The organism is Erwinia sp. MMLR14_017 (assembly GCF_033657285.1).
Lineage (GTDB): Bacteria > Pseudomonadota > Gammaproteobacteria > Enterobacterales > Enterobacteriaceae > Erwinia.
Window position 1 is genome coordinate 1 of the sequence record NZ_JAWVWP010000007.1, and the last position, 55230, is coordinate 55230.

Annotated in this window: 59 protein-coding genes and 7 tRNA genes (1 of these 66 only partly in view); 39 read left to right on the top strand and 27 right to left on the bottom strand. The window is 53.6% G+C overall.

The genetic code is table 11. The features are described from left to right. Positions 1-34 precede the first annotated feature (34 nt). From SD961_RS12810 to SD961_RS12825, 4 genes are all read right to left on the bottom strand, one after another. Positions 35-110 (bottom strand) — tRNA-Lys (locus SD961_RS12810). 4 nt (positions 111-114) lie between these two features. Next, a tRNA-Val gene (locus tag SD961_RS12815) sits at positions 115-190 on the bottom strand. A 34-nt stretch (positions 191-224) separates the two neighbouring features. Beyond that, positions 225-300: transfer RNA gene (locus SD961_RS12820), tRNA-Val, on the bottom strand. A 48-nt stretch (positions 301-348) separates the two neighbouring features. After that, positions 349-424, bottom strand: a tRNA-Val gene (locus SD961_RS12825). 272 nt (positions 425-696) lie between these two features. On the opposite strand from SD961_RS12825, the gene gltX reads away from it, so the two are divergent. Continuing rightward, on the top strand, positions 697-2112 hold the full coding sequence (gltX, locus tag SD961_RS12830; RefSeq protein ID WP_318790744.1) for a glutamate--tRNA ligase: 1416 nt from the start codon (positions 697-699) through the stop codon (positions 2110-2112). Positions 2113-2156: 44 nt separating this feature from the next. Here the strand turns inward: gltX and SD961_RS12835 are convergent, their stop codons facing one another. Continuing rightward, entirely contained in the window at positions 2157-2516 is a 360-nt protein-coding gene (locus SD961_RS12835) for a YfeC-like transcriptional regulator (protein ID WP_318790745.1), read from the bottom strand. Positions 2517-2674: 158 nt separating this feature from the next. Further along, positions 2675-3463, bottom strand: a complete 789-nt coding sequence (locus SD961_RS12840; protein ID WP_318790746.1) for a formate/nitrite transporter family protein — start codon at positions 3461-3463, stop codon at positions 2675-2677. A gap of 430 nt (positions 3464-3893) precedes the next feature. Here SD961_RS12840 and SD961_RS12845 point away from each other — a divergent pair. Together SD961_RS12845 and SD961_RS12850 are read left to right on the top strand one after the other, a co-directional pair. Next, positions 3894-3969: transfer RNA gene (locus SD961_RS12845), tRNA-Ala, on the top strand. 46 nt (positions 3970-4015) lie between these two features. Beyond that, a tRNA-Ala gene (locus tag SD961_RS12850) sits at positions 4016-4091 on the top strand. Between the two features lie 43 nt (positions 4092-4134). On the opposite strand, the gene SD961_RS12855 is transcribed toward SD961_RS12850, so the two are convergent. From SD961_RS12855 to SD961_RS12870, 4 genes are read right to left on the bottom strand one after another with little or no spacing between them, the layout of a single operon-like run. Next, positions 4135-5739, bottom strand: coding sequence for a rhodanese homology domain-containing protein (locus tag SD961_RS12855; protein ID WP_318790747.1), 1605 nt, complete (start codon positions 5737-5739; stop codon positions 4135-4137). Next, entirely contained in the window at positions 5732-6322 is a 591-nt protein-coding gene (locus SD961_RS12860; RefSeq protein ID WP_318790748.1) for a cysteine dioxygenase, read from the bottom strand. The genes SD961_RS12855 and SD961_RS12860 overlap by 8 nt, the downstream gene beginning before the upstream one ends. After that, complete coding sequence (locus SD961_RS12865; RefSeq protein ID WP_318790749.1) at positions 6315-7292, bottom strand: ABC transporter substrate-binding protein; 978 nt, start codon at positions 7290-7292, stop codon at positions 6315-6317. The genes SD961_RS12860 and SD961_RS12865 overlap by 8 nt, the downstream gene beginning before the upstream one ends. After that, positions 7292-8374: an LLM class flavin-dependent oxidoreductase gene (locus SD961_RS12870; RefSeq protein WP_318790750.1), complete on the bottom strand. Its 1083-nt coding sequence runs from the start codon at positions 8372-8374 to the stop codon at positions 7292-7294. Before SD961_RS12870 ends, SD961_RS12865 begins: the two co-directional genes overlap by 1 nt. Positions 8375-8615: 241 nt before the next feature. Here SD961_RS12870 and SD961_RS12875 point away from each other — a divergent pair, with 241 nt between their 5' ends. After that, a complete protein-coding gene (locus SD961_RS12875; RefSeq protein ID WP_318790751.1) occupies positions 8616-9530 on the top strand; it encodes an aliphatic sulfonate ABC transporter substrate-binding protein in 915 nt (304 codons plus the stop codon). A gap of 121 nt (positions 9531-9651) precedes the next feature. Beyond that, positions 9652-9987 (top strand): nuclear transport factor 2 family protein, encoded by a 336-nt coding sequence (locus SD961_RS12880; RefSeq protein ID WP_318790952.1) that lies wholly within the window; start codon positions 9652-9654, stop codon positions 9985-9987. Between the two features lie 55 nt (positions 9988-10042). Here the strand turns inward: SD961_RS12880 and SD961_RS12885 are convergent, their stop codons facing one another. After that, positions 10043-11233: a NupC/NupG family nucleoside CNT transporter gene (locus SD961_RS12885; RefSeq protein ID WP_318790752.1), complete on the bottom strand. Its 1191-nt coding sequence runs from the start codon at positions 11231-11233 to the stop codon at positions 10043-10045. Positions 11234-11596: 363 nt separating this feature from the next. Between SD961_RS12885 and SD961_RS12890 the strand changes: the two genes are divergently transcribed. Then, positions 11597-12835, top strand: coding sequence for an Nramp family divalent metal transporter (locus tag SD961_RS12890; RefSeq protein WP_318790753.1), 1239 nt, complete (start codon positions 11597-11599; stop codon positions 12833-12835). 58 nt (positions 12836-12893) lie between these two features. On the opposite strand, the gene SD961_RS12895 is transcribed toward SD961_RS12890, so the two are convergent. Both SD961_RS12895 and mgrA read right to left on the bottom strand, forming a co-directional pair. After that, complete coding sequence (locus tag SD961_RS12895) at positions 12894-13259, bottom strand: DUF2502 domain-containing protein (protein WP_318790754.1); 366 nt, start codon at positions 13257-13259, stop codon at positions 12894-12896. Positions 13260-13413: 154 nt separating this feature from the next. After that, positions 13414-14403 carry an L-glyceraldehyde 3-phosphate reductase gene (mgrA, locus tag SD961_RS12900; protein WP_318790755.1) on the bottom strand — a complete coding sequence of 330 codons (990 nt, stop codon included), beginning with the start codon at positions 14401-14403 and terminating at the stop codon, positions 13414-13416. A 202-nt stretch (positions 14404-14605) separates the two neighbouring features. Between mgrA and SD961_RS12905 the strand changes: the two genes are divergently transcribed. Together SD961_RS12905 and glk are read left to right on the top strand one after the other, a co-directional pair. Further along, a complete protein-coding gene (locus SD961_RS12905; RefSeq protein WP_318790756.1) occupies positions 14606-16258 on the top strand; it encodes an alpha-keto acid decarboxylase family protein in 1653 nt (550 codons plus the stop codon). Positions 16259-16416: 158 nt separating this feature from the next. Continuing rightward, positions 16417-17382: a glucokinase gene (glk, locus tag SD961_RS12910; RefSeq protein ID WP_318790757.1), complete on the top strand. Its 966-nt coding sequence runs from the start codon at positions 16417-16419 to the stop codon at positions 17380-17382. A gap of 40 nt (positions 17383-17422) precedes the next feature. Here glk and SD961_RS12915 read toward each other — a convergent pair whose 3' ends face one another. Together SD961_RS12915 and SD961_RS12920 are read right to left on the bottom strand one after the other, a co-directional pair. Continuing rightward, a complete protein-coding gene (locus tag SD961_RS12915; protein WP_318790758.1) occupies positions 17423-18154 on the bottom strand; it encodes a LytTR family DNA-binding domain-containing protein in 732 nt (243 codons plus the stop codon). Positions 18155-18177: 23 nt separating this feature from the next. Next, a complete protein-coding gene (locus SD961_RS12920) occupies positions 18178-19866 on the bottom strand; it encodes a sensor histidine kinase (RefSeq protein ID WP_318790953.1) in 1689 nt (562 codons plus the stop codon). Between the two features lie 140 nt (positions 19867-20006). On the opposite strand from SD961_RS12920, the gene SD961_RS12925 reads away from it, so the two are divergent. Next, complete coding sequence (locus SD961_RS12925; protein ID WP_318790759.1) at positions 20007-20534, top strand: GNAT family protein; 528 nt, start codon at positions 20007-20009, stop codon at positions 20532-20534. Between the two features lie 119 nt (positions 20535-20653). Then, a complete protein-coding gene (alaC, locus tag SD961_RS12930; protein WP_318790760.1) occupies positions 20654-21889 on the top strand; it encodes an alanine transaminase in 1236 nt (411 codons plus the stop codon). Positions 21890-21939: 50 nt separating this feature from the next. Here alaC and ypdK read toward each other — a convergent pair whose 3' ends face one another. The 3 genes from ypdK to SD961_RS12940 form a co-directional block, all read right to left on the bottom strand. After that, complete coding sequence (gene ypdK, locus SD961_RS21715; protein ID WP_412916681.1) at positions 21940-22011, bottom strand: membrane protein YpdK; 72 nt, start codon at positions 22009-22011, stop codon at positions 21940-21942. A gap of 182 nt (positions 22012-22193) precedes the next feature. Next, positions 22194-23222: an HlyD family secretion protein gene (locus SD961_RS12935; protein ID WP_318790761.1), complete on the bottom strand. Its 1029-nt coding sequence runs from the start codon at positions 23220-23222 to the stop codon at positions 22194-22196. 16 nt (positions 23223-23238) lie between these two features. Further along, positions 23239-24828, bottom strand: a complete 1590-nt coding sequence (locus SD961_RS12940) for an MFS transporter (protein ID WP_318790762.1) — start codon at positions 24826-24828, stop codon at positions 23239-23241. A 167-nt stretch (positions 24829-24995) separates the two neighbouring features. Between SD961_RS12940 and SD961_RS12945 the strand changes: the two genes are divergently transcribed. The 4 genes from SD961_RS12945 to SD961_RS12960 all read left to right on the top strand — a co-directional run bounded on the left by SD961_RS12945 (position 24996) and on the right by SD961_RS12960 (position 27641). Next, the gene (locus SD961_RS12945; RefSeq protein WP_318790763.1) at positions 24996-25778 is read left to right on the top strand and encodes an IclR family transcriptional regulator; all 783 of its coding nucleotides are present in this window, start codon (positions 24996-24998) and stop codon (positions 25776-25778) included. A gap of 13 nt (positions 25779-25791) precedes the next feature. Continuing rightward, positions 25792-26244 (top strand): universal stress protein, encoded by a 453-nt coding sequence (locus SD961_RS12950; protein ID WP_318790764.1) that lies wholly within the window; start codon positions 25792-25794, stop codon positions 26242-26244. Between the two features lie 52 nt (positions 26245-26296). Then, positions 26297-27103 carry a hypothetical protein gene (locus SD961_RS12955; protein ID WP_318790765.1) on the top strand — a complete coding sequence of 269 codons (807 nt, stop codon included), beginning with the start codon at positions 26297-26299 and terminating at the stop codon, positions 27101-27103. A gap of 250 nt (positions 27104-27353) precedes the next feature. Continuing rightward, entirely contained in the window at positions 27354-27641 is a 288-nt protein-coding gene (locus SD961_RS12960) for a hypothetical protein (RefSeq protein ID WP_318790766.1), read from the top strand. Positions 27642-27759: 118 nt separating this feature from the next. Here the strand turns inward: SD961_RS12960 and SD961_RS12965 are convergent, their stop codons facing one another. Next, positions 27760-27912 carry a hypothetical protein gene (locus SD961_RS12965; protein ID WP_318790767.1) on the bottom strand — a complete coding sequence of 51 codons (153 nt, stop codon included), beginning with the start codon at positions 27910-27912 and terminating at the stop codon, positions 27760-27762. A gap of 297 nt (positions 27913-28209) precedes the next feature. Here SD961_RS12965 and SD961_RS12970 point away from each other — a divergent pair, with 297 nt between their 5' ends. Continuing rightward, on the top strand, positions 28210-29091 hold the full coding sequence (locus SD961_RS12970; protein ID WP_318790768.1) for an SMP-30/gluconolactonase/LRE family protein: 882 nt from the start codon (positions 28210-28212) through the stop codon (positions 29089-29091). 70 nt (positions 29092-29161) lie between these two features. On the opposite strand, the gene SD961_RS12975 is transcribed toward SD961_RS12970, so the two are convergent. Both SD961_RS12975 and SD961_RS12980 read right to left on the bottom strand, forming a co-directional pair. Next, positions 29162-30388 carry an MFS transporter gene (locus SD961_RS12975; RefSeq protein WP_318790769.1) on the bottom strand — a complete coding sequence of 409 codons (1227 nt, stop codon included), beginning with the start codon at positions 30386-30388 and terminating at the stop codon, positions 29162-29164. 181 nt (positions 30389-30569) lie between these two features. Then, positions 30570-31820: a mechanosensitive ion channel family protein gene (locus SD961_RS12980; RefSeq protein ID WP_318790770.1), complete on the bottom strand. Its 1251-nt coding sequence runs from the start codon at positions 31818-31820 to the stop codon at positions 30570-30572. A gap of 166 nt (positions 31821-31986) precedes the next feature. Between SD961_RS12980 and SD961_RS12985 the strand changes: the two genes are divergently transcribed. Beyond that, a complete protein-coding gene (locus tag SD961_RS12985) occupies positions 31987-32169 on the top strand; it encodes a hypothetical protein (protein WP_318790771.1) in 183 nt (60 codons plus the stop codon). A 91-nt stretch (positions 32170-32260) separates the two neighbouring features. Here SD961_RS12985 and SD961_RS12990 read toward each other — a convergent pair whose 3' ends face one another. Further along, positions 32261-32473 (bottom strand): hypothetical protein, encoded by a 213-nt coding sequence (locus SD961_RS12990; protein WP_318790772.1) that lies wholly within the window; start codon positions 32471-32473, stop codon positions 32261-32263. 151 nt (positions 32474-32624) lie between these two features. Then, complete coding sequence (locus tag SD961_RS12995) at positions 32625-32945, bottom strand: hypothetical protein (protein WP_318790773.1); 321 nt, start codon at positions 32943-32945, stop codon at positions 32625-32627. 338 nt (positions 32946-33283) lie between these two features. On the opposite strand from SD961_RS12995, the gene SD961_RS13000 reads away from it, so the two are divergent. The 8 genes from SD961_RS13000 to SD961_RS13035 all read left to right on the top strand — a co-directional run bounded on the left by SD961_RS13000 (position 33284) and on the right by SD961_RS13035 (position 38323). Beyond that, a complete protein-coding gene (locus SD961_RS13000; RefSeq protein ID WP_318790774.1) occupies positions 33284-33622 on the top strand; it encodes a hypothetical protein in 339 nt (112 codons plus the stop codon). 17 nt (positions 33623-33639) lie between these two features. Beyond that, positions 33640-33936 carry a hypothetical protein gene (locus SD961_RS13005; RefSeq protein ID WP_318790775.1) on the top strand — a complete coding sequence of 99 codons (297 nt, stop codon included), beginning with the start codon at positions 33640-33642 and terminating at the stop codon, positions 33934-33936. A 229-nt stretch (positions 33937-34165) separates the two neighbouring features. Further along, positions 34166-34816 carry a metal-binding protein ZinT gene (zinT, locus tag SD961_RS13010; RefSeq protein ID WP_318790776.1) on the top strand — a complete coding sequence of 217 codons (651 nt, stop codon included), beginning with the start codon at positions 34166-34168 and terminating at the stop codon, positions 34814-34816. A gap of 137 nt (positions 34817-34953) precedes the next feature. Next, the gene (locus SD961_RS13015) at positions 34954-35637 is read left to right on the top strand and encodes an SOS response-associated peptidase family protein (protein WP_318790777.1); all 684 of its coding nucleotides are present in this window, start codon (positions 34954-34956) and stop codon (positions 35635-35637) included. 71 nt (positions 35638-35708) lie between these two features. Next, entirely contained in the window at positions 35709-35876 is a 168-nt protein-coding gene (locus SD961_RS13020; RefSeq protein ID WP_318790778.1) for a hypothetical protein, read from the top strand. A 44-nt stretch (positions 35877-35920) separates the two neighbouring features. After that, complete coding sequence (locus SD961_RS13025; protein WP_318790779.1) at positions 35921-36064, top strand: hypothetical protein; 144 nt, start codon at positions 35921-35923, stop codon at positions 36062-36064. Between the two features lie 121 nt (positions 36065-36185). Then, on the top strand, positions 36186-36341 hold the full coding sequence (locus SD961_RS13030) for a hypothetical protein (RefSeq protein WP_318790780.1): 156 nt from the start codon (positions 36186-36188) through the stop codon (positions 36339-36341). 569 nt (positions 36342-36910) lie between these two features. Then, positions 36911-38323, top strand: coding sequence for a VasL domain-containing protein (locus SD961_RS13035; protein WP_318790781.1), 1413 nt, complete (start codon positions 36911-36913; stop codon positions 38321-38323). Positions 38324-38375: 52 nt separating this feature from the next. Here the strand turns inward: SD961_RS13035 and SD961_RS13040 are convergent. Further along, a tRNA-Arg gene (locus SD961_RS13040) sits at positions 38376-38450 on the bottom strand. Positions 38451-39049: 599 nt separating this feature from the next. Beyond that, positions 39050-39970 (bottom strand): formate/nitrite transporter family protein, encoded by a 921-nt coding sequence (locus SD961_RS13045; RefSeq protein WP_318790782.1) that lies wholly within the window; start codon positions 39968-39970, stop codon positions 39050-39052. Between the two features lie 240 nt (positions 39971-40210). Between SD961_RS13045 and ccmA the strand changes: the two genes are divergently transcribed. The 10 genes from ccmA to mlaA are packed head-to-tail and all read left to right on the top strand — an operon-like array spanning position 40211 to position 47962. Then, complete coding sequence (gene ccmA, locus SD961_RS13050) at positions 40211-40828, top strand: cytochrome c biogenesis heme-transporting ATPase CcmA (protein ID WP_318790783.1); 618 nt, start codon at positions 40211-40213, stop codon at positions 40826-40828. Beyond that, positions 40828-41487, top strand: a complete 660-nt coding sequence (gene ccmB / locus SD961_RS13055; RefSeq protein ID WP_318790784.1) for a heme exporter protein CcmB — start codon at positions 40828-40830, stop codon at positions 41485-41487. The genes ccmA and ccmB overlap by 1 nt, the downstream gene beginning before the upstream one ends. Positions 41488-41539: 52 nt before the next feature. Continuing rightward, complete coding sequence (locus tag SD961_RS13060; RefSeq protein WP_318790785.1) at positions 41540-42283, top strand: heme ABC transporter permease; 744 nt, start codon at positions 41540-41542, stop codon at positions 42281-42283. After that, positions 42280-42513 carry a heme exporter protein CcmD gene (gene ccmD / locus SD961_RS13065; RefSeq protein WP_318790786.1) on the top strand — a complete coding sequence of 78 codons (234 nt, stop codon included), beginning with the start codon at positions 42280-42282 and terminating at the stop codon, positions 42511-42513. The genes SD961_RS13060 and ccmD overlap by 4 nt, the downstream gene beginning before the upstream one ends. Beyond that, entirely contained in the window at positions 42510-42995 is a 486-nt protein-coding gene (ccmE, locus tag SD961_RS13070; protein ID WP_318790787.1) for a cytochrome c maturation protein CcmE, read from the top strand. The genes ccmD and ccmE overlap by 4 nt, the downstream gene beginning before the upstream one ends. Next, a complete protein-coding gene (locus tag SD961_RS13075; RefSeq protein ID WP_318790788.1) occupies positions 42992-44947 on the top strand; it encodes a heme lyase CcmF/NrfE family subunit in 1956 nt (651 codons plus the stop codon). Before ccmE ends, SD961_RS13075 begins: the two co-directional genes overlap by 4 nt. Continuing rightward, complete coding sequence (locus SD961_RS13080) at positions 44944-45501, top strand: DsbE family thiol:disulfide interchange protein (protein ID WP_318790789.1); 558 nt, start codon at positions 44944-44946, stop codon at positions 45499-45501. The genes SD961_RS13075 and SD961_RS13080 overlap by 4 nt, the downstream gene beginning before the upstream one ends. Then, on the top strand, positions 45498-45956 hold the full coding sequence (locus SD961_RS13085) for a cytochrome c-type biogenesis protein (protein ID WP_318790790.1): 459 nt from the start codon (positions 45498-45500) through the stop codon (positions 45954-45956). Before SD961_RS13080 ends, SD961_RS13085 begins: the two co-directional genes overlap by 4 nt. Continuing rightward, a complete protein-coding gene (gene ccmI, locus SD961_RS13090; protein ID WP_318790791.1) occupies positions 45956-47167 on the top strand; it encodes a c-type cytochrome biogenesis protein CcmI in 1212 nt (403 codons plus the stop codon). The genes SD961_RS13085 and ccmI overlap by 1 nt, the downstream gene beginning before the upstream one ends. 33 nt (positions 47168-47200) lie before the next feature. Continuing rightward, positions 47201-47962, top strand: a complete 762-nt coding sequence (mlaA, locus tag SD961_RS13095; RefSeq protein WP_318790792.1) for a phospholipid-binding lipoprotein MlaA — start codon at positions 47201-47203, stop codon at positions 47960-47962. Between the two features lie 146 nt (positions 47963-48108). On the opposite strand, the gene fadL is transcribed toward mlaA, so the two are convergent. Continuing rightward, a complete protein-coding gene (gene fadL, locus SD961_RS13100) occupies positions 48109-49392 on the bottom strand; it encodes a long-chain fatty acid transporter FadL (protein ID WP_318790793.1) in 1284 nt (427 codons plus the stop codon). Between the two features lie 373 nt (positions 49393-49765). Here fadL and SD961_RS13105 point away from each other — a divergent pair, with 373 nt between their 5' ends. From SD961_RS13105 to sixA, 4 genes are all read left to right on the top strand, one after another. Then, positions 49766-50062 carry a YfcZ/YiiS family protein gene (locus SD961_RS13105; protein ID WP_318790794.1) on the top strand — a complete coding sequence of 99 codons (297 nt, stop codon included), beginning with the start codon at positions 49766-49768 and terminating at the stop codon, positions 50060-50062. A gap of 157 nt (positions 50063-50219) precedes the next feature. Continuing rightward, positions 50220-51530, top strand: a complete 1311-nt coding sequence (gene fadI / locus SD961_RS13110; protein ID WP_318790795.1) for an acetyl-CoA C-acyltransferase FadI — start codon at positions 50220-50222, stop codon at positions 51528-51530. Continuing rightward, the gene (fadJ, locus tag SD961_RS13115) at positions 51530-53689 is read left to right on the top strand and encodes a fatty acid oxidation complex subunit alpha FadJ (RefSeq protein WP_318790796.1); all 2160 of its coding nucleotides are present in this window, start codon (positions 51530-51532) and stop codon (positions 53687-53689) included. Before fadI ends, fadJ begins: the two co-directional genes overlap by 1 nt. A gap of 170 nt (positions 53690-53859) precedes the next feature. Next, positions 53860-54342, top strand: coding sequence for a phosphohistidine phosphatase SixA (sixA, locus tag SD961_RS13120; RefSeq protein WP_318790797.1), 483 nt, complete (start codon positions 53860-53862; stop codon positions 54340-54342). Between the two features lie 40 nt (positions 54343-54382). Here sixA and smrB read toward each other — a convergent pair whose 3' ends face one another. Next, positions 54383-54934 (bottom strand): endonuclease SmrB, encoded by a 552-nt coding sequence (gene smrB, locus SD961_RS13125; protein ID WP_318790798.1) that lies wholly within the window; start codon positions 54932-54934, stop codon positions 54383-54385. 185 nt (positions 54935-55119) lie between these two features. Between smrB and prmB the strand changes: the two genes are divergently transcribed. After that, positions 55120-55230 carry the 5' portion of a 50S ribosomal protein L3 N(5)-glutamine methyltransferase gene (gene prmB / locus SD961_RS13130; RefSeq protein ID WP_318790799.1) on the top strand. 822 nt of this gene lie beyond the right edge of the window, so 111 of the gene's 933 nt are visible here — the first part of the coding sequence; its start codon is at positions 55120-55122; its stop codon lies beyond the right edge, outside the window.

Sequence of the window (55230 nt, forward strand, 5' to 3'; positions counted from 1 at the left end):
AGCAAAAAGGCGCCTTTAGGGCGCCTTTTTACATTGGTGGGTCGTGCAGGATTCGAACCTGCGACCAATTGATTAAAAGTCAACTGCTCTACCAACTGAGCTAACGACCCGAAGTGGTGGGTGATGACGGGCTCGAACCGCCGACCCCCTCCGTGTAAAGGAGATGCTCTACCAACTGAGCTAATCACCCACTTCGGTACTTCTTCACAAAACTCTCTGAGAGATGGTGGGTGATGACGGGCTCGAACCGCCGACCCCCTCCGTGTAAAGGAGATGCTCTACCAACTGAGCTAATCACCCATCTCTGGAATTCTGGTCTTACTCTACACTGCGAGCCACCCTTTAGAGTGGTGGGTGATGACGGGCTCGAACCGCCGACCCCCTCCGTGTAAAGGAGATGCTCTACCAACTGAGCTAATCACCCCCGCTGTGTGGAGTCGCATTATAGGGATCGCCGCAAATGAGTCAACGGTTTTTAAAAGGAAAATATTCGTTCGTCTTAAAATTAATCAAGATGTTGGGGTTTTATGCAAAAAAAGGGGGGTGAAGCTGGCTTTCCAGGCAAAGGCTGCCAACAACAGGGGGAATGCCGTTGAGGAATCATCTTCAGGTGGTAGAATGTTGCCCACTTTAGTTGATATTAATCAGACCTCACCGGCATGAGCCGAAACTGATAGCGTAATAAGGCAGCTGTTAATGAAAATCAAAACCCGCTTCGCCCCCAGCCCAACCGGCTATCTGCACGTTGGCGGCGCACGTACCGCGCTCTACTCCTGGCTGTTTGCCCGTCATCAGGGCGGTGAGTTTGTACTGCGTATCGAAGATACCGACCTGGAACGCTCCACACAGCAGGCTATCGACGCGATTATGGATGGCATGAACTGGCTCAGCCTCAACTGGGATGAAGGCCCGTACTACCAGACCAAACGTTTCGATCGCTATAACGCGGTGATCGACCAGATGCTGGAAGCGGGAACAGCCTATAAATGCTATTGCTCCAGAGAGCGTCTGGACGAACTGCGCGAAACGCAGATGGCGAATCATGAAAAGCCACGTTATGACGGTCACTGCCGCGACAGCCATGAACATCATGCTGACGATGAGCCTTGTGTGGTGCGATTCCGCAACCCGCTGGAGGGATCGGTGATCTTTGATGATCAGATCCGTGGCCCGATCGAGTTCAGCAATCAGGAGCTGGACGATCTGATCATCCGTCGTACTGACGGTGCGCCAACCTATAACTTCTGCGTGGTTATCGATGACTGGGATATGGAAATCACCCACGTCATCCGTGGCGAAGACCATATCAACAACACCCCGCGCCAGATCAACATTCTGAAAGCGATTGGTGCACAGGTGCCGGTTTACGCGCACGTCTCTATGATCCTGGGCGATGATGGCAAGAAACTCTCTAAACGCCACGGAGCGGTAGGCGTGATGCAGTACCGTGATGATGGCTATCTGCCGGAAGCGCTGTTGAACTACCTGGTTCGCCTGGGCTGGTCACATGGCGATCAGGAAATTTTCTCTGTAGAAGAGATGAAAAACCTGTTCGATCTGGAAGCCGTCAGCAAATCCGCCAGCGCGTTTAACACTGAAAAGCTGCAGTGGTTGAACCATCACTATATCAACACCCTGGCGCCTGAATATGTGGCAACGCATCTGCAATGGCATATTGAGCAGGAAAACATTGATACCCGTACCGGGCCAGAACTGGCTCAGTTGGTGAAGCTGTTAGGTGAGCGCTGTAAGACCCTGAAAGAGATGGCGGCTTCCTGTCGTTACTTCTACGAGGATTTTGCCGAATTTGATGCCGATGCGGCGAAAAAACACCTGCGCCCGGTTGCCCGTCAGCCGCTTGAGGTGGTGCGCGACAAACTGGCGGCTGTCACAGACTGGAGCGCTGAGAATGTGCATCAGGCTATCCAGGCTGCGGCAGATCAGCTGGAAGTGGGCATGGGTAAAGTCGGCATGCCGCTGCGCGTAGCTGTCACCGGTGCGGGACAGTCTCCCGCACTTGATGTCACCGTGCATGCAATTGGCAGAACCCGTTCTGTAGCGCGTATCGACCAGGCGCTGGCCTTTATTGCAGAGCGTGAAGCTCAGCAGTAACGCTGCGCTACTCTTCCAGAATACCGGCCTGCGGGCCGGTTTTTTTATTCCTGAGAGTCGCTGATATCGAGACGACGAAGCAGGCCCTGAATCCCTTCACGTAACAGTAATGCGTAAAGTTTTTCCTGCTCGACGGGACTCATCTGCTGGAGAGAAGTCAGCAATAACGAAGAGAGGGAATTGGGCGGGACACGATAGGTGGCCGTGGGTTCGGCAGCATGACGGGTAGACTTAAGAAAACTTCGGACACGTTCATCAATATAGATCATCCTCGCTTTTCCTCCCTGTACGCCGGGTTTAGGCTTGGTGATCCACTGCTCTTTCTTAACCCACTTATTGATTGTCTGACGGCTGAAACCTGTTTCTCTGGCCAGCTCTTCTGGCGTTAACCATTCCTTTTTCATAGTGCAATTCCCGTTTGCGACGTGAGGTAACCTCAACATATTACAGGATTTCGTAATACGAACAACTAATAGGAATGACGACTAAAAGCGGTGATTAATACAGAAAGGGGAGAGTAGAGGGTTCCCTCTGCCCGGAACAGGCAGAGGGAAGGCAGGCATTAATTTGATACTTTTACCGCATCTGCCTTTGGACGGTAGGCCATGTAATAGGCCAGGCCGACAAACACCGCGCCACCAACGGTGTTGCCAAGGAATACCGCGACAAAGTTAGGCAGATACTCTACCCAGCTCAGCTGACCTGCGAAAATGGCCGCAGGAATGATAAACATGTTGGCAACCACGTGCTGGAAACCGATGGCCACAAAAGCCATTACCGGGAACCACATACCGAAAATTTTGCCTACCACATCTTTACTGGCAAAAGCCAGCCAGGTAGCCAGGCACACCAGCCAGTTACAGCCAATACCGGAAATAAAGGAATGGGTGAAGTCAGCATTTACTTTAGCGGTAGCGATAGCGACGGTTTTTTTCAGGTAATCGCCTTCGGTCATGCCCAGCATATGGCCAAAGAACCATGCAACCGCGATGCTGCCGATGAAGTTAGCGAGGGTTACCCAGAACCAGTTACGCAGCACGCTGTAACCGCTGATCTGACGGGCGAACCAGGCAACAGGCATGGTCATCATATTACCGGTCAGCAGTTCACCACCGGCCAGAACGGTCAGGATAATCCCCACCGGGAAGACGGCCGCGCCCAGCAGCCCGCCAAATGAACCCCAGTCGGCAGGCAGAGAGTTAATAACATGAATATCCAACAGGAAGCCGAGCGCAATAAAGGCACCGGCTAAAAACCCGAGAATAAGTAAAGTGGAAACAGAAGAATGGCTTTTAGCCACGCCGGACTGAATAGCAACCGCTGCGATCTCTTTAGGTGAATGCAAGGACATATGTAGCTCTGATTCTGGTGTAGTGAAGGAAGAAATGGCCGGATCCATCGCGTTGTAAAACGCGCGCATCCAGCGCTGAGAGGGTTCCGGCCTTCGAAAGCGCGGGCAGTTTTGCACGAGAAATTAACAAAAACAAGATCAATTAGGAGGCTAATTAACGCTCTGTTTACATGATTGCGGGGCGGAAAAAGCTATCCTCAGAAAATTCTTAGTAAAATTGCGCTGCTGACCCTATTTTATCATTGTGAAGATCGACAAAAAGGGTATTTCTGCTGCCTGAATATTATGTAAACAACTACTCATTGGCACTTATTGACGGCTTTTTCAGCGATTAACTTCAGTTTGCTAATTTGCCGTTGACACCATCAGCGCTGTTTCATATTATCCCCGCCGTCGGGACAACTCAGGTTCCGGCGCGGTTATTCGGTTCGGGGGTATAGCTCAGCTGGGAGAGCGCTTGCATGGCATGCAAGAGGTCAGCGGTTCGATCCCGCTTATCTCCACCAAATCTTCACCAGCAGATTTGGCACCGGAAAACAGATTGAATGTAGTGGGGGTATAGCTCAGCTGGGAGAGCGCTTGCATGGCATGCAAGAGGTCAGCGGTTCGATCCCGCTTATCTCCACCAATCACTCTTTACTCTTTGTTATCGCATTTTCCCCCACCCATTATTAATCTCCGTTTCTGAAATTTATCACCCTGAATCCATGCGTGCCATCGCGTTCCAGCTGCGCAATCAAGCCATACTCCCATTCTAAATAAGCCTGCATCGCTTCATGAGAATTGTCCGTGCCTTCATAAGGACGACGATAGCGATCGGTTCGTGGCTGTAACAGCAAACGCTCTCCCTGTTCCAGCGGTAAACCAGCCGCACGCCAGGCGGCGTTACCTCCTTTCAGGACGTTCACCGGCTTTCCGGTGAGTTGCGAAAGTTCCTCAACCGCATAGCGTGCCAGCAGGCTGCTGCCGCAGGTCACCACATAACGTTCGGCAGGGGGCAGGGGCTGTTTGCCTTCCAGCGTCAGCAGGCTGCGCTGAAGCCAGGCCGCGCCGGGAATATGGCTGGCGATATAGTTGGCGCTGGTGGTGAAATCCAATACCTGCGTTCCGCCGGTATCCAGCCAGTCTGCAAGCTGAGCCGGGAGGATCTCATCCAGTTCTGGCGGAGGAGGGACGTCAGCCACCCAACTCCCTTTCTCACTGAACGCTTCTTTACCCGGATCGTCCAGCACATACGCTTGCCAGCCCATCTGGGCAAGCCAGGAGGCGCTCATGTTGGCCCGCACGCCATCATCATCTGCCAGCACAATCCGCGCACCGCGCACGCTGGCATAGTGATCGGTCTCCTGAACTAACTGCCCGCCAGGCACGTGCCGGGAAGTGGGCACATGGCCTGCAATATACTCATCCCAATCGCGAACGTCGAACAGATAGACCGTATGTGTGGCGGCCTGTTGCCACTGCTGAAGCCGATCCAGGCTAAGACGTTTCACGCCAGCCCGATCGGCAACCTGGCGGGCGCTGCTGGCTGCCTGAACGTTTGCCGCTTCGCTGCCTGGGCTATAGCGTCGGGTTTGTCCCCGCTCCAGGGGCAGACCCGCCAGCGTCCAGCCGATAGTGCCATTTTTCAGGGCATAGACGGGGTTGGTTATGCCAGCGTTGACCAGCGACTGCGTGCCGATAATGCTGCGGGTGCGTCCTGCGCAGTTGACGATCACTTGGGTCTCGGGAGAGGAAACCAGGTCGCGCACGCGCAATACCAGTTCCGCGCCAGGCACGCTGATGCCGCCGGGAATGCTCATAGTCTGATATTCATCAAAGCGACGGCTGTCGAGTACTACCACTGACTCGCCGCTGTTAAGCAGCCTCTGCACCTCTTGTGCCGGAAGCGAAGGCGTATGCGTCAGGCTCTCAACCAACTCGCCGAACGCTTTGCTGGGAGAATTAACATCAATAAAGAGTTCGCCGCCCGCCTGCTGCCAACCCTGTAAGCCCCCTTCAAGCAGAGCGACATTGCTGTAACCCAGCGCTTTCATGCGCTCAGCGGCTACCTGAGCCAGCCCTTCCCCCCCGTCATACAGCGTTACCGGCGTCGTTAACAAGGGCACCCGGTTAAGAATATCGATCTCAAGTTTTGAAAGTGGAATGTTCACTGCAAACAGCGGGTGCCCCTGTGCATAATGCGCCTCTTCGCGTACATCAATCAGCGCAAGCTCCTGCTGCTGTAACAGGGCCTGACGGATTTCACCGTAACGACGTATCAGTTGATTAACCATGTGAAAGATCCCAAATATTCGGTAAAAAGGCGTTGTTATAGCCGGAGATAAACGGCTGTTCCTCGCCCGTTTCGCTGTATACGGCGCGTTTGACCGCCCCGATATTGCCGCCATAAACGTGAATGCTGATCGAGGTTCGGTCGCTGAAGGCATTGCTGACGCGATGAATATCCCCTACCTGAGGTGACACGGCTTCAACCGTACCGGGGTTCAACCGAACCGGCTCGCCTTCTGGCTGCAAACCCTGCGCTTCACGCCGGTAGCCCTGTGAAACTTCCGCGCCGCGTAACATGCCAATTAAGCCCCAGACCCGGTGATCGTGAACCGGAGTGGACTGGCCGGGTCCCCAGACAAAACTCACTACCGAGAAACGCTGGTTCGAGTCGGCATGCAGCAAATATTGCTGATAACGCGTGGGGTCTGGCCGGGCAAACTCATCGGGAAGCCAGTCATCATGCCGGATAAGCGCTTTTAACAGGTCGCTACCCTGAGCAAGAATTTCCGCCTCAGGCGGCTCACTCTCTAACAGTGTGGCCAGGTTGCCGATAAACTCCCGCAGACGATGGGGTCGCCATTCACTCATGTTTCGCCTCCTGACTTTCTGCCAGCAGATTAGCCTGCGCGGCCAGGCTGTAATCAAATGCCTGATGCACATCGACAGATTTGGGCAATACGCGGTTCTTAAAGAAGAAGTCAGCCGACTGCTGCAGGGTGGCCGCCAGCTTTGGCGTGAACTCGATCGGACGGATCTGCGCACGCGCGATCCAGGGCTGTGTGATGCTTTCCGGCATTCCCAGCGTGGCTGACAGCGCTTTAGCGAACGCTTGCGGATGCTGCTCTGCCCAGATCTGCGCCTTCGCAAGTCTGGCCTGCAGGTCAGCGATGGCTGCGCGTTTGGCCGGATCCTGCAATGAGGATTCCCTCGCCAGGGCGTAAGAATAACCAGAGAGGATCCCTTTACCTCCACCCTGCGGCACCAGCACATCCTTATCGATCACCATCGCCGAGGAGACATAAGGTTCCCAGGTAGCCCAGGCATCGACGGCATGGCTGGCCAGCGCGGCGCGGCCATCAACCGGCCCCAGAAAGCGCAGGGTCACATCAGAAGGCTTTAAGCCTGCGCGATCCAGTAATCCCAGAACCAGGTAGTGGCCCCAGCCGCCGCGATTCACCGCTATCTGCTTCCCTTTCAGATCTTTCAGGCTGTGGATGCCTGAATCGGCACGAGTGAGCAGGGCAATGCTGTCGGGATTGTTCTGCCAGGCGCCCACCGCTTTCACCGGCGCGCCAGCGGCATAGACAAACAGGAAGGGCAAATCACCGGTGAAGCCGACATCGAGCGCGCCCGCATTGAGCGCTTCCTGAACCGGCGCGCCGGAGTCAAACGAGGTCAGCTTAAGATCGTAGGGCAAATCCTTTAATTGCCCGGACTCACGCAGGGAGATAAAACGGTCGCCTTTCACATCCCCTAAACGCAGCGTAACCTTGTCAGCCGCCCAGGCGGAAGTGGTGAGGGCGGTTATCATCATCGCCAGTAAAAAAGAGAACCGCATCAGGCACTCCTTGCGATATGACGAGCAGCCACTTTTTCACGCGTTAACGGGATAAGCTCTTTGCCATATTCCAGCACATCATTAAGCGGGTCAAAGCCACGGATCAGTACGCTTTTTATACCTAAGTCGTAATACTTCAGCAGGGCTTCCGACACCTGATCCGGTGTGCCGACCAGAGAAGTAGAGTTATAGCCGCCGCCAACCAGTTTAGCGATGCCGGTCCATAACGCGCTGTCCAGCCTCTCCCCCTCATTGGCGGCGGCCATCAGGCGCGCTGCCCCCACGCTTTGTGGCTTGGGCAGACCAAAATCGTGGCCAGCCTCCACCAGCTTTTTGCGCGCCACCTCGCGAATATGTTCCGCTTTCTCCCAGGCCTCTTTTTCCGTGGCGGCAATAATTGGCCGGAAGGAGATGTTAAAGCCGATTTGGCGACCCTGACGCGCCGCCTCCGCCCGTACCGTACGCACCGTTTCCGCTGCACCAGCCAGTGGCTCCCCCCAGAGTGCGAAGACATCTGCATGGCGGGCTGCCACGCTAATGGCTTCCGCAGAGGAGCCGCCAAAATAGATGGGAAAATGAGGCTGAAGCGGTTTCACGGCAGAAAATGCCTGTTCGGCCTGATAATAATCACCCTGATGGTCGTATGGCGTATCGGAAGAGAGACTTTGCCGCAGCACGCTGAGGAAATCATCGGTACGCTCGTAGCGCTGGGTTTTATTCAGATAGTCGCCGTCACGCCGCTGCTCGGCATCGCTGCCACCGCTGATGATATGCACCGCCAGGCGGCCATCGGTAAGCTGATCCAGCGTGGCGAGCTTGCGCGCAGCCAGAGTAGGAGAAACAAAGCCAGGACGGTGTGCCAGTAAAAACTTCAGCGTTGAGGTGTTCGCCGCAGCATGAGCCGTCACCAGAAAGCCATCAGGTTGATCGGACCAGTAGCCTACCAGCACACGATCAAAACCCGCCTGCTCATGCGCACGGGCAAATTCAGCAATGTACTGTTTATCAAAAAGAGGGCCGCTGGCGGGGATAGTTTCAGAGGCCAGGCGATGGCCAATCATGCCGAGGAATTGGATGCTCATGAGGGTTTCTCCTGGTGAAAGCCGGTAAAAAGCCGGCAGAGAGAAAACCGTATAGTTGAAAGCAGGCGCTGTGAAATTCATTAATCTGCAAAGCTATGCGCAATTTTGGCTATTACCAGGCAGCGTGCGCCTGCATTTCGTTGTTATGACTTAATAGTATAATTGTTGCTCAATAATCGCATTTAGAGTCTGAAAAACAGGATGGTAGTCTCGGGTTTTCTCCTTAATGAGTTACCGGATCATGCGCCGTTTTACTGCTGTTATTCTGCTGCTTACGACATTTTCCTCTTCTCTTTGGGCTGCCGAAACCCTCTCTGTCGGCGACCAGCGCGGTAATGCGCGAGCCATTCTTGCGGCTGCGGGAGAACTGAACAATACGCCTTATACTCTGGAGTGGCATGAATTTGCTAATGCGGCTCCGCTACTTGAAGCGATGCGCGCAGGCTCAATCGATGCCGGCTCAGTAGGCGATGCGCCGCTGACGTTTGCGGTTGCCGCCGGGCTGGATGCAAAGGGCATTCTCGCAACTCGTTATGCGGGTAATGCCATCATTGTGAAAAAGGGCAGCGCTCTTCAGAGCGTCAGAGATCTGGCAGGCAAACGCATCGCCACCGTTAAAGGATCGTCCGGTCACAATCTGGCGCTGCAGGCACTGCAAAAGGCGGGGCTTGATGCAAAACAGGTGGATTTCGTCTTCACCACGCCAGCGGAGGCCACGCTGGTTCTGGATCAGGGCGGCGTTGATGCCGTCGCCACCTGGGAACCTTATGTCTCTTTTGCCACCCAGCAGTCCGGTGCGCAGATGCTGGCCGATGGCAAAGATTACCCGGCGTTGACCTATCTGGTGGCCAGCAACAACGCCCTGGCCAGTAAAAGGGCGGAGCTGGCGGACTTCGTCAGGCGGCTGACGCGAGCCAGAGCATGGGGAGAAAAACATCAGGAAGCTTACGCCACCGCTATCAGCAAATTATTACGCATCCCACAGGAGGTGGCGCTGGCAAAAGTGAAGCGTGAAATTAATACCGTCGATGTTGATAAGCAGCAAGTGTTAGCTGTGCAGCAAAATACCGCAGATTTCTATGTCAGAAACGGATTAATTCCCCAGCCTTTGAAGGCAGAGAAGTTTATTGATCTCAGCCTTTCTGAACAGAAATAACCTGCACCTGACCCTGTCTGAGCGATAGCGGCCTGCATACCGGAGCAAATTGTAAGCTTGATCATACTCTGGGTGGAGTATGATCAAAGCTTACAATTTGTTCTCTATGCATGGGGATATTATGGCAGTAGAAACGCCGGTCATTAATCAGTTTATCGCTTATAACAATCACGATTTAGAGGCCTTTGTCGCCTGCTTTTCAGCGGATTTTCGCGCCTGGCGTATGCCGGTCGAACAGCCTTCCCTGATCGGGAAAGAGAATCTCAGAACCTTCTATCAGCAAAACCGCTTTAACAATCCGGCATTACGGGCGGAATTAATCACTCGTACTGTAATGGGCAATAAAGTCTTCGATCATGAACTGATCTACGGTATTGCTGAGCAGCCGATCGAAAGTATGGCAGTATTTGAAGTGAATGATGAGTTGATCAGCAAAGCCTGGTTCTATTTCCCTTAAGAGCATAAAAAAAGGCGGGCCCTTTCAGGCCCACCTTTTTTAACCTGCTGACTTGTTACCAGCCCAAAACCAGGCCAGCAATAGAGGCGGAGAGAACGCTTACCAGCGTTGAGCCGTAGAGCAGCTTCAGGCCGAAGCGGGAAACCACGTTACCCTGTTCTTCATGCAACCCTTTAATCGCCCCTGCCACAATCCCGATAGAGGAGAAGTTAGCAAAAGAGACCAGGAACACGGAGAGGATACCCACGCCACGCGGAGAGAGTTCACCCGCTACTTTTTGCAGATCCATCATCGCGACAAACTCGTTCGAAACCAGTTTGGTTGCCATGATGCTGCCGACCTGCAACGCTTCGCCAGCCGGTACGCCCATCACCCAGGCAAACGGGTAGAAGACGTAGCCCAGCACACCCTGGAAGCTGATGCCGAAGATAAAATCAAACAGCGCATTGATAGCGGAAATCAGCGCGATAAAACCGATCAGCATTGCAGCCACGATCACCGCCACTTTGAAACCGGCCAGGATATATTCACCCAGCATCTCAAAGAAGCTCTGCCCTTTATGCAGATCGTTCAGCGTTAACTCTTCTTCGCTGTCGACGCTGTAGGGGTTGATGATCGACAGCACGATAAAGGTACTGAACATGTTCAGCACCAGCGCTGCTACCACAAATTTTGGGTCAATCATGGTCATATATGCGCCCACAATCGACATCGATACGGTAGACATCGCCGTCGCCGCCATGGTGTACATGCGACGCTGGGACATTTTGCCGAGGATATCTTTATAGGCGATAAAGTTTTCTGACTGGCCTAAAATCAGCGAGCTGACGGCGTTAAAGGATTCCAGTTTACCCATGCCGTTGATTTTGGACAGCACGGTTCCGATTGCGCGAATGATAATCGGCAGAATACGGAAGTGCTGCAAAATACCAATCAGCGCGGAGATAAACACGATAGGGCACAGAACGTTCAGCCAGAAGAACGCCAGGCCTTTATCGCTCATATTACCAAAGACAAAGTTAGTTCCCTGTGCGGCATAGCTCAACAGCTTGTCAAACAGTCCCGCAAATCCTTTGACGAAGCCAAGGCCGACTTCTGAATTCAGGAAGAACCACGCAAGCAGCACTTCAATGACCAGAAGCTGTATAATATAACGTACGCGGATGTTTTTCCGATTCGTACTGACCAGCAGGGCCAGCACGGCTACCATCACCAGCGCCAAAGCAAAATGAAAAATGCCTGACATGTGTGCTCCATTTTTGAAGGATGTTGTATTTCGCTGCACATTCTATGTAACAAGAAACCTAAAAACGAGATCTGGAACACAATATAACAATTACCTATCACGCATCCTGACAGATCCACCCGTTAGATCACATCCTGACACTGTTTATAAAAACACCCCATTCACATCAAGGTTATCCTTTTAACAAGTAACACAAAAAGAATTGCTCATTTTTTAGCTATGGAGTAGTTTGGATCGGAGTATAGCCTTTGCTATATTTCTTAGTAAGGGCTATCGCAGCGATAACGAATACCTGTTCAAATGCGCTTGATAATCATTATCATCTAAAAGAGAATGATCGCATCTGGGTTTAAGGGGATACCAATGTTTGAAGGCCGTACAGCAGAGCAAACCGTCCGGGGAGCACGCAAAATAAAATTTGCTTTGATGGGCCCTGCCTTTATTGCGGCTATCGGCTATATCGATCCCGGTAATTTTGCTACCAACATCCAGGCCGGAGCCTCTTACGGCTACACGCTGTTGTGGGTGGTGGTTTGGGCTAACATCATGGCAATGGTCATCCAACTGATGTCCGCCAAGCTGGGCATCGCCACCGGCAAAAATCTTGCTGAACACATCCGCGATCGTTTCCCTCGTCCTGCCGTCTGGTTCTACTGGGTGCAGGCTGAGATCATTGCCATGGCAACCGACCTGGCTGAATTTATTGGGGCGGCGATTGGCTTTAAGCTGATTTTTGGCGTCAGTCTGCTGCAGGGGGCGGTACTTACCGGTGTCGTTACTTTCCTGATCCTGATGCTGCAGAGCCGTGGACAAAAACCGCTGGAGCTGGTGATTGGCGGGCTGCTGCTGTTTGTGGCGGCGGCCTATGTCATTGAACTGTTTTTCTCACAGCCCAAAATTGCCGATCTGGTGCATGGGGTGGCGGTGCCTTCGCTGCCAACGGCGGATGCGGTGCTTCTGGCCGCTGGCGTGCTGGGGGCCACAATCATGCCCCATGTTATTTACCTTCACTCATCCTTAACGCAAAGTTCTGATGGCGGCTCGCGTGAGCAGCGCTACTCCTCCACCAAGCTGGATGTGGCCATTGCCATGACCATTGCCGGTTTTGTTAATCTGGCGATGATGGCTACGGCGGCGGCGGCTTTCCATTTCAGCGGCCATACGGGCATTGCCGATCTGGATCAGGCTTACCTGACTCTTGACCCGCTGCTGGGCCGCGCCGCCTCGCTGGTGTTCGGGCTTAGTCTGCTGGCCGCCGGACTCTCTTCAACCGTGGTCGGCACAATGGCCGGGCAGGTGGTAATGCAGGGCTTTATTCACGTCCGCATCCCGCTGCTGGTTCGCCGGGTGGTCACTATGCTGCCGTCATTTATCGTGATCATGGCGGGGTGGGAACCGACGCGCATTCTGGTGATGAGCCAGGTACTGCTAAGCTTTGGTATCGCGCTGGCGCTTATTCCACTGCTGACCTTTACCGGTAATCGTGAGCTAATGGGCGATATGGTCAACTCTCGTCCCATGCAGTGGATAGGTAAACTGATTGTGCTGGTGGTCGTGGCGCTGAATCTTTACCTGTTGGTGGCGATGGCGCTGGGGATATAAAACGCGGCTCAGCCGCCGCGCGCCATAAAAAAGCCGACCCGCAGGTCGGCTTTTTTGATCAATGGTGATGGTCACGATCCCGATCGTGATGGCGCTCACGCTCATGATGTCGCCATTCGCGCTGACGTTCACGGTCGTGCCATCTGCGCTCACGCTCCCACTCATGTCGGCGGCGCATCTCCTCATGACGACGCCATTGCTCATGACGCCACCAGCGGCCTTCATCGTAGCGATAGTTGCTGCGCCAGTAGCGGCCGTCGCGCCAGCGTCCGCCATCCCAGTAATTACCGCGCGGGTCGCGGTCGCCAATTTGTAACGAAACGCCAGGCGCTAACGTAATTCTGGCGCTGTCGGCTTGCGCTGTGTGCATCGCCAACGGAGTTAAACTTGCCAGCAAAGCGGCAACAAACAGAAAACGTTTCATTATATCTCCTTATCAACGGCTCAACTGCTCCGTTGTGTCGCCAAGATTATAAAGAGTTAACTGGCGTTACGCCTGGGAGATTCTGAAAAAGTGCGTAAAGAAGGGATTTGAGAATTATCCGGAGAAACCCGCCGCAGGCCGCGGCGGGAAGGGGTTAGCCAAGGATAGCGTTAATTTGATCCAGCTCAGCCGGAGTGAAGTCACGCTGTTTCAGCATGCCTACTGCATCGTCAATCTGGCTGGTTTTACTGGCGCCAATCAGCACCGAAGTGACGCGACCCTCGCGCAGAACCCAGGCCAGTGCCATCTGGGAGAGCTTCTGTCCACGCTGCTGCGCCAGAGCATTAAGCTGACGTACTTTGTCCATTTTTTCCGGGGTCAGCTGATCGCCGCTCAGGAACTGGCTGCCGCTGGCGGCACGGGAATCTTCCGGAATGCCGTTCAGGTAGCGGTCAGTGAGCACGCCGCCAGCCAGCGGGGAAAAGGCGATGCTGCCTACGCCTTCTTTGATCAGCACATCCAGCAGCCCATTATCCGGCGTCCGCTCAAACAGGGAATATTTCGGCTGATGGATCAGGCAGGGCGTACCCAACTGCTTCAGAATGGCTATCGCTTCTGCTGCCAGCGCTGCCGGATAGTTAGAGAGCGCGATATATAACGCTTTGCCCTGACGCACAATATGGTCCAGCGCCGTCATGGTCTCTTCCAGCGGCGTCTCTGGGTCCGGGCGGTGGTGATAGAAAATATCCACATAATCCAGGCCCATACGTTTCAGGCTCTGGTTCAGGCTGGCAATCAGGTACTTACGTGAACCCCAGTCGCCATAGGGGCCGTCCCACATGGTGTAACCCGCTTTTGAGGAGATGATCAGCTCATCGCGGTAAGGCGCAAAGTCTTCACGCAGAATGCGGCCAAAATTCTCTTCGGCCGAACCCGGAGGTGGGCCATAGTTGTTCGCCAGATCGAAATGAGTGATACCGTTATCAAAAGCATGTTGGAGCAGCTTACGGCTGTTATCCACGCGTGTACTGTCGCCAAAGTTATGCCAGAGTCCCAGCGAAATAGCCGGTAACTTCAGGCCGCTTTTGCCGCAGCGGTGATAGGTCATTTTCTGATAACGCTCTGCATCTGCCTGATAAACCATGAATAATTCCTGTTCGAAGTGGATGGAGTTCCCTGAAAGCCTGTCAGTGTATACGGTTACATTGAAGCGGTAAGCGCGGCAGATCGCAACTTGAAAAATTAGCTGAGGCGTAACGCAGAGTTGCCATGCGCACTGGGGCAGGTTGCTAATAACTGCAAATTTATCAGCAATACTCAGTTAACAGCCACTGAGGAGAAACCCTATGTCACGTCTTACCGTTGGGGAATATTTGCTGTCTCGTTTACAGGAAGCCGGTATCGGTCATCTGTTTGGGGTACCGGGCGACTACAATCTGCAGTTTCTGGATAAGGTCATCAACAGCCCAGAAATTGGCTGGGTAGGCTGTGCTAATGAACTGAATGCGGCTTACGCTGCCGACGGTTACGCACGCTGCCGTGGCGCGGCAGCGCTGTTGACCACTTTCGGCGTAGGCGAACTCAGCGCCCTCAATGGCGTGGCAGGCAGCTTTGCAGAATATGTGCCGGTGATCCATATTGTGGGTGCTCCCGCCAGCGCAGCGGCGGAAGAGGGGTTGTTGCTGCATCACACCCTTGGTGATGGCGATTATCGTCACTTCCTGCGTATGTCCTGTGAAATCACCGTAGCGCAGTCTGTTCTGACGCCGGAAAATGCGGCTCAGGAGATAGACCGCTTGTTGCTGACCGCGCTGAAAACGCACCGTCCCGTTTATCTCTATTTATCAACCGATGTGGCCATGGCAGAGATTGCCGCACCAAAGGAAAAGCTGGTTGTAGAGCATTCCAGCGATCCAGCGCAGCTGGCGGCATTTACCGCAGCAGCAGAGCAGTTGCTGGCTGATGCAGCAAGCGTAGCCTTGCTGGCCGATTTCCTGGCTGACCGCGCAGGCCAGAAGCAGGCTCTTGCACAATTTCTTGATGATGTGCCAGTGTCCTTTGCCACATTACTGATGGGAAAAGGGGTGCTGCCAGAACAGCGTAACGGCTTTGTGGGAACCTATGCCGGTGCAGCGAGCGCGGGCGACACGCAATGCATTATCGAACAGAGCGACGTTATCATTACGGTGGGAGTGCTCTACACGGATACGATCACCGCTGGCTTTACGCAAAATATCGACTCCGGCAAAACCATTGCCATCGGTCTGAATTCGAGCCGGGCAGGGGATAAGACCTTTACTCATCTGCCGATGGCGGAGGCGGTTAAAGCTTTACGGTCGGTAGCCAGTCGCTATGCAGCCTCGTGGCCTGCGCCCTCCGTCTCTCCGCCGCCCTTACAAAACAAGCCTTCTGATACGCTGACGCAAAATACTTTCTGGCAGGCGATGCAGGATTTCCTCAGGCCTGGTGACATCATCCTCGCAGACCAGGGGACGGCAGCCTTTGGCGCGGCAGCATTACGTCTGCCTGAGGATGCTACGTTTATCAGCCAGCCGTTGTGGGGATCGATTGGCTATACGCTGCCAGCCGCTTACGGTGCGCAAACAGCCTGCCCGGATCGGCGCGTGGTGTTGCTCAGCGGCGATGGCTCTGCCCAGCTAACCATTCAGGAGCTGGGTTCCCTGCTGCGGGATGGGCTGAAGCCTGTCATCTTCATTCTTAATAATGCGGGTTATACTGTTGAGCGTGCCATTCATGGAGAGCACCAGCGCTACAATGATATCGCCCCCTGGAACTGGACGCAGCTGCCTCAGGCGATGAGTAGTGAATGCGCTGCACAAAGCTGGCGGGTTAATGAAACGGTGCAACTGACGGAAGTGATGAAAATCATTCAGCGAACGCAACGCCTGTCGCTGGTGGAGGTTCTGCTGCCGCCGCTGGACGTCCCGCTGCTGTTAAAAGCGGTCACGGCGGCGCTAAATCAGCGAAATTCGGCATAATGGGCATCAATTCAGATTGATGCCCGTGGGCAAGGGCGCCGCAGGCAGGTAAGGTAGGCGATTAGCCTGATTCGTGCGCCCTGACACGGGCGGGCGTTGTTGTTTTAGTGGGGGAAATTTATAGTGTGTATAAATGACGTAAGCGGAGCAAAACAATAATGACTAAGTATGCTTTGGTAGGTGATGTCGGCGGAACGAATGCCCGCCTGGCACTGTGTGAAACCGAAACCGGTGCCATTTCCCAAGCCAAAACTTTCTCCACAGCAGACTACGATAGCCTTGAAGCCGTGATCCGTTTTTACCTGGAGGAGCAGAAGCAGGAGATCGTCGACGGTTGTATCGCTATCGCCTGTCCGATCACCGATGACTGGGTAGAGATGACCAACCACGACTGGGCATTTTCCACCAGCAAAATGAAGGCCAATCTTGGTTTTGAGCACCTTGAGATCATCAATGACTTCACTGCTGTTTCCATGGCAATCCCGATGCTCTCTGAGCAGGACGTGATGCAGTTTGGCGGCACAGCGGCGGTAAAAGATAAACCTGTTGCCGTTTACGGTGCCGGAACCGGGCTGGGCGTGGCGCATCTGGTGCATGTCGATAAGCGTTGGGTCAGCCTGCCGGGCGAAGGGGGGCATGTTGATTTCGCCGCTAACAGCGAAGAAGAAGATATGATCCTGGAAGTGTTGCGGGAAGAGCTGGGCCATGTCTCTGCCGAGCGTATCCTCTCTGGCGCTGGCCTGGTTAACCTCTACCGGGCGATGGTGAAATCTGATGGTCGGGTTCCGGAAAATCTCAAACCAAAAGACGTTTCCCAACGCGCGCTGGATGACAGCTGTACTGACTGCCGCCGTGCGCTGGCGATGTTCTGTGTGGTTATGGGCCGCTTTGGCGGCAACCTGGCACTGAACCTGGGGACGTTTGGCGGCGTCTATATTGCGGGCGGCATTGTGCCTCGCTTCCTTGAGTTCTTTAAAGCATCCGGCTTCCGTGCCGCGTTTGAAGACAAAGGCCGTTTCAAAGATTATGTGCAGAACATTCCCGTCTTTCTGATCACCCACGATCAGCCCGGTCTGCTGGGAGCTGGCGCCCACCTGCGCCAGACGCTGGGAAGAGTACTGTAACAGCCTCTTCACAGGGTCGGGATACCGGCCCTTTCTCCTGCTACAGCCGCATCAGCTGGCGAAACTCTTTCACTTTGCTGCGGCTTACCGGCACCTGAAACTCCAGATCCCGCAACTTCAGCATATAGGTGTTATTAAACCAGGGTTCGATTTCGCGGATCTTATTGAGGTTAACGCAGTAAGAGCGATGGCAGCGGAAAAACTGCTCTTCCGGCAGGCGGCCACAAAATTCGGTGATGTTAACTGACATCACGTACTCTTCGCGCCGCGTGTAGACAAACGCCATCTTCTCGTGAGCTTCGACGTAGTAGATATCATTAATATCGGTGACGATGATCCGTTCATCCTTCACCAGATTTACGCTGTGTACGCCGTGGCGGACGGTTTCCTGATTTCCCGGCTGATAAGCCTGATGTAAGGTGTTTTCCACCTTGCGCAGCATGGTAATGATGCGCATCTCATGGTAGGGCTTTAAAATATAGTCAAATGCTTCCAGCTCAAAGGCATCTACCGCATGCTCTTTATAGGCGGTAATAAACACGATTAGCGGTTTTTGCGCAAACTTACTGATATTTTGCGCCAGCAGCATGCCATCCAGCGAAGGAATATTGATATCAAGAAATATCACATCCACCTGATGAGTCTGCAGATATTTCAGCACATCCAGGCCGTCATCGAAGGTGGCTTCAATGGTCAGCTGGCTGTGTTGCCGAATCAGCCAGCTAAGCTCCTGCTGCGCCAGAAATTCATCTTCAACAATTATCGCTTTCACATCATTTTCCCGAAGTTAACAGACTACCAGGCCCTTAAAGAGACGCTTTCGCTGGCGGGCAGCACCGTGCCATTTTTGCTGATATAAAAAGCGATTTCCGTACCGGGATTGCGGCGGTGAATATGCAGCCCTTCGCCATAGAGCAGCTTTACGCGGTGATGCACGTTAAGCAGGCCAATTTTGTTGCCCGGCATCTCATTTCGCTCAACCCGCGCGACCACCTCTTCACTGATACCGTTGCCGGTATCCCGCACCGAAATTCTGATCCTGTCGCCCTGATCTTTCAGGCTAAGGGTAACCACGCCTTTTCCCCGGCAGGGATGAATACCGTGCACAATAGCGTTCTCTACCAGCGGCTGGATCAGCAGGCTGGGCAGCGAGCAGTTCACCTCTTCATCAATGTCATAAATCACCGTCAGTTTGTCACCGAAGCGGGCCTGCTCAATGGCGATATAATCCTTGATTTGATAGAGCTCTTTTTTGATATCGATAATCTCATCATCATTGAGTTCCAGGTTGTAACGCAGATAACGCGATAAGTTGGTGATGAGCTGCCGGGCGGTGTCCGGATTGATGCGGATGGAGGAGGAGATTGCGTTCAGCGCATTAAACAGGAAATGCGGGTTGATTTTACTCTGCAAGGCGCGCAGTTCCGCTTTGTTCGCCATTTCCCGCAGCTGTTCCGCCCGCGAGACTTCAAGCTGGGTGGAGATAATCTGTGACAGACCCACCGCCATCTCTTTCAGCGACCAGGTGATGCGGTGCGCATGGCGGTAATAAATTTTAAGGGTGCCGGTGACGTCCCCTTTTTCCCACAGCGGGATCACAATCATTGAGTGAATTTCTGGCGTCCGGTGCGCCTCATCATTGTTTTTAATGATGATTTCGCCATTGGCAATGGCGCTGGCGGTGGTCGGGCTTATCTCATCATCGCCGTTATGGTAATTCGCTTCGCCCACGCCCACATAAGCCAGGATTTGATGCTTGTTGGTAATCGCAACGGCATCAGCATTAATATCGCTGCGAATGATGTCACACACCTTGCGCAATGACTGGCTGTTTACCTGCCTGAACAGCGGCAGCGTTTTGTTGGCGATTTCCAGCGCCAGTTTGGCCTGTCGGGCGGCAATGGCCTCTTTTTCACCCTCAACGCTCTGGATAAGCAGCACAATTAAGCCGATGCTGACCGCACCGAGGATCATCGGTACGGCTATTTCAGAGACAATCTCTATCCCAAGCGTGGTCGGGCTGGCCCAGAGAACAATCAGGATCATGGTCAGCGATTCACACAGCATGCCGCCAATAATACCCATGCTCCAGCGGTTCTCTTTTATCACCTTGAGGTTGATATACCCCGAGACAACACCAGCAATAATGCTGGTGATCAGACAGGGGATAGAGGTGACTCCGTGAATATCGATCAGGAAGCGATGCAGGCCCGCGATAACGCCGGTGATAATGCCGACCCAGGGGCCAAACAGAATGCCGCCGGACATAATGGCAATGGTTCGCACGTTAACCAGCGATCCGTCAACGTTGATGCCGCTCCAGGTACCGAACAGCGCGAACAGGGAAAAAATTGCCGTGACCGCAATCAGCTCCTGCCGGGAGTGTTCATCCTTTTGCAGCAGTTGACGAAAATGGCGCGTGCGCGTCATAAAGAACAGGCAGATAAGCATCAGCGCAGCGCGGTCCAGCACGGCAAGCAGCATGTCAAACATTGAGTGCACGGGCGCCTCAGCAAAAGGATAGAGAGAAGGTTATGATAAGGAAAGCGGGCAGGATGTGCCAGGCATCGACATAATGATTTGCCGTGGCTTTAGCTCAGATCAACTCTTTTATGGAGAATATTATGCAACTCATCACTGAGCGGCTGCAATTAAAGAACCTGCAGGCGGAGGACTGGCAACTTTTTTACCGGGTTCATACCGATAAAAGCAGCATGGAGTATATCAGCGCCGTGCCGCAGATGGCCGATATCCGTCAGCGCTTTAGTGACCGTCTGGCGCCCTGGCAAGTCACCAGTTTCCATATGCTCTGCCTGGTGGTGAGGCTGAAAAGTAGTGGCGAGGCGGTGGGGCTGATTGGCACCAATGCCGAGTGGGCGCCCTACCGGCAGGCGGAAGTGGGCTACTCCTTTCTCAGCGAACATTGCGGCCAAGGATACGGCACTGAGGCACTGGCCGCGCTGACAGATTACCTGTTTGAGCACTGTGAGTTTCACAAAATCAAAGCGCAGGTTGTGGAAGGCAACTGGCCGTCGCGCCGTGTACTGGAAAAGAACGGCTTTCAGCTTGAGGGGACGCTCCGGGATAATTATCTACTGAGAGGTGAATGGGTGAACGATTGGGTCTTTGGACGGCTAAAAAACGACGTTTAAAACTATTTTATGTCGCCCTGTCGACAGGGCGGCAGCCTCTGCGTTATGTTCAGTGTTCGACCAGTTTCTGGTCAGCGTCGCTCGGACGGTCCGGGCGCTAACGTAAATCAGAGGATCTTATGGCTGACAACAGCTCTGCACGCCGTTTTTCCCGCATTGAACGTCTTCCCCCATATGTATTTAACATTACGGCCGAACTGAAGATGGCCGCGCGCCGCCGTGGTGAAGACATTATCGACTTCAGCATGGGCAACCCGGATGGCCCAACGCCGCCGCATATTGTGGAAAAACTCTGTGCCGTAGCACAGCGAGACGATACGCATGGCTACTCCACCTCGCGTGGTATTCCCCGTCTGCGTCGGGCCATTTCACGCTGGTATGCCGACCGCTATCAGGTCGAGATTGACCCTGAATCTGAAGCTATCGTCACCATCGGTTCGAAAGAGGGTCTGGCGCACCTGATGCTGGCCACGCTTGATCATGGCGATACGGTACTGGTGCCCAATCCCAGCTACCCGATCCATATCTATGGCGCAGTGATTGCGGGGGCGCAGGTTCGCTCCGTGCCGCTGGTGGCGGGGGTGGATTTCTTTAACGAGCTGGAGCGCGCCATCCGGGAAAGCTATCCGAAGCCTAAAATGATGATCCTGGGGTTCCCTTCAAACCCAACCGCGCAGTGCGTGGAGCTCGATTTCTTTGAACGCGTTATTGCGCTGGCCAAACAGTACAACGTGCTGGTGATCCACGATTTAGCCTATGCGGATATCGTTTACGACGGCTGGAAAGCGCCGTCGATCATGGAAGTGCCGGGCGCGCGCGACGTCGCCGTAGAGTTTTTCACCCTGTCGAAAAGCTACAACATGGCAGGCTGGCGCATTGGCTTTATGGTCGGTAACAAGGAGCTGGTGGCCGCGCTCGCGCGTATCAAAAGCTATCACGATTACGGCACCTTCACCCCGTTGCAGGTAGCGGCGATCGCCGCCCTGGAAGGGGATCAGCAGTGCGTGAAAGAGATTGCAGAGCAGTACAAGCGCCGCCGCGACGTGCTGGTGAAAGGTCTGCATGAAGCGGGATGGATGGTGGAGATCCCGAAAGCCTCTATGTACGTCTGGGCAAAAATTCCCGATTACTATGCCCATATGGGATCGCTGGAATTCGCCAAGCATATGCTGCAGGAAGCTAAAGTGTGCGTCTCACCAGGCATTGGTTTTGGCGATTATGGCGATACACATGTTCGCTTTGCCCTGATTGAAAACAGCGACCGCATCCGTCAGGCGGTAAGAGGCATTAAGTCGATGTTTCGTGCTGATGGGATTTTACCGGGGACGGTGAAACTCAACGAAGAAGAGGTTTAAAGAGTGGGGTCAGGCCGGGAGGCCTGACCCGCTGAAAGCGTCCTGAAGGGTTACAGCATCAGATAGAAAGTGCCAACCCAAATGACCATAATAAAAGAGATTCCCATCAAAGCATATTTCACCAGCAACTCCTATTAACGCCTGAGACTGGGGCGATCCCCGGCCTTTTCGCGAACTTTACGATGCAGCAGACGCTCAAGCCAGGCCGTATCGGGTAGCCATAAACTGCCTATGGCAGGATCGTCGGCTAATTTACCTGCTCTCTGATGCAAAATAAAGTCGATTAAGCTAAGCATCGTCCGGTTCAGGGTGTCTCGATCTCGGGTACCACGGACATGCCAACCCTTAAGCGCGCGCGTTCCGGCTGACCGGGTTCAAGCACAATTTTGACCGGTAAACGCTGCACCACTTTGGTGTAATTTCCCGTTGCGTTGTCGGCGGTAATGGCTGCGAAAGTAGAGCCTGTCGCTGGTGCAATACTGTCAACATGACCGCGCAGCGTCACGCCGGGTAAAGCATCGACTTTAACAGCAACGCCCTGGCCTGGCTGTACATGCGTCAGCTGCGTCTCAAGGAAATTAGCGACTATATAAGTTTGCTCCAGAGGCACTACCGCCAACAGGCGCGTACCGGCAGAAACCCATGCGCCCTGGCGAACAGAACGCTGCCCCACGGAACCTGCAATCGGCGCGGTAATAGTGGTGTAGGAGAGATTCAGACGGGCTTGATCGACGTTGGCTGCAGAGGCGGCGATATCTGCCTTAGCCTGTTTGAGGCTCGCCTGCAGGATCCCTGTCTCTTTACGCGCAGCGAGCGCCGCAGCCTGGCTCTGGCGGAGCTGAGCAGAGGCTTCACGCATAGAGGCGTTGGTTTTTTGCTGTTCGTCGGCTGTGGCGGTGCCGGTTTTCAACAGGCGGCGATAGCGCTCAGCATTTTGTCCGGCATAGTTCAGTGTCGCTTCGCTGGCGCTGACGGCAGCATCGGTTTGCGCAATAGTGGCCTGCTGTTGCTCCAGCTGGGCTTCAATGCTGCTGAGTTTTGCCTGGCTGACCTGAAGGTTAGCTTCGGCCGTTTCCAGTGCTACCTGGTAATCGCGGTCATCAATAGTTGCCAGCGTTTCACCTGCCTTGACCGGCTGGTTGTCACTGACGTTGACCGTGCGGATATAGCCGGAAACTTTTGGGGCAACCAGCGTGTAGTCCGCCGTGACCACGGCATCATCAGTGCGGGCATGATGATGGCTCATGGCGGACCATACGAAAAAGGCCATTCCCAGCAGGACGGCTAACAGCAGGAGTAACAACAACGTTCTTTTTGCAGGTGTGAAGCTCATATTATTATCTCGTAGATTAGGCCTGGCGTTGGATAAGGGTTTGCGGTGGCCAGACGCGTTTTGGCAGCCACGCCGTTAACAGGATCATCAGCAGGGCAAAACCGATAATCAGCATATAGGCATCGCTAATGCTGAGGATCACCGCCTGGTGCTTTAGCAGCGTGGCAAAATGGCTCAGGTTTTCCGTTGAGCTGGCGCTGCCGTCCGGCAGTAGGGGCATCAGGCTGCTGGCACTGGCCGGGGTATCCGCCGTCATCAGCCACGGGCGATTACCCAGGTTGTCTGTCAGCGTATGCGAATGAAACTTTTCACGATGAGTCAGAAAGTTTTCCACCAGACAACTGGCGGCCACGCTGGAAAAGCCTCTGACGGTATTGAACATGGCGGAAGCAAAAGGCCCCTCTGGCGGCAGGACGACGCTGGTGGCGCTCATCAGTACCGGTAAAATCATCATCGGCTGCGCAAAGGCCTGTAGTAGCTGGATCAGCCAGAAATTTTGCCTGGCCCACTCACCGGTCAACTGCATGCCCAGCAGGCACGACAGAGTGAGCAGACCGGCACCAGCCGTCAGCATCCAGCGGCAGTCAACCCAACGCATATTCAGGATGGCAGCCATCATCGGAGCGATAATCAGCTGAGGCAAACCAATCGTCAGCGCCAGCGGCGCAAACTGCAGGGTACGGAAGCCTTCCACCTGGCCAAAATAGGCCGAGGGCAGGGCAGAGCCGGAAAGTCCTACCATCAATACCCCCGCCAGCACCAGCAGACCGTGAGTCAGGTTTCTCCGCTCCAGCATCTGTAATTTGAACAGCGGCAGCGGGTGAAACCACTCATTGATCAGGAACACAATCAGCAGCGCAAATGAGGTCAGCAGCATGCCGGTAATCAGCGGCGAAGCCAGCCAGTCCAGACGTTCGCCCTGGGTCAGCGCCAGGATCAGCAGCGCAATGCCGCTGCAACCGGTCACCATGCCGAACAGATCAATCTGTTTAAAGCGTTCAAAGCGCATCGGGTCCTGTGGAATGCCCCAGCCGATCAGCAGGTTGGCAATCATTATCAACGGCACAACCTGCCAGAAAACAAACTGCCAGCCAACGGAATCGGTCCAGAAAGCAGCCAGCGAGGCGGCAATATTCGGCCCAAACGTTGCGGTGAGGGCGTAAGCCGCCAGACCGTAAAGCTTGATGCCCGGCGGCAGGAAACGCAGGGCGACAGTCATCAGCATCGGCGGCAGCGCGCCACCGAAAATGCCCTGCACAACCCTGAGCGCAATAAAGAGCGAGGGCGTGGATGCCACAGGTTGCAGTACGCCCACTATGGCAAACCCGGAGGCCATCACCAGAGTGAAACGGCGAAGCGAAAACGTCACTGCAAACCAGGGCGCTATCATCATGGCCGCCACTTCGGCAGCCTGGTAAACTGAGGTGATCCAGCTCGCGCTGTCAAAGTCGAACCCCATAGCGGCTCTGATGTCAGCAAGGGCCAGGTCCGTTACTCTGTCATTCAGTCCCGAGGTCAGCGCGGCGATCAGCACGCCCACCAGCCCCAACGCCAGGCGCAGGGTAAAGGGATGGGGAGCGGGGGGCGCTGCCGGTTGAGCTGTCATAGCGAAAACTCCATTGGCGAAAATAAAAATTATCGGTGCACTGTATTGCATTGTGATACATTCGCCGGCGATATTACATGGCGATTAACTGTATTGCAATGTGATACAGCCTGTCCGCAGCCTGAAAGAGTGCTAAAGTATTCGCATCAAGCAAGGAGCTGAACCCTATGTCTGACCCTACTGTACTGCGCGAAGAGGAGCGAACTGGTGGAATCCAGGTGATCTCACGCGCGGCTAAAATATTGAACGCGCTGGGCGACAGCCCAAACGGCATGAGCCTGGGTGAAATAGCGCAGGCTGTTGATCTCCCCCGATCCACAGTGCAGCGCATCGTGGCGGCCCTGGATTCAGTACAGTTAGTCCGCAGTCCCGGCGCGGGAGGCGTGCGGCTTGGCCCCGCTTTGCTGCGCCTGATCGCTACGGTGCATACCGATGTGGTGGCTATCGCTCAGCCCTGGCTACAGGCGCTGTGCGATGCGACGGGAGAGACGGTATCGCTGGCCCGCGCCAGCGGTCTGCAACTGGCCATTGTGCACTACGTCGTGGCTGATCGTGAGCTGAGGGTGGTTCCCCGTATCGGGTTGAACCTTCCGCTCTACAGCACTTCAGGCGGTAAAGCTTTGCTGGCTCTGGGGAGTGATGAAGAGGCACGTACGCTGGTTGGGGATGCTTATGAAGCCATCACCGATCTGACTGTTAAGGCGTTTCCTGAACTTCTCGAGCGACTGAAGGAGATCCGTCGCACCGGACTTTCCTACGATCGGGGTGAAACGCTGGAAGGGATCTCCACGATGGCGGTGGCGATTGACACCATTCTTGGCCGCTTTTCTATCAGCCTGCTGGTTCCATCCACCCGTTTTCAAAAGCATGAGGCGCGCTTCCGTGAAGAGATCCTGAAATGCAAAGAGGCGCTGGTGGATGAAATAGGCAAAGCGGCCTTACGTGATTAACTGAGAGGGACAGATGAAAACACTTTTAGTCGCTGTTGATAACTCTGCCATTGCGCGAAAAGTGGTAGCCCTGGCATCAGAGCAGGCGCTTGCACTGGACGCCGACGTCGTGGTGCTGTGCTGTGTTGACGCCAGTTATGCCGCTACTGCCGGAAGTTACACTATTGAAGCTGGAGAGGACCCGGGCGATTTCGGCTACGCGCTGGATGAGCAAAATACAGCAGAAGGTGCCGTACGCCAGGCGCTGGCCGAGCTTCAGCGGGCCGGTATTCGCGCGACCGGACGGGTCGTTGCTGGCGAATCAGCGGAAACCATTGTGAATCAGGCTAACGAACTCAGCGCCGCGATGATTATTATGGGACGGCGTCATCTCTCCTCTTTTAACCGGTTGCTGAAAGGATCGGTCAGCGCCGCTGTTATTGAACGAGCCAGCTGTCCGGTGCTGGTTGATGTTCGGGTTGATTAATGCTGAACGACGGGCCGTTTGAGACGGCCCGGTAAACAAAGGTTTGCTTTTCATGTCCTACGCTACGCTCATCTCCTTATCAGGCGGCCTTGCGGTTGTGCTGTTTTTTACCTGGTTGTATAAAAGCGGAAAAATCAGCCAGAAGCTGGCCATATTTTTGAGCTTTTTGCTGCTCTTCATCGGCAACTTTTACTACTTCGGCATGGTGTTGCCACAGCAGCAGCGTGATGAGCGTCTTAGGGCAGCGGAGCAGCGTCTGGCCTCTTTACCGGTCTATCGCACCATCAGGGCGCAGCAGCCGGGACTGTATCAGAAGCTGGATCAGGAGTTTATTCACGCCCTGCAGGCGGGCAACAGCGAAAAGCAGGCGCTGGAGCGGCTGCGCCCCTGGCTTGCCGATCTGCTGAATCAGCGCATCAGCTATGCCAGTAACGCGCAGCTTTATGACTATATGACCGTGGCGCTGGAAGAGATGAAGATCATCAGACAAAAAAACGCTGAGCTGTGCTTCAAATATCTTTTCCCCCAGGTTGAAGGCGGTGTTAATACGGCAGAGATTTTGCCCCAGCCGCTGATTGATAAAGAGATGGCTGTTCTCGATAGCTTTTTGCAGAACAGCCATGGCGCAGAGCAGCCGGTGGATGCGGCCAGCGGACGGGCCGATCTGCAAGTTGTTGTGCGATCGCTGTATGATAAATGGGGAACCGCCCTGCAAACGCTGAATGCCCCGGCAGAGGCGGGAGCGGATAAAGCGAAGCTTTGTGATATGACCATCGACCTTTATCAATCTGTGCTGGCACTTCCGGTCAATCAATCGGGCGAGGTGTTACGTATAATTCTTGACGGTAACGCCAAATAAGCGCAAAAAAAAGCCCGCTCGCCGCGGGCATAACATATTGTTATTCTAAGTCATTCATGGTGTTGGCAGACATAAATTATGTCTGAGTGGATAATCGCATTCCTCTCCCGATAGCGCCAGACGGCTTTCTGAATCGAATCAATTGGTAAAATAATGCAACGGCACGGTAAAAAATGTGCAAATGCAGGGTTTTCTGATGGCGATGCAGAGGCTCGCTGGTATTATGCCGCACCGAAAGTAAGGAGCTGACATGAAGAAGTTTGTAACGGGCGCGGTTGCGCTGGCAATATTTATGCTGGCCGGCTGCACATCAGGTAAGCCAGGAGCATTTGAAAAAATTGATGAGGATCATGCGGTAAATACTGTGCAGTATCGTTTTAATCCCTCCACCGTAAATAAAACGGCGCTGGACGAGGATGTGGAACGCTACTGTTCGGAACGTGGGTTTGATAAAGTTGAGCCAATTAAGCCGCAGGAAAGCCGGGTTCCCGGATTAATGAAGGCCTGGTATCAATGTAATTACAGCATTAAAAGCTAAAACGAAAAAAGGGCGGGAATATTTTCCCGCCTAATATTTTTCTACTCTTTCTTTTTATATTGCCGTGTGCAGGCTTTGCCCGCTTGAGGGTGAATACTCACCCTCTTATAATGCCTTTCTACCAGCCCCGGTGGCGACCATTGTCATGATGATGCCCGCCATGGTGGCCGCCGCCATGATGATAGCCGCCGCGATAGCCATCATGAACAATACATCCGCTCAGCATAAACATCACACCTAACACCGACGCAATTTTAATGAGTGCTTTCATTGTGAATACTCCTTCACTTTTTCAATGACTACAACTTTACGAGATAAAAGTGGAGGAATAATGCCGCTTATGTAGAGTTATTTAGGCAGATATTTCAAAATAATACAATAGGGAAAGTATTGCGGCGAAGTCAATAATCATAAATAAGATAAGACCGAAAAAAAAGGCTTTCCAGCCGGAATGCTCTTAATTTAATGTTTGCAGCAAAATAATTCCGGCAAAATTGACAGTAATCCTCTCCGCACAATTTTCTCATTTTGCAGTAAGCTTAGAGCTTAACCCAAATAAGGAGAGAATATGGATTATCAGGTGGAAAACGTATTGCAGGCGCAGGCGGAGCTTGGCGAATGCCCGGTATGGTCCGTCAGTGAGCAGGTGCTCTATTTTGTTGATATTCTGGCGCCCGCCCTGCATCGCTTCGACCCACGCACTGGCGACCACCAGCAGTTTCCGGTAGCGGAGCATATTGGCTGCTTTGGCCTGAATGCGCAGGGCGGCTTTGTCGCCGCGCTTCGTAGCGGCGTCTGTTTGCTGGATGCGCAGGGAAAAATTGTTAAGCGCGTAGCGCCAAATCCTGGCGAGGCGGAGCGCAGCCGCTTTAACGATGGCCGGGTGGACCGGCATGGTCGGTTCTGGTGCGGCACGCTGTGGGAGCCGCAGGATCGCCGTGGCGCGCTGCTCTGTCAGCTGGATGAGCATCTCCAACTGACGGTACAAGCTGACGATATCAAAATCTCTAACGGACTGGCGTTCTCGCCCGACAGCCGCTGGATGTACCAGACTGATACGCCTGAGGGCATCCTCTGGCGCTACCCTATGAATGAGCAGGGCGAAATTGGCCCGCGTGAAGTGCTGAAACGCTTTGAGCAGGGGCCGGGTGGGTTACCGGACGGTGCGGCGGTCGACAGCGAAGGCTTCTACTGGGTCGCCATGTTTGACGGTTCACGCGTAATACGCCTTAACCCTGCCAACAGTGAGATAGTGGATGAAATTCCACTGCCGGTACGCTGGCCGACAATGGTAGCGTTTGGTGGCGAAGATCTGAAAACGCTCTATATTACCAGCTCAAGGGAAGATCGTAGCGCAGAGGAACTGGCAGAGTATCCACAGTCAGGCGACCTGTTTGCGGTGCGGGTCGGTGTGGCAGGCATTGCGGAGCCGCTGTTTCAGGCGAAATAGCGGCGCGGATTGATCGGCAGAATCGACATTATCTTTTGCCAGGTGCAGATTAGCACCTGGATAATCAGCCTTAAGCATGTTGCAGCGTTTTCTTACTCTCTTCGGCACGGTGCGGCAGCCGGATAGTGGCGGACATAATCAGTGAAATCACCAGCAGCGCCATAATCAGGCTGAAAGTGATAGTGAAGCCGCCAAACAGTGAGGCAATCAGCGAGCCAAGTACGCTGCCGATACCGAATCCCAGATAGATAAGACCGTAATTTTTGGTCAGGTTATTCAGGCCGAAAAAGTCACTGACCAGCGAAGGATAAACGGTAATAGTGCCGCCAAAACTAAAGGCGATACAGGCAATGGAGATAAAGAAGGTGATTTCACTCATCCGGGTAAACAGCAGGATGCTCATACCAATCAGCGAGATAACCTGAGCGAGAGTGATTACCCGGATGCGGGCCACTTTATCGGACATCACCCCAAGGATCAGCCTGCCGCTCAGGTTAGCAATAGCAATGATGGTCACGGCACTGGCCGCCGTCTGCGTTGAGAGATGCACCAGGCCCTCACCGATATCTTTAGCCACGCCAATCACATAGAGACCGCTCATGCAGGCTGTCAGGAACATCAGCGCCAGCATCCAGTACTGCGGCAGACGTATCGCCTCAGCCAGCGAGAAATCACGCGCGCGGCCGGTGTTGTTTTGTGAAGAGGTTTGCTGTTTGGGCGCATCTTTCATAAACAGCGCACCCAGCATAATCATCGCCATCGCCAGACCTCCCCAGATCATAAAGGTGCTTTCGAGGCTGTAGACGCTCAGCAGATAACCGCAGATAAATTTGAAACCCAGGCTGCCTAAGCCATAGGCACCAATGGCGCAGGCAGAGATCAACCCCTTGCGCTCCGGGAACCACTTCACACAGTTCGACAGCGTCATCAGATAACCTGCACCATCCGCCAGGCCTACCAGTACACCCGCGCTCAGGTAAAGCATAAACAGGTTGTCGGCGTGAGCGGTAAGCGCAAACCCCAGAGCCATCAGCAAACCGGCTCCGAGGGTGACGTTACGTACGCCAAAGCGTTCCTGCAGTTTCCCCGCCAGCGAAGAGGCGACAGCCAGCCCCAGACTCAGCAAGCCAAACGAAAAGGCTACCTGGCTGACGGACGCTTCCAGCTTGTGGGAGAGCTGGCCGTTGAACAGGCTCCAGGTATAGACGGAGCCCAGGGCAAACTGGGTGATGATGGTGCCAAACAGGGTGAGCCAACGGGTACGGTTGACGCTGGTGCTGACGGGCTGTGTGCTCATGGAAAGCTCCCGGGGGAAAGTTTAAGAAATTAAGCACATCTTAGGGCGGCTCTTTCGCGGGCGGGGAAACAAAGGCATGAACTGCCTGCAGAAAGGAATGAAATGCCGCTCAAAGGGTATGAACGGCGGCATAAAAAGCAGCCGGGCACTCTGTTGCAAAAGTTGCCCGCCTGTTTCCTCCTTATTCTGCGGAGGATAAACGCATATTGCGCATGTCGTTGCCGGTTGGCGTCTGATGGACACGCAGCCCGAACTCTGGCAGTACGGCAAAGATAAGGTCGAAAATATCAGACTGAATCTTTTCATACTCCAGCCACGCCGTGGTGTTGGTAAAGGCGTAGATCTCTACCGGCAGGCCTTCAGAGCCGGGTGCCAGCTGGCGAACCATCAGCGTCATCTCTTTATGGATCTGCGGATGTGCCCTCAACCAGGCCTCCAGCCACGCACGGAACGTGCCGATATTGGTCATGTGACGGCCGTTAAGCGGCGTCGATAGATCGCACTGCAGGCGGGAATTATAGCTCGCCACCTCCCGGCTTTTCTCTTCCAGATAAGGCGTCAGCAACTGCGCGCGCTTCAAATCAGCAATATCCTGCTCAGAGAGAAAATGGATGCTGGTGGTATCGATGTTGATGCTGCGTTTGATCCTGCGACCACCGGATTCAGACATCCCACGCCAGTTTTTGAAGGAGTCTGAGATCAGCGCATAGGTAGGGATAGTGGTAATGGTTTTATCCCAGTTACGAACTTTTACGGTCGTCAGACCGATATCCACGACGTCACCATCCGCGCCATATTTTGGCATATCCAGCCAGTCACCCATCTTCAGCATATTGTTTGCCGAGAGCTGGATGCCGGCCACAAGACCGAGGATAGGGTCCTTAAATACCAGCATCAGTACCGCAGTCATCGCTCCCAGACCGGTGAGCAGCACCAGCGGCGATTTGCCGATCAATACCGAAATCACCATCAGTGCTATCAGCAGCGCGGCAATCAGCTTCAGGCTCTGAAAAATACCGCGAAGCGGTAACTGGTGCGCCAGTACGCTGTTTTCTGAAAGCTCCAGACAGACGTCCAGCAGCGAAAAGAACATCAGCAGGCTGAAGATCATCATCCAGACCTGGCTTGCCACCATCAGCACGCTGAAAACAGGCTCATTGCCCTGCAGGAACAGCTCAAGCTGGATTTGCAGCAGCACGCCCTGCATCAGCAGGAGGAACCGGCTGAAGAGCTTTTTATCAATAATGGATTTCGGCCATCGTCTTAACGATCTCTCTGCAAAACGTTTCAGGAAAGGCAGGGCAATGCTGTGAAGCAAACCGTGCACAATCAGGGAGATAAGCAGAATGATGCCGATAACAGCGAGCAGGGCGATCTGAGGAGCGTAAGGCAGATTTAAGGTTTCAAACCAGCCAATAAGGTAGGCGTGCATAGTATTTTTCCCTGTTAATGAAGCGTCCAAAGTATGCCGGTTAATCAGCTAAATCGCGGCACTTAAGCGAGTATCGCCGCAGGTCATCAATAACCGGGCGATAAAAGAAGCGCAGGGTAGCGCTAAATTTAGCGGATGACAATCGTGAAATGGCCTGGTTTTAAGCGTGGCGGGTGATGAACAAAGTACAGGGGCACGAGAAGTCACGCTGGCAGTTTCCCAGGTGGAGCGTAGCATTCAGCAAAATCTGCTGCTGGTCAATCAGACCGCTGAAAACACCCAGGCGCTGCGGGCTGAAGCTGCGCAACTGGCGCAGGATATCTCTTCATTTAAGGTTGGCAATACATAATCAACAAGGGGGCCACGACCGTTGCCCCTCTTATCTCTTTCACCCTTCAGGCGTAATCCGGGATATCCGCTGGCTTGTGGCGCGTTACAGGTTATTTTTGCACGTAGCTGCGAATGGCATCGGCAATGGCTTTACTGGCATGGCGATCGTTCCGGTGCTCGGCATCATCCGCAACTTTAAGCAAATATTTATTTAATTTTCCGCCAGTAGGCACATTGCCGTAGGCAATCAGCATCTGGACGATGTGCCTGAGGGCAAGCACTTCTACGGAAAGACGTTCAACAATGGGATCTTTTTCTGACATCAGGCACTCCAGCTAAGTCGGTATTTACTTGCCGGTAGTTTAAGGGAACGGAACATTTTTCAATCAGTGGAATACAACAGCAGAACGGTCGTAAATCAGCGCGCACTTTGATATGCACAGACTATTTATCACTCTTTCACTACGGAATAATTCATGAGAGATACAGGGCTGCGCCTGGCATTTTGAGCAGGGTGAAAAGCTCGCCTGCGGTACACTTTGTCAGTTCTTTGTGACAAGAAGCGTTGCTGTAACTGAGCGTGGAGATCCTTTTTAACTGATGCCAGACCATAATTGCCGAAACGGCCAGTGAACAACTTTCATCACTCTGCTGACAAAGTAGCGTGTAGTGCCACTCTTCACCCAATTCGTTGGAGAAAAACTGCATCGCCTGGGGCGCAATCAGCGCTTTCAAATCGGGTAGTAAAGCTTTACTCACGTGGCGGGACATATGCAGGGTAAATGTTGCTGGCATCAAGCGTCTCCTTGTTCTCAACGGCGCAGTTCTGATGTCTGAACTCCCTCTCCAACAAAGTGACAGCTTTTCAGCGTGTATACCAGAGCCATTTTTACCTTCTGCGTAATAAAAAAGAGGGGAAGAGCAGCTTCAAAAAATAAATTAGCTAAACAATTCGCCCCGGAAAATAAATTATTTTTTCAGGTGTAGGTTGTGGCTTAATTAGCTGCTGTCCGATTAGTGATCTCAGGAAACTTTCCAGCTCGCTTGCATTATCAGTGCGTTATACTTTATCAAAATAAGGGCCGGGGCTGAGTTTTGTCCATTCTTTAACCGTTACAGCAGGGGCGTAATTAATGATTAAAATCCTGGCATTTTCATTGATGTTGACAACGCTTTCTCCTGCGCTGGCAGCTCTGCAGTGTGGGCCTTTTAAGCTGGAGCCGCAGCAGGATGGGACGATTTTTGTGAACGGCGTTAAGCCCAAAAAACAGACGATGACTTACACCGGTAAAAAGGGCGATAGTGAAAACGTTGCGTATCATCTGCTGGTTAAAAACAGTAAAGCGCCCGGTATGCTTGGCCTCGATCACATTTATCATAACGGTACGGCCACGCTGAAAGCAGAAATTGTCAGAACCAGCAGCAGCCAGATTAAATTAACGGGCTTTTATGATTGTGAAAAACTGGATTAACCGATAAGGAAAAATCAATGAAAACAAGATGTTTTGCTCTGCTGCTGCTTTTTGCCGTGGCGGGCTGCACCTCCTCTTCGGGAAAAGATTTCGATGATACAAAACTTGCCAAAATTCATTATGGTCAGACATCGCGTCAGCAGTTGATCGATCTCTTTGGACAGCCCACAAGCGAGACGCCCTACCCGGAAGGCCATTTGCTGATGATGTGGAGCTACAGCCAGGCCAAAGCGATGAGCACCACGGAAGGGAAAACGCTGACCGTCCAGCTGGATGATGGCAAGGTGAAAAGCTATACGGTGAGTAAGACCTAACACAGCGGCCATCTGTTCCTGATGCCCAGTTGCAGTCCAGAGCAAAAGGCACTGTTCTGAAACGATCAAAGCTGCATCGTCTGAATACTTTCGCGCTTATCCTCCAACGTTGCTTGCCCGGAATGCTGCCCGCCACTGGCGGGTTTTTTTGTAGTCAGAAGAAAACTTGATACAAGATATGTTATAACGTAACATTTATCACTTCCGGGAATTCAACAAGGACAAAAGCATGGCTGGTAAATTTGAAAAATCTCTCCTGGCGCTGGGCGCACTGCTCATTAGCCATCACGCGTTTGCTCATGCCCATCACTCGCACGGGAAACCGCTGACGGAAATGGAACAAAAAGCTGCAGAGGGTATTTTTAATGATCGGGAGGTGAAGGACAGAAGCCTGTCGGACTGGGATGGCGTGTGGCAGTCCGTTTATCCTTATCTGCTTAATGGCGACCTCGATCCTGTTTTCAAAAAGAAAGCGGAGCAGGATAAAGGGCAAAGCGCGGAAGCTGTTAAGGCCTATTACCGTAAGGGATATGCCACCGATGTTGAGTCAATCGGCATCGAAAATAACATCATGGAGTTTCATCTGGGCAATAAGGTGACCAGCTGTAAATATGACTACGCCGGGTACAAAATTCTGACCTATGCCTCAGGCAAGAAGGGCGTACGTTATCTGTTTGAATGTAAAGAGGCTGGCAGCCAGGCGCCGAAATATGTCCAGTTCAGCGATCACGGCATTGTCCCGCGCCAGTCAGCGCATTACCATATCTTCATGGGCAATACCTCGCAGGAAGCGTTACTGAAAGAGATGGAGAACTGGCCAACTTATTATCCTTTCCAGCTCACTTCGGCGCAGGTAGTGGATGAGATGTTGCACCACTAAGTTTCACCGCACAGGGCTTACACGTTCCGCTGCTGGCAGCGTTTTATCAGTAACCCTGGCTGGTTTTCAGATAAAAGAAATCAGCGATACCCAACAGCGATGCGTTCTCCTGGCTATCCTTATTGCAGGAGGTGCCTGTGTGCGGACGATTTACTCAGTACAGAACACGCGAAGACTATCTGAAAGAGTTTGCCGATAAGGCAGAACGCCAGATTGCTTACGATCATCAACCGCTGGGGCGCTATAACATTGCGCCCGGCACTAACGTGCTGTTACTTAATCAGCGCGATAATGCCCTTCATCTTGATCCGGTGCACTGGGGCTATAAACCAGCCTGGTGGAACAAACATCCGCTGATAAATGCCCGTGTTGAAACAGCCGCCACCGGACGCATGTTCAGGCCCCTCTGGCAGCATGGCCGCGCTATCGTGATGGCTGATGGCTGGTATGAGTGGAAAAAGGAAGGCAGTAACAAGCAGCCCTATTATCTCTATCCTGAGTCCGGTAAGCCCCTCTTTTTTGCCGCTATCGGCAAAGCGCCTTTTGATAAGCAGAATGAGGATGAAGGCTTTGTCATCATCACCGCTGCCAGCGATAAAGGTCTGGTGGATATTCACGACCGCAGACCGCTGGTATTGCAGGCCGACGCCATTATGGAGTGGCTTGACCCGGAGACAAGTAGCCAGCGAGCCAGTGAAATTGTTACTGAAAGTGCGCTCTCCGTGGAGGAGTTCACCTGGCATCCCGTTTCGAAAATGGTTGGCAACGTAAGGAATCAGATGGCCGGTTTGATTGATGAAATCGATAATCCGGCGGTGTGAATCAGCATCTTTCCCTCAACTTTGGCCATCATCGACTAAACTTAACGTTCTGAACCCGAAAGGAGAGCGCCATGACAAAGCTTGATTCGAACGAGCACCGCCGTAAAGAGGGCGAAGTCAGTAAAGGGCTGCCGGAAGCGGCGCCGAATATGCAGAATCCCTACGAGGAGGACGATATGCCGGTTAACCCTGAGCGGCACTCTGAAAATAAATCGTCTCGCCCTAATGATGATAAGTAAGCCCAGCAGGCTTGCTTTCCGGAATAACTTGTCAGGAGGAACCTATGACTAACCCTAATGCCATCGGCAATTCAGATAATGAGAAACACGCTTTTCAAAGCCCGACAGATCCGCAGGAGAAGGAGGGGGTGCAGCAGAATGACGATCCCGGTTCTGCCCCGGAATCTGGCGATAAAGAGCCAGAGTGATGGAATTATTCAGCCGCCCACCGGGCGGTTTTTTTTATTGATGCTTTTGTGACGCAGGGCAGCAATTTATGAGGCTTACCCTCTATATTTAGTAGACCCATTTGGGATAACGGAGGTCACTATGTCTGAACGCCCTGATTACCAGGAACCCCTTCCTGACGATGCAGAGTACCCTGCTGATGAAGATGAAAGAGAGGATGGGGAAGATATGCCTCTGGGCTCCGACGATGAAGATGAGGAAGAGCCTCTCGAAGATGATGATGACAGACCGCTGTAACTGAGAATCACCTTATCTTCTGCATAACCGCCTGCGGGCGGTTTTTTTATGGGACAGGGAATGAAACCACAACCGTTACACAGCACCATTTTCTGGCAGTTTTCGCTGCCGAACAATTATTCGTCGTGCGGTAAGGCTTTAACCCTTTCAATCTGAATTGTTCACGCTTCTCTTTCTGCCGTCTGGCAAAATACTCTTAATATTTTTAATGAGTATTTGCACTTCTCTGTCATTGATTAAAATCAATATATAATTACCTGTCTGCTTATCACCCTGTGCTTTTTAATTGCTCGCTATAAATAAGAGGTTTTTGGCTGAAGGGCAGTTTCTTTTTCTGGCTTGCTAAGGTTATCTACTGCTAACAAACAAGGTTAACTTATCAGTAAATTTATTTTTCAGAAGTTAACAGAGACGAATTTGATCTTGTATCGATCGTTATTCTATTATCGCATGTCCAGGACGCTAGTTTAGCAGCATTAGAGTATCTGCATCGCCCCGGCTATGCAGAAAGTGAAGCAGCATAATTAAAATCCCTCAGTTCTGTATGCAAAATGAATGGATATCTGGTCATGAATGACATTGCCCCCCGTAAAATTAAAACCGGTAACGACCCGCGTATGCTAGCCGATTATGCCGCTTTGCGTGATGAACTGGCTAAACTTTCCCATCCTGCCCGGCCCGATGTGAACTGGCGTTATGCTGAAAAACTCTGCCTCTCGCTGTTTGAGCAAAATGGCGTGGAGCTGCAGACTGCGGCCTGGTACACGCTAGCCCGCACGCACCGGGCCGGGTTATCCGGCCTCAATGAAGGGCTGGCAATTCTCGAGGCTTTGATAAGCCATCATTGGAGCACTCTCTGGCCGCAGCCGGTAAACGTGCGGATAAAGATCCTTACCACTCTGAGCTACCGTATACAGCAAGTAATGCGAACTCTCCCCCTGAGCTACAGCGACCTCAGCCAGCTTTACCACGCGGAACAGCAGTTTACTCTAATAGAGAGTGCGCTTCAGCGCATGGAACTTAAACATCTGAGCCAGTTTGATACTTTGCGTAGCCAGATACACAACAATATAGCCAGAGTGGAAAACAGTGACGGCGCACTCGCTTCTGCTGCTGCCATTCAGCCCGCTATCGTAACGCCTCCGCAGGCTGTGGATGACAGGGAAACGACTGTGGATATCTCAGGTGTTCCGGTTACGGAGAAAACCTGGCTATCCGGCACGGAGAAGTATGTACAGAGATCACAGCAGGAACATCAGCCGGACAGGGAAGCGATAACGGCTGCGGTAAACAGCTGGAGATCCTTCTTCGCCGGGATGTCTACCATGCTGGTGGTAAGCGCAGCAACGGTGTGGGGCTGGTCTGTTTTGCACCGGCCTGATCCGTTACAGAGTCAGCTTGCTGCATCCCTGGCACCGTTACCCGCAGTACTCACACCCGCACAGCTGGCTGTGTTGCGTCAGCAATCTTATTCATCGCAACCCTTTATCACCGATACCCGCCAGCAGCTTGCGCGCTTAGGGAAGTTACCACCCGACTGGAATATTGATTACGGTCGTCAACTGGCAGAACAGGCCCAGGCGCTGTGGCCGGAGCAGGCAAAACTCCTGATGCTGGAATGGCAGCAACAGCTCACAGCTGCTGATTTGCCGGTAGAAGCCTTGAGCGGCTGGCATCAGGGAATGGAGAAGCTACAGCAACTGAGCGATCGACTTAACAGGCTGGATGAGCAGCGGGGAAAATACATCACGGTGAGCGAACTGAAATCAGTGGTATTTTCCGCCATGCAGTCATTTAGTCAGGCCGTTCCGGCTGAAGAACAACTGCGGGCGCTGTCACTGATTCCAGCCGCACAGGCTCTGCCTGTAGCCGCGAAGGCGCAGATTGAGATGCATCTGAAGCAACTTATCGCCCGTTATGCACTTCTCAGGCAGGCTGGCGTGCAGACCCCAATGAAACAGCAGGAAATCCCTGATAAGTGAAGAAAGGAATTGAGTGGATGAGAGTGAAAGCTGGGTAATACTGAGGATGAAATGGTGTCCCCTGCAGGAATCGAACCTGCAACTAGCCCTTAGGAGGGGCTCGTTATATCCATTTAACTAAGGAGACAGCGGCGTGGAGTATAGCGCGATTTCAGGCGTAAATTAACCGCTTAGCGGCTGACTGCTGTTTTTGTCGCCAGTTGGCGCAATGTTTACCCCGTAGCCCTGATCATCGTGCCTGATGCTGGCGTCCCGGTGAAGCCTTTACTCAATTTTCTTTCTCAATGCTGACTTCTTTTTCAAATTTGATCCCTTCATAACAAAGCCCGATGAATCGCTCTGACCAGATTTGATCATTTCAGGCTATCTCTGCGCGGGCCACATTCCTTAAATTAGCTATTTTTGCGCTGGATCAATATCCACATCAACGGGCAGGCCTAGTGTAAGCACTGTCAATCTGCGGCCACGCGCTAACGTCCTTAAGGGGTATTATCATGTCTGTGAAACTGTCACTTGCGGTTCTCTCTGTGGTTTGGCTGGCTTACGTCCTCTTTGCTGGTTCTTTCTATGCCAACACATGGGCGATGTTTAATTAAATTTAATTAACGGCAGGCTTTATTGCCTGCCGTTAATACTTTGCAGTCCTGCATTCAGCCATTCACAGGTTGCCTGGAGAAAAAGAGCCAGAAGCCGGCTTAAAACCGCCCGTGCTCTCACCGTTTTTTATCAGCTTTCCTGTTCCGCTGTTTTGCCTTCCTTTTTCTCTTTTGCTTTGGCATCGGCTTTAGCTTTTGCTTTCGCTTCTGTGCTCATATCGTTACGGATCTGCGCATGGCTGATCACCGCGAAAATAAAGGTTCCCCCAATGATGTTGCCAGCGAGGGTAGGCAGGGCGAAAGGCCAGAAGAACTGATACCAGCTGATATCTCCGTTGAACACCAGATAAAGAACTTCTACGGAACCGACCACGATATGCGCCAGATCGCCCAGAGCGACCAGCCAGGTCATCAGCACAATGACCCATATTTTTGCCGCGCCAGCGGAAGGGAACATCCAGACCATTGTGGCAATAATCCAACCTGAAACCACGGCGTTAGCAAACATCTCACCCGGCGTGTTTTCCATCACTTTATGACTGATGGTGACAAAAGCGTGTCGCGTGGCCTCGTCAAAAATCGGCATATGGTTGAAAGCCAACGCCGCCAGTGCCGTACCTGCCAGGTTACCACCTAACACAATGCCCCACAGGCGAAGCAGCAATAATATATTGCTGCCCGTTGGCTTATGCATAATGGGAAGCACAGCGGTAACGGTGTTCTCGGTGAACAGCTGTTGCCGCGCCATAATGACGATAATAAAGCCGAAGGTATAACCGAGGTTTTCCAGCAGAAAAGCGCCCGACACCCCTTCCAGATTGGCCTGGAAAATACCTTTAGCCATCAGCGATGCGCCCATAGAGAGGCCAGCCGCAATAGCGGAAAACAGCAGCGCCATGCCGTCGCGTTCCAGCTCCTTTTCTCCCTCCTGGCGGATTTGTTCATGCACGGCTGCCGCTCTGGAGGGGAGGGCCTCTTCATCCACTTCTATCTCTTCATCCTGCTCGCTTTCTTCACTCTCTACTTCGCCATCTTTATGTTTCTTAGTCATTATTCTGTTCCCCAGCGGTTATTTTCCTCTTAAGCGTAGCGTGTTTCTGGCAGGATGGATTGTTACGAATTTTCAGGAGAAGCGTAACAAACCTTTAACCGCAAGGGTTTTTTACAAGATCTGTGACGCGTAACAGGCATAATGCTGCCAGCCCATGAGGATGCAGGCAGAGAGCAGGCTGCGATGACCTGATTGCCTGTGGTACTATTTCGACCCACTCTACTAAGCGCGACTTTTTTGATGCTGGAAGCCAACAATCTGACCTGCGTACGCGACGAACGTACGCTGTTCCACGATCTCAGTTTTACCGTTTCAGCGGGCGACATTGTCCAGATTGAAGGGGCTAACGGGGCGGGAAAAACCTCGCTACTGCGAATTCTTGCCGGGCTTAGCCGGGCAGAGCAGGGCGATGTCTTATGGCATCACCAACCTGTCCGCCAGCAGCGTGATATCTGGCATGCTGCGCTGCTCTATCTTGGGCATCAGCCTGGCGTGAAAGCGGTGCTGACGGCGCGTGAGAATCTGCACTTTTATCATGCCAGCCAGTCGGAAGCCTCTCTGATGGCGGCTTTGGAGGAAGTTGATTTAGCCGGATTCGAAGACGTTGCCGTAGCGCAGCTCTCAGCGGGCCAGCAACGCCGGGTCGCGCTGGCCCGATTGTGGTTAAGCCGTTCGCCTTTATGGATACTTGATGAACCTTTAACGGCTATTGATAAGTCGGGTGTGGCTAAGCTGATGGCGCTTTTTAATTTGCATGCAGAAAATGGCGGCACGGTCATTTTAACCACTCATCAGGAATTACCGGCCGCACACCGCACGGTTCGCAAAATTCGCCTTACCTCTTCGGGGGTAGTCTGATGTTCTGGCGCGTCCTCCGGCGTGAATTGCGCATTGCGTTCCGTAGCGGCTCGGAGATTATCAACCCGCTCTGGTTTTTCCTGATTGTGATAACCCTCTTCCCGCTGGGAATTGGGCCAGAACCTGCATTACTGGCGCGCATTGCGCCGGGAATTGTCTGGGTTGCTGCGCTGCTCTCTTCGCTACTGGCGCTTGAGCGTCTGTTTCGTGATGATTTTCTTGATGGATCGCTTGAACAGCTGCTGTTGTTGCCCGCACCGCTGCCGATAACAGTGCTGGGAAAAGTGGCCGCTCACTGGGTAGTCACAGGTCTGCCGCTGCTGTTGCTCTCTCCGCTGGCTGCGTTGCTGCTTTCGCTGGACTTTGTAAGCTGGCGCGCCATTGCGCTGACGCTGCTGCTGGGCACGCCCACCCTGAGCTTTCTGGGGGCAATAGGGGTGGGGTTGACGGTTGGTCTGCGCCGCGGCGGCGTATTACTGAGTTTACTGGTGCTGCCGCTGGCCGTACCGGTACTGATTTTTGCCAGCGCAGCCATAGACGCTGCCGGCATGGGACTTCCGATTGACGGCTACCTGGCTATTTTAGGGGCTCTTTTGGTGGGCAGCGCAACGTTAGCGCCGTTCGCCACTGCCGCAGCACTGCGGGTCAGCGTGCATTAAGCATTTTACTGAACACCAGAACGCTTTTTCTTTTTATGTGAGCAAAATAATAATGTGGAAATGGTTACATCAACTCGGTAAGCCCGACCGGCTCTATCGGTTATGCGGACGTTTGGTGCCCTGGTTCGCGGTGCTGGGCATATTTACCCTGTTACTGGGTTGGATATGGGGCTTTGGTTTTGCCCCGGCAGATTATCAGCAGGGCAACAGTTACCGCATCATGTACATTCATGTCCCGGCCGCGATGTGGTCTATGGGCATCTATGCATCAATGGCCATTGCGGCTTTTGTTGGTCTGGTCTGGCAATGGAAGACGGCCGATTTAGCGGCGGCAGCTATGGCTCCCGTTGGTGCTGTGTTCACCTTTATTGCGCTGATAACCGGTTCCGCCTGGGGCAAGCCGATGTGGGGAACCTGGTGGATCTGGGATGCCCGCCTGACCTCGGAACTGGTTTTGCTGTTCCTCTATATGGGCGTAATTGCCCTCTATAACGCCTTTGACGACCGTCGGATGGCGGGACGTGCAGCCGGCATCCTGATCCTGGTGGGCGTGGTCAACCTGCCGATTATTCATTACTCGGTGCAGTGGTGGAATACGCTGCATCAGGGCTCATCCGGGATGCTTCAGCAGGCGATTGACCCCAGCATGCGCAGCCCGTTGCGCTGGTCAATTCTTGGTTATCTGCTGGTGTTTATCTCATTAACGCTGATGCGCCTGCGCAATCTGATCCTGTTTACGGAACGTCACCGTCCATGGGTGGCGGACGTGGCGGCAAAAGGAGGGCGGAAAGCATGACGCCAGCATTCTCATCATGGCACGCTTTCTTCCAGATGGGCGGTTACGCCTTCTACGTCTGGCTGGCTGTGGCCTCTACCCTGATCGCCCTGGGCGTCCTGGTGCTGCACACGGTATTGCAGCGCCGCAGCCTGCTGCATGACATTCGTCAGCGGCAGAGCAGAGATCGCCGAATTCAGGCTGCCAAAAACCGTAAAGTTGCCAGTGAAACCGCAGGAGAGCAACCTTGAACCCTCGTCGTAAAAGCCGCCTGATTATGGTGGTCGCCATCCTTGTTGGCCTGGGCGTGGCAACATCATTAGTGATGTATGCCCTGCGTTCCAATATCGATCTCTTCTACACTCCCAGTGAAATTCTTGAAGGAAAAGGCGAAGCCCGCATCAAGCCGGAACCCGGCCAGCGTCTGCGGGTAGGGGGAATGGTTATGCCCGGCAGCGTGAAACGCGATCCCAATACGCTGGCAGTCTCCTTTAAATTGTATGATGCGCGCGGCGTGATTGACGTCAGCTATCTTGGCATCTTGCCGGATCTGTTCCGGGAAGGGCAGGGCGTTGTGGCGCAGGGCGTGCTGGAAGATGGCAACCTGGTGAATGCGAAAGAAGTGCTGGCGAAGCATGATGAAAAGTACACGCCGCCAGAAATCGAGGATGCGATGAAAACGAATCATAAGGGGCCGCAGGTGGCTTACCAGCCACAAGGTGGCCAGTCATGATGCCTGAAATTGGCAGCTTTCTGCTCTGCCTTGCGCTTGCGCTCTCTCTGTTATTGAGCATTTACCCTTTGTGGGGCGCAGCCCGCCAGGACAGCCGTTTAATGGGCCTGGCTCGTCCACTGAGTTATGCATTGTTTGCCTGCATTCTTGGCGCTTTCGCCGTACTGGTTCACGCTTTTGTGGTGAACGATTTTAGCGTGGCCTATGTGGCGACCAACTCCAATACGCTCTTACCGGTTTACTACCGGATAGCCGCGACCTGGGGCGCGCATGAAGGTTCTCTGCTGCTCTGGCTGCTGCTGCTGAGCACCTGGACGCTCGCCGTGGCGCTGTTCAGCCGCGGTATGCCGCTCGACTCAATTGCCAGAGTGCTGGCTGTCATGGGAATGATTAACCTCGGCTTCCTGCTGTTCATTACCCTGACTTCTAATCCCTTTACCCGTACGCTTCCGGACTTCCCGATAGACGGCAGCGATCTTAACCCGATGTTGCAGGATATCGGCCTGATCTTCCACCCGCCGCTGCTCTATATGGGGTATGTGGGTTTCTCCGTTGCGTTCGCTTTCGCTATCGCCTCGCTGATGGCCGGGCGTCTGGATACCGCCTGGGCGCGCTGGTCGCGTCCCTGGACCACGGCAGCCTGGGTTTTCCTCACCATTGGCATCGTTCTGGGTTCAGCCTGGGCCTATTATGAACTGGGCTGGGGCGGCTGGTGGTTCTGGGACCCGGTAGAGAACGCCTCCTTTATGCCGTGGCTGGCAGGAACAGCGCTGATCCACTCGCTGGCCGTTACTGAAAAACGCGGCACCTTTAAAGCCTGGACCGTGCTGCTGGCCATTACCGCGTTCTCTTTGAGTTTGCTGGGCACCTTCCTGGTTCGCTCTGGCGTGCTGGTTTCCGTACATTCGTTCGCTTCCGATCCGGCCCGCGGCATGTTTATTCTGGCTTTCCTGGTCATCGTTATCGGCAGTTCGCTGCTGCTCTATGCCATCAAAGGCAGCAAAGTGCGTAGCCGGGTACAGAATGAAGTCTGGTCCCGCGAATCTTTTCTGCTGGGGAACAACGTATTGCTGATAGCGGCGATGCTGGTGGTGCTGCTCGGTACGCTGTTGCCGCTGGTGCATAAGCAACTGGGACTGGGCAGTATCTCCATCGGCGAACCTTTCTTCAATACGCTGTTTACCTGGCTGATGGCGCCGATGGCGCTGATGCTGGGAATTGGCCCGCTGGTGCGCTGGCGTCGTGATGAGCCGCAGAAGCTGTGGAAGCGGCTGGCTGTTGCGATGGTGGGGACGCTGGTTCTCTCCATCGTGCTGCCGTGGCTGATGCAGGATCGCATCGAAGCGATGGCGGTGGTAGGGTTGCTGATGTCCATCTGGGTCATCTTCCTTACGCTGATGGAGCTGCACGAACGCGCCACCCATCGCCACAGCTTCTTTAAAGGGTTAACGCATCTGTCGCGCAGCCATTGGGGAATGGTGCTTGGTCATCTGGGCGTGGCCGTGACGGTGATTGGCATTGCTTTCAGCCAAAACTACAGCGTGGAGCGGGATGTGCGGATGCGCCCGGGCGACACGGTGGATATTCACGACTACCACTTTACCTTCCGCGATGTGCATAGCCTGCAAGGGCCAAACTACACCGGCGGCGCAGGCGTCATTGACGTTACGCGCAATGGCAAGCATGAAGCGACGCTGCAGGCAGAAAAGCGTTACTACAGCGTGGCCCACACCATGATGACGGAAGCGGCGATTAATGGTGGTTTCACCAGGGATCTCTATGCGGCGCTGGGGGAAGAGCTGGGAGATAACTCCTGGGCGGTGCGCATCTACTACAAACCCTTTGTTCGCTGGATCTGGTTCGGTGGAATATTTATGGCTGTTGGCGGGATCTTCTGCCTGTGCGATCCGCGTTATCGCTCGCGTAAAAAAGCGCAGAAGGAGCTGGCATGAACAAGAAAATTCTTTATATCCCCTTAGTGCTGTTTCTGCTGCTGGCTGCGGCGTTGATGTGGCAACTGAATCGCAATGCCAACGGTGACGATCCTACGCTGCTGGAATCGGCACTGGTAGGCAAACCGGTGCCGGTATTTAAGCTGGAATCGCTGGATCAGCCGGGAAAAACTTACGATCAGTCGGTACTCACCGATGGCAAACCGATCCTGCTGAACGTCTGGGCGACCTGGTGCCCCACCTGCCGGGCTGAACATCAGTATCTCAACACACTCGCCTCTACTGGCGTTCGTGTGGTGGGGCTGAATTACAAAGACGATCGCCATAAAGCGATCAACTGGCTGAATTCTCTGGGCAACCCCTATGCGCTGAGCCTGTATGACGGTGACGGCATGCTGGGATTAGATCTTGGCGTCTACGGTGCCCCGGAAACTTTCCTGATTGATGGTAAAGGCATCATCCGCTATCGCCATGCGGGGGATCTGAATAACGAGGTGTGGAACCGCGAAGTGAAGCCGCTTTGGGAAAAATACAGCAGGGAGAGCGGCGCGTGAAAGTTGCCCTGAGCCTGATGGTGGCGCTGTTAATCAGTTTTGCTGCCGTAGCTGACAATATTGATACCTATAAATTTAACTCGGTTGAGCAGGAGCAGCAGTATCGCCACCTGACCGAATCCCTCCGCTGCCCGAAGTGCCAGAACAACAGCATTGCGGACTCCAATGCGATGATCGCCAGCGATATGCGGCTGAAAGTCTATGAACTGCTGCAAAAAGGGCAGACGCCGGATCAGGTAAAGCAGTATATGGTTGCGCGTTACGGCAACTTCGTCACCTATGAACCGCCGGTGATGCCTTCCACCATTATTCTGTGGGCAGGCCCTGCGCTCTTTGTGATCATCGGTGCGCTGGTGATTATTTTGCGCAGCCGGAAACGGTCGCTGAACGACGAGATAGATGCGGAACAGCAACAGCGCCTGAACGCGCTTCTGAAGAATAATGGGAAGCAATAATGAGTGGATTCTGGTTAACCATTCTGGCGCTGTTGGTAGCGTCATGCGCACTGCTGCTGATTGCCGGAGGACGCAAACAGCGCCCTTCTGCGATCGATCGCGATGCGCTGAATAAAACTTTTTATCATCAGCGTCTGAAAGAGCTGGAGGAAGATGAAGAGCAGGGCGTGGTGGGCGAGCGGCCGGAAATGGTGCGTGAGTTGCAGCAAACCCTGCTGCTGGATATTCCTCAGGATGAAGAGGGCAGGGAGCGCAGCGTAGGCCGTTGGGTGCTGCTGCCAGGCGTGCTGGTGCTGATCCTGGTCAGCCTGGGTTTTTACTTCAAAACCGGCGGCTTCGCGCAGGTTTTATCCTGGCAGCAGGTGCAAAACGATCTGCCTGCCCTGCGTGCGCAGGTGATGGACCCGGCTGCCAGACCGCTGACGATGGAACAGCTGGCCAGGCTGGGCCTGGGCGTGCGTAGCTCATTACAGAACGATCCAAAGAACGTCAATGACTGGCTGATGCTGGGACGAATCGGCATGGTGCTGAACAATGCTGCCACCGCAACCCAGGCCTTCCAGCACGCGCTGCAACTGGCGCCAAACGATCCCGAAGTAAAGCTCAGCTATGCTGATGTTCTGACCCGATCGCCGGACCCGCAGGATAATCGTCAGGCTGCGGTTATGCTGGATGAAATGGTGAAAACCGACGGGAGCAATCTGCGGGTGCTGAGCCTGTTGGCATTTAATGCTTTTAGCCAGCAGCACTACCCCGAAGCCATTGCAGTCTGGCAAAAGATGTTACAATTGTTACCTGCTGACGATAAGCGCGTAATCATGATCCAGCGCAGCATCGAACAGGCAAAAACCGAATCTGGTAAGCAAAACAGCCATCTGGCGCTTTCTGTCTCCCTGTCGCCAGGGGCAGAAAAAATGTTACCTGCGGATGGAGTGTTGTATATTTCTGTTGCTGATGGTGTTTCTCCCGTCCCGGTGGCGGTGAAAAAATTACCGTTAGGCCATTTTCCTCTATCGCTGACGCTGGATGACAGCAACGCCATGATGCCGCAGCGTCTGCTCTCAGCGCAGCAGCAGGTTCAGGTACGCGTTCGCATCTCGCGCGACGGTAGCGCGAATCCGCAGCCAGGCGACTGGTTTGGACTCAGCGCCGTTACGTCTTTTGACGGTCACCAGCAGCTGGCTGTTGAGATTAATCAGCAGCAGCCGTAACGGCGGTATTACATTGATCACAGGGAGAAAGATATGAGCTACCGCATAACGGGCGTAGCGCTGGCCAGCGTGTTGCTGATTGGGTGTGCCAGTTCGAACACGGCGGATGCGCCGCAGGGGCGATCGGATCCGTTCGAAGGATTTAACCGTTCCATGTTCAACTTTAACTACAACGTGCTGGACCCCTATGTGGTACGCCCTGTGGCGGTAGCCTGGCGTGACTATCTTCCGGTGCCTGCCCGCACCGGCTTGAGCAACTTCCTCAGTAACCTGGATGAACCTTCCACCATGGTGAACTACTTTATTGAGGGCAAACCTTATAAAGCGATGATTCACTTCAACCGTTTCTTCCTGAATACCATTCTGGGGATGGGCGGCTTTATTGATGTGGCGACCATGGCGAACCCTAAGCTGGCGAAAGAAGAAGCGCGCGGGTTCGGCAGTACGCTGGGCAACTACGGCGTTGGTTATGGTCCCTATGTCGAAGTGCCAGGTTACGGTGGCTTTACTCCGCGTGAAGATGTAGGGGGTCTGGTAGACGATCTCTATGCTCCTCTGAGCTGGCTAACCTGGTGGATGTCCGCAGGCAAGTGGGCGCTGGAAGGCGTGGAGACTCGTGCTCAGCTGCTGGATTCCGATGCAATCCTGCGCAATTCGCAGGACCCTTACGCCTTTGTCCGCGCGGCTTACTTCCAGCGTCATGACTTCCTGGCCAGCGATGGCAAGTTAATTCCGCAGGAAAACCCGAACGCGGCGGCCATTCAGGGCGATTTGGACGATATCGATTCTAACTAGTCCGTTGCGATGTCCTGTGTGACGGCATTTTGCACGGCCCGTTGCGCTGACCTGTACAACGGCGGTTCAGGACGAGGTGAAATGCCCGTTACGAAGCCATAAAAAAGGCCTGTCTTATGACAGGCCTTTTGCTTTTGTAGAAGTAATCAGAACTTATAGTTAAAGCTTGCCCCATACAGCCAGGCTTTACCGGTAGAGTTAAAGGTATAGCCGCCTTCTTCAACCGTGACGTGCTGGCCGTGCATCCAGGAGAGGCCCACATCCACTGACGCATCCTGGTTAAAGGCATAGGAGGCACCGGCGCTAAGCCAGAGACGATCCTGGTCCGGAATGGAGATAGAGCGATTCTCGGCAGGCACCGGGCTGTCGTCAAAAGCGATACCGGTGCGGAAAGTCCAGTTTTCGTCATAGAAATACGAGGTCCCGAGGGCAATGCGGTAGGCATCTTTATACTCCTCGGTTTTCTGAAACAGCGTCTGTCCCTGGGTGCCGGTCGCTTTCAGCTCCTGGAACTGGCTCCAGCTGGTGTAAGCCAGGCTGTAGTGAACCGCCCATTGCGGTGCCACTTTATGGTAGCCCGAAAGCTCCCACATTTCCGGCAGGTTCAGGGTTAACGAGCCAGGAATAGTGCTGCCGCTGGTGCCGTAAGGCAGGCCAAAATTGCCGGCCTGATTAATGGGGTTAAACGCGGCAGGAATACTGCTTTTATAATCACCATCAAAATCGATTTTCACTTCGGAACGATAGGTAAAGCCGAAGCGGTTATTATCATCGACTTCGTAGAGAATACCGGCGTTCCAGCCGTAGCCCCATTCCTCACCCTTAAGGTGTGCAATCTGTGTATCTGCTGGCAGACCCAGAGCCGGGCCTGTTTCGCCGGCATAACGTTCGATTTTCGCCCGCGCATAAACCGCGTCAAAACCTACGCCAAAACTAAAATGCTGATTCAGACGGTAAGCGGTACTCAAATTAAAGTTAACGGTTTGCAGATCGGTTTTACCGGCATAAGGACCGGCTGCATAATCATTATTAAATTCTGTTGCCAGACCATAATTAGAAGTTGCGGAAGCTCCAAGCCACCATTGATCGTTAATTGGCTGAACATAATGAATATTCGGTACCCATTGCGTCGGCGCAATATTATCGGCATTCAGGCTTTGGCCAGACTGACTTTCGCCATCAATACTAACGTCAGGATCAATAAATACCGCGCCAATGGAGAACATCGGGCGATCCATCAGCGCCATTGTAGCCGGGTTGCGGCTGGCGGAGGCTGCGGTATCACCTATTGCGCCTTCGCCGGAATAAGCGCGGCCCAAACCAATGGCAGAGAATTCATTCAGTTGAAAGCCGGCTGCATAAACGTTCGACGTAACAATTGCCACTGCAGCTGCGAGCGCAGATTTCGCAAACAGGTTTTTATGGTTCATGACCACAACCTCATTTATCTGATTTTTATTAAACTCTGTTACATGAAGTAACAAGGGATCGTAAAGTGTAGGGACTGACAGACGGCGAACAAATCAGACCAGTGGCCCCAGTATAGGTCTGACCTGTACACATGTTGCAATATTGTTTTATAAATATTTCTAAAATGATCCAAAAAAAGCGATCTGCATAACAAAAAGCAGGGAACCCGGATCGGGCATCGCCAGTCTAACTTGTTTCAGATCAATTTTAACTGTGATTTTCGTCACTTAATGGCGCTATCCCCGGCCCTGACCAGACAACCTTTTACGGCAGGCGTAAAATAGACCCAGTGATTTTACTTCTGCCGTTGTAGCGGCTAACCGGAGATCCCTTATGACCCATGCTCTGAAAAAATGCAGTGCAAATGAAACGGCCGCCTGCTGCTGTGTCGATGTAGGCACCATTATGGACAATACCGACTGCACTGCCAGCTGGAGCCAGCTGTATGAAACCCGCCAGCAGGCGGAAGCGGTGTTGGCGACGCTGACTGAAAAAGCGCGTCAGGTAGAGTCCGATCCCTGCGTTATTGAGGCCCGCTTCAGCGAACAGGCCGGTGGCGTGCTGCTTGAGGCTGACTTCACTTTCAGCTGTCAGGCAGAAACCATGATTTTCCAACTCGGCCTGCGTTAATCCCCGGCATGAGCGGGCATTGCCCGCTCATTGTTCCCGAAGCGTGTTTCCTCTCGCAATTTTCTCTTAATTCCCGTGCAGAACGCAGAAATCTGGTTAACCTTAGAGGTCAGACCTCTTTGGCAATGATGCCGTTTGGATTTCAAGGGTGATCAGAATGAGCAAGGCACTTCCTTTGCTGACGCGTCAGGGCGAACGCATCGCGATTACACATGGACTCCGTACCCCGTTTGCCCGTCAGGCTACAGCTTTACATGGCGTCCCTGCTGTTGAGTTGGGCAGAATGGTGGTCAGTGAGCTGATGGCGCGGAGCGAACTGCCGCCGGAGGTGATTGAGCAGCTGGTTTTCGGCCAGGTGGTGCAGATGCCGGAAGCGCCGAACATCGCCAGGGAGATTGTGCTGGGAAGCGGGCTTAACGTACAGACCGATGCCTACAGCGTCAGCCGGGCCTGCGCGACCAGTTTTCAGGCGATAGCTAACGTAGCGGAAAGCCTGCTGGCTGGCACTGTTCAGGCAGGCATCGCCGGAGGCGCAGATTCCTCTTCCGTGTTGCCCATTGGCGTAAGTAAAAAGCTGGGCAGGGTTCTTGTCGACCTTAATAAAGCCAAAACATTTTCACAAAAAATGAAATTGTTCAGCGGGTTACGCCCACGTGACCTGCTTCCTGTGCCACCTGCCGTGGCGGAATACTCCACCGGCTTACGCATGGGCGATACCGCAGAGCAGATGGCGAAAAGCCACGGCATCAGCCGCGAACAGCAGGATGCTCTGGCCCACCGCTCACATCAGCGCGCCGCCAGAGCCTGGGAAGAGGGGCGGCTGGAGGCGGAGGTGATGACTGCTTTTGTGCCGCCCTGGCTTAAACCCTTTGCGAAGGACAATAACGTCCGTCTTAACTCCTCTCTGGAAGAGTACTCCCGCCTTCGTCCCGCTTTTGACCGCCAGCACGGTACGGTAACGGCTGCCAACAGTACGCCGTTGACAGATGGTGCTGCCGCCGTGGTGCTGATGACGGAATCGCGCGCGCGTGAGCTGGGGCTGGTGCCGCTTGGCTATCTGCGCAGCTACGCCTTTACCGCCACTGATGTCTGGCAGGACATGCTGCTTGGCCCCTCCTACGCTTCGCCAATAGCGCTGGACAGGGCAGGGATCACCCTCGGAGATCTGACGCTGATTGATATGCACGAGGCCTTTGCCGCCCAGACGCTGGCGAATCTTAAGGTGTTTGCTGATGAGCGTTTCGCTCGTGAAGTGTTAAATCGTCCCCATGCGCTGGGTGAGGTAGATCAGGAAAAATTCAACGTGCTGGGAGGCTCTATCGCCTATGGGCATCCTTTTGCCGCCACGGGGGCCAGAATGATCACGCAGACGCTGAACGAGTTGCGACGTCGCGGTGGCGGTCTTGGGCTGGTCACCGCCTGTGCGGCGGGTGGGTTAGGGGCAGCAATGGTACTGGAGGCGGAATAATGGAAAACGGCAAAGCCTTTGGGCTGACCATGCGACTGGATAACGTTGGCGTCATTACTATCGATGTGCCAGGCGAGAAGATGAACACGCTGAAAGCTGAATTTGCCGCGCAGATTCGGGAAGTGATTAGCGAAGCACGCAGCAATCCCCACCTTGCCGGGCTGGTGCTGATATCCGGTAAACCCGATTCGTTTATTGCCGGGGCAGATATCTCGATGATTGACCGCTGCAAAACGGCTAAGGAGGCGGAAGCGCTGGCGCTTGAAGGGCAAAAGGTGATGTCTGAGATTGCCTCTCTGGCGGTGCCGGTTGTGGCCGCCATCCATGGAGCCTGTCTCGGCGGCGGGCTGGAGCTGGCGCTGGCCTGTAATCAGCGCGTCTGCACGCTGGATGACAAAACCCGACTGGGGCTGCCGGAAGTCCAGCTTGGCCTGCTGCCGGGCTCGGGGGGCACACAACGCCTGCCAAAGCTGATTGGTGTCTCGCAGGCGCTGGAGATGATCCTGACAGGTAAAACGTTGCGGGCTAAGCAGGCGTTGAAATTGGGGCTGGTGGATGACGCCGTGCCGCAAACAATCCTGTTGGAAACTGCGGTAAAGATGGCGTTAAAAGGACGTAAAACACCTAAAGCTTTGCCCCTGCGCGAGCGCCTGTTCAGTGCGCCAGCAGGCAGAGCCTTGCTCTTTTCGCTGGCAGGTAAAAAGACGGAAGCCAAAACCAGGGGCAACTATCCGGCAACGCGGAAAATTCTTTCTGTTGTGCGGACGGGTCTGCAACAGGGGAGTCTGATTGGCTATGGCGAAGAGGCGAAAGCCTTTGGTCAACTGGCGATGACGCCACAATCGGCCGCGTTGCGCAGCCTCTTTTTTGCCACCACGGAAATGAAAAAAGAGTGGGGGGCAGAGGCCAAACCCCGCGAGGTGAAGTCGGTCGGCATACTGGGAGGAGGGCTGATGGGCGGAGGAATTGCTTATGTCACCGCCACGCGTGGCAAATTGCCGGTGCGCATTAAAGATATCACCCCCGAAGGCATTAACCATGCGATGAAATACAGCTGGGATCTGCTGAGCAAAAGTGTGCAGCGTCGGCATATCCGTCCCGCCGAACGCCAGCGGCAGATGGCCATGATAGGTGGCGGCACCGATTTTCAGGGCTTCCATCACCGGGATATTATTATCGAAGCGGTCTTTGAAGAGCTGGCGCTGAAGCAGAAGATGGTGGCAGAAGTGGAGGCGAATACCTCAGCCCGGACGCTCTTTGCTTCCAATACCTCTTCCTTACCCATTGCCGATATTGCAGCAAAGGCTCAGCGGCCTGAAAACGTCATCGGGTTGCACTACTTCAGTCCGGTAGACAAGATGCCGTTGGTAGAAGTGATCCCCCATGCAGGCACCTCGTCAGAAACTGTCGCCACCACAGTAGCACTGGCGAAGAAACAGGGAAAAACGCCCATTGTGGTGGCCGACCGTGCGGGTTTTTATGTCAATCGCATTCTGGCGCCTTATATAAATGAAGCGATGCGCTGTCTGCTGGAGGGCGAACCGGTAGAGGCGATTGACCGTGCGCTGGAAAATTTCGGTTTTCCTGTAGGGCCAATACAGTTACTGGATGAAGTGGGTATCGATATTGGTACTCATATTCTTCCCGTCCTTGAAAGCGCCTGGGGCGAACGTTTCAGAGCGCCTGACCAGTTGGATGCGGTACTAAAAGATGGGCGTAAAGGGCGCAAAAATGGCCGGGGATTTTATCAGTACAGACGTAAAACCCTCGGCAAAAGAAAAGCGGTGGATGCGGAAATTTATACCTTGTTAAACCTGACGCCAAAAACGCATCTCAGCGCTCAATCCCTTGCCGAACGTTGCGTGATGATGATGCTGAATGAGGCGGCAAGAACGCTGGATGAAGGCGTTATTCGCTGTGCGAGGGATGGCGACATTGGTGCTGTATTTGGCATCGGTTTTCCTCCTTTCCTCGGCGGCCCTTTCCACTATATGGACAGAACAGGGGCCGCTGCTGTCGTTAACACATTAGAGCGGCTGAAGGAGTCTTATGGCGAACGCTTTACCCCGTGCGAGGCTTTATTAAAGCGGGCCAGTTCAGAAGAAACCTTTTACAAAACGGAGAGTAAGCTGAATAGCCATGCCGATTCAGGGGGTTAGATTTACCCTGTGAAAGGGGGCGCTTTGGCACTGTTCCGTAAAGCGCTCAATTTGTAAACAATCGGTTGACTTAACTTCCGGCCTTAGGGTACAACACAGCGTTCATTCACTGAATGAAGAGTCGGGAAGTTCTGTTTTCCGGCGTTTATGTTTAACAACAGCGGTGCATTATGCAAGTTTTCATTATGCGTCACGGCGATGCTGCCCTAGATGCGGCTAGTGATTCTGTAAGACCTCTGACTCATTGCGGATGTAATGAATCACGCCAGATGGCGAACTGGCTCAACGGCCAGGCAGTGAATATTGAACGTGTGCTGGTCAGCCCCTATTTACGTGCTGAACAGACGCTGTCTACGGTGCGTGAAGGACTGACGTTGCCGGAGGGACAGGATATTCTGTCCGAACTGACGCCCGGTGGTGACCCGGCATTAGTTGCCAGCTATCTGCAGGTGCTGGCGAAGGAAGGCGTGGCTTCAGTACTGGTCATCTCTCACCTGCCTCTGGTGGGCTATCTGGTTTCCGAGCTTTGCCCCCAGGAATCACCGCCCATGTTTGCCACCTCGGCCATTGCCAGCATCGATTTTAATGCTGACAGCAGCAGCGGCAAACTGGAATGGCAGGTTAGCCCGTCAAAACTGGCTAAAGCCATGTAACTCTCCAGGGCCGGTTCCTTCCGGCCCTGAGTCGTCTGCTTCAGGGCAGTTCAGGCGGCAACCACTCCTCTATCTCAATCAATACCAGCAGGGCTGCATCGCCGCCAAAGAGCTTTGGCGCCTGATGAAATGCCATCACCATGGGATGCTGGGCCAGCCATAAAGGCGTCTGCTGTTTCAGTACATGTTTGCCATGACCATGCATTACGCTGGCGCAAAAAATGTGCTCGCGGCGACATGCTGCAATCAGCGCACCCAGTTCCGCTTTCGCCTGCCTTTGCGTTAATCCGTGCAAATCGAGAAAAATCTCCGGCGTGTAATCGCCGCGTCGCAGCTTTTTGAGTTCGTAATGACTGACGTCACTGCGCACGTAACGCATGGGACCTTCTTCAGCCAGCAGCGGCTGAAATTCATCAGAAAAATAGTGGCTGGCATCCATCTGCTCAGAGAGCAGCTTTTTTTGTGGAACTTCAGAAATTTTCTTCCGCAGCGGTTTATGCACGATGGTGTCCTGCGCCAGCTTGCGGGTGCCGGTCATTAATCCACGAAACAAGGCCTGGTCTTCGGCGCTGAGGGGCTGTTTTTTACTCATTAAATTCTCATCATCCGGGTTTTCGGGCGCAAAATGTCCCGCAGCGTCGTCTTTTCTGACCACAGTCTACCTTGAGTTGTTAAGGCAAAAAACAAAAGTCAGCTTTTTCACGCCGCCGCGCTGAATTATGGTCCGCTTCATGGCAAACTAGCTGCCGAGTTGAGTTTGGCCTGTTGGAGGGCACATTGGACAAAATTTTCGTTGATGAGGCAGTCAGTGAGCTGCACACCATTCAGGATATGCTGCGCTGGTCAGTCAGCCGCTTTTCCGCAGCCGATCTCTGGTATGGTCACGGC

Excerpts from the sequence above, each read along its gene's own strand:
- SD961_RS12970 (WP_318790768.1), top strand. The coding sequence starts at position 28,210 with ATGGATTATCAGGTGGAAAACGTATTGCAGGCGCAGGCGGAGCTTGGC.
- glk (WP_318790757.1), top strand. The coding sequence starts at position 16,417 with ATGACTAAGTATGCTTTGGTAGGTGATGTCGGCGGAACGAATGCCCGC.
- fadL (WP_318790793.1), bottom strand. The coding sequence starts at position 49,392 with ATGAACCATAAAAACCTGTTTGCGAAATCTGCGCTCGCAGCTGCAGTG.
- SD961_RS12955 (WP_318790765.1), top strand. The coding sequence starts at position 26,297 with ATGTCCTACGCTACGCTCATCTCCTTATCAGGCGGCCTTGCGGTTGTG.
- SD961_RS12945 (WP_318790763.1), top strand. The coding sequence starts at position 24,996 with ATGTCTGACCCTACTGTACTGCGCGAAGAGGAGCGAACTGGTGGAATC.
- SD961_RS12920 (WP_318790953.1), bottom strand. The coding sequence starts at position 19,866 with ATGCTGCTTGCCGTGCTGGACCGCGCTGCGCTGATGCTTATCTGCCTG.
- SD961_RS12875 (WP_318790751.1), top strand. The coding sequence starts at position 8,616 with ATGCGCCGTTTTACTGCTGTTATTCTGCTGCTTACGACATTTTCCTCT.
- SD961_RS13030 (WP_318790780.1), top strand. The coding sequence starts at position 36,186 with ATGTCTGAACGCCCTGATTACCAGGAACCCCTTCCTGACGATGCAGAG.
- SD961_RS12860 (WP_318790748.1), bottom strand. The coding sequence starts at position 6,322 with ATGAGTGAATGGCGACCCCATCGTCTGCGGGAGTTTATCGGCAACCTG.
- alaC (WP_318790760.1), top strand. The coding sequence starts at position 20,654 with ATGGCTGACAACAGCTCTGCACGCCGTTTTTCCCGCATTGAACGTCTT.
- SD961_RS12870 (WP_318790750.1), bottom strand. The coding sequence starts at position 8,374 with ATGAGCATCCAATTCCTCGGCATGATTGGCCATCGCCTGGCCTCTGAA.
- zinT (WP_318790776.1), top strand. The coding sequence starts at position 34,166 with ATGGCTGGTAAATTTGAAAAATCTCTCCTGGCGCTGGGCGCACTGCTC.
- SD961_RS12980 (WP_318790770.1), bottom strand. The coding sequence starts at position 31,820 with ATGCACGCCTACCTTATTGGCTGGTTTGAAACCTTAAATCTGCCTTAC.
- SD961_RS12965 (WP_318790767.1), bottom strand. The coding sequence starts at position 27,912 with ATGAAAGCACTCATTAAAATTGCGTCGGTGTTAGGTGTGATGTTTATG.
- ccmA (WP_318790783.1), top strand. The coding sequence starts at position 40,211 with ATGCTGGAAGCCAACAATCTGACCTGCGTACGCGACGAACGTACGCTG.
- SD961_RS12865 (WP_318790749.1), bottom strand. The coding sequence starts at position 7,292 with ATGCGGTTCTCTTTTTTACTGGCGATGATGATAACCGCCCTCACCACT.
- SD961_RS12940 (WP_318790762.1), bottom strand. The coding sequence starts at position 24,828 with ATGACAGCTCAACCGGCAGCGCCCCCCGCTCCCCATCCCTTTACCCTG.
- SD961_RS13105 (WP_318790794.1), top strand. The coding sequence starts at position 49,766 with ATGACCCATGCTCTGAAAAAATGCAGTGCAAATGAAACGGCCGCCTGC.
- SD961_RS12885 (WP_318790752.1), bottom strand. The coding sequence starts at position 11,233 with ATGTCAGGCATTTTTCATTTTGCTTTGGCGCTGGTGATGGTAGCCGTG.
- fadI (WP_318790795.1), top strand. The coding sequence starts at position 50,220 with ATGAGCAAGGCACTTCCTTTGCTGACGCGTCAGGGCGAACGCATCGCG.
- SD961_RS12975 (WP_318790769.1), bottom strand. The coding sequence starts at position 30,388 with ATGAGCACACAGCCCGTCAGCACCAGCGTCAACCGTACCCGTTGGCTC.
- SD961_RS13020 (WP_318790778.1), top strand. The coding sequence starts at position 35,709 with ATGACAAAGCTTGATTCGAACGAGCACCGCCGTAAAGAGGGCGAAGTC.
- SD961_RS12935 (WP_318790761.1), bottom strand. The coding sequence starts at position 23,222 with ATGAGCTTCACACCTGCAAAAAGAACGTTGTTGTTACTCCTGCTGTTA.
- SD961_RS12880 (WP_318790952.1), top strand. The coding sequence starts at position 9,652 with ATGGCAGTAGAAACGCCGGTCATTAATCAGTTTATCGCTTATAACAAT.
- SD961_RS12890 (WP_318790753.1), top strand. The coding sequence starts at position 11,597 with ATGTTTGAAGGCCGTACAGCAGAGCAAACCGTCCGGGGAGCACGCAAA.
- SD961_RS12990 (WP_318790772.1), bottom strand. The coding sequence starts at position 32,473 with ATGTCAGAAAAAGATCCCATTGTTGAACGTCTTTCCGTAGAAGTGCTT.
- gltX (WP_318790744.1), top strand. The coding sequence starts at position 697 with ATGAAAATCAAAACCCGCTTCGCCCCCAGCCCAACCGGCTATCTGCAC.
- SD961_RS13005 (WP_318790775.1), top strand. The coding sequence starts at position 33,640 with ATGAAAACAAGATGTTTTGCTCTGCTGCTGCTTTTTGCCGTGGCGGGC.
- mlaA (WP_318790792.1), top strand. The coding sequence starts at position 47,201 with ATGAGCTACCGCATAACGGGCGTAGCGCTGGCCAGCGTGTTGCTGATT.
- SD961_RS12835 (WP_318790745.1), bottom strand. The coding sequence starts at position 2,516 with ATGAAAAAGGAATGGTTAACGCCAGAAGAGCTGGCCAGAGAAACAGGT.
- SD961_RS12895 (WP_318790754.1), bottom strand. The coding sequence starts at position 13,259 with ATGAAACGTTTTCTGTTTGTTGCCGCTTTGCTGGCAAGTTTAACTCCG.
- SD961_RS12840 (WP_318790746.1), bottom strand. The coding sequence starts at position 3,463 with ATGTCCTTGCATTCACCTAAAGAGATCGCAGCGGTTGCTATTCAGTCC.
- SD961_RS13080 (WP_318790789.1), top strand. The coding sequence starts at position 44,944 with ATGAACAAGAAAATTCTTTATATCCCCTTAGTGCTGTTTCTGCTGCTG.
- ccmD (WP_318790786.1), top strand. The coding sequence starts at position 42,280 with ATGACGCCAGCATTCTCATCATGGCACGCTTTCTTCCAGATGGGCGGT.
- SD961_RS13000 (WP_318790774.1), top strand. The coding sequence starts at position 33,284 with ATGATTAAAATCCTGGCATTTTCATTGATGTTGACAACGCTTTCTCCT.
- SD961_RS13075 (WP_318790788.1), top strand. The coding sequence starts at position 42,992 with ATGATGCCTGAAATTGGCAGCTTTCTGCTCTGCCTTGCGCTTGCGCTC.
- SD961_RS12960 (WP_318790766.1), top strand. The coding sequence starts at position 27,354 with ATGAAGAAGTTTGTAACGGGCGCGGTTGCGCTGGCAATATTTATGCTG.
- smrB (WP_318790798.1), bottom strand. The coding sequence starts at position 54,934 with ATGAGTAAAAAACAGCCCCTCAGCGCCGAAGACCAGGCCTTGTTTCGT.
- SD961_RS12925 (WP_318790759.1), top strand. The coding sequence starts at position 20,007 with ATGCAACTCATCACTGAGCGGCTGCAATTAAAGAACCTGCAGGCGGAG.
- mgrA (WP_318790755.1), bottom strand. The coding sequence starts at position 14,403 with ATGGTTTATCAGGCAGATGCAGAGCGTTATCAGAAAATGACCTATCAC.
- SD961_RS13025 (WP_318790779.1), top strand. The coding sequence starts at position 35,921 with ATGACTAACCCTAATGCCATCGGCAATTCAGATAATGAGAAACACGCT.
- SD961_RS13060 (WP_318790785.1), top strand. The coding sequence starts at position 41,540 with ATGTGGAAATGGTTACATCAACTCGGTAAGCCCGACCGGCTCTATCGG.
- sixA (WP_318790797.1), top strand. The coding sequence starts at position 53,860 with ATGCAAGTTTTCATTATGCGTCACGGCGATGCTGCCCTAGATGCGGCT.
- SD961_RS12855 (WP_318790747.1), bottom strand. The coding sequence starts at position 5,739 with ATGGTTAATCAACTGATACGTCGTTACGGTGAAATCCGTCAGGCCCTG.
- SD961_RS12995 (WP_318790773.1), bottom strand. The coding sequence starts at position 32,945 with ATGCCAGCAACATTTACCCTGCATATGTCCCGCCACGTGAGTAAAGCT.
- SD961_RS13035 (WP_318790781.1), top strand. The coding sequence starts at position 36,911 with ATGAATGACATTGCCCCCCGTAAAATTAAAACCGGTAACGACCCGCGT.
- fadJ (WP_318790796.1), top strand. The coding sequence starts at position 51,530 with ATGGAAAACGGCAAAGCCTTTGGGCTGACCATGCGACTGGATAACGTT.
- ccmI (WP_318790791.1), top strand. The coding sequence starts at position 45,956 with ATGAGTGGATTCTGGTTAACCATTCTGGCGCTGTTGGTAGCGTCATGC.
- SD961_RS13045 (WP_318790782.1), bottom strand. The coding sequence starts at position 39,970 with ATGACTAAGAAACATAAAGATGGCGAAGTAGAGAGTGAAGAAAGCGAG.
- SD961_RS12950 (WP_318790764.1), top strand. The coding sequence starts at position 25,792 with ATGAAAACACTTTTAGTCGCTGTTGATAACTCTGCCATTGCGCGAAAA.
- SD961_RS12905 (WP_318790756.1), top strand. The coding sequence starts at position 14,606 with ATGTCACGTCTTACCGTTGGGGAATATTTGCTGTCTCGTTTACAGGAA.
- ccmB (WP_318790784.1), top strand. The coding sequence starts at position 40,828 with ATGTTCTGGCGCGTCCTCCGGCGTGAATTGCGCATTGCGTTCCGTAGC.